Annotated in this window: 50 protein-coding genes, 2 tRNA genes, 2 pseudogenes and 1 riboswitch (2 of these 55 running past the window's edge); of the genes and pseudogenes, 21 read left to right on the forward strand and 33 right to left on the reverse strand. The window is 70.4% G+C overall.

Annotation, left to right across the window (positions count from 1 at the left end):
• The 3 genes from MFF64_RS02935 to MFF64_RS02945 all read right to left on the reverse strand — a co-directional run.
• Positions 1-362, reverse strand: the 5' portion of a protein-coding gene (locus tag MFF64_RS02935) for a glycosyltransferase (RefSeq protein WP_238189506.1). Its footprint begins 2,884 nt before the window's first position; only the first 362 of its 3,246 coding nucleotides appear in the window; the start codon lies at positions 360-362; the stop codon falls past the left edge of the window.
• A gap of 39 nt (positions 363-401) precedes the next feature.
• Entirely contained in the window at positions 402-1,835 is a 1,434-nt protein-coding gene (locus tag MFF64_RS02940) for a mannose-1-phosphate guanylyltransferase/mannose-6-phosphate isomerase (protein WP_238189508.1), read from the reverse strand.
• Positions 1,836-2,646: 811 nt separating this feature from the next.
• Positions 2,647-3,189, reverse strand: coding sequence for a cytochrome b (locus MFF64_RS02945; protein ID WP_238189510.1), 543 nt, complete (start codon positions 3,187-3,189; stop codon positions 2,647-2,649).
• 236 nt (positions 3,190-3,425) lie between these two features.
• On the opposite strand from MFF64_RS02945, the gene ribA reads away from it, so the two are divergent.
• Complete coding sequence (gene ribA / locus MFF64_RS02950; protein WP_238189512.1) at positions 3,426-4,565, forward strand: GTP cyclohydrolase II RibA; 1,140 nt, start codon at positions 3,426-3,428, stop codon at positions 4,563-4,565.
• Positions 4,566-4,694: 129 nt separating this feature from the next.
• Positions 4,695-5,192 carry a bacterioferritin gene (bfr, locus tag MFF64_RS02955; RefSeq protein WP_099899675.1) on the forward strand — a complete coding sequence of 166 codons (498 nt, stop codon included), beginning with the start codon at positions 4,695-4,697 and terminating at the stop codon, positions 5,190-5,192.
• A gap of 137 nt (positions 5,193-5,329) precedes the next feature.
• Here the strand turns inward: bfr and MFF64_RS02960 are convergent, their stop codons facing one another.
• Positions 5,330-5,575, reverse strand: a complete 246-nt coding sequence (locus tag MFF64_RS02960; protein ID WP_099899677.1) for a (2Fe-2S)-binding protein — start codon at positions 5,573-5,575, stop codon at positions 5,330-5,332.
• A gap of 629 nt (positions 5,576-6,204) precedes the next feature.
• On the opposite strand from MFF64_RS02960, the gene MFF64_RS02965 reads away from it, so the two are divergent.
• Positions 6,205-7,941 carry a sensor histidine kinase gene (locus tag MFF64_RS02965; RefSeq protein ID WP_099899679.1) on the forward strand — a complete coding sequence of 579 codons (1,737 nt, stop codon included), beginning with the start codon at positions 6,205-6,207 and terminating at the stop codon, positions 7,939-7,941.
• Between the two features lie 7 nt (positions 7,942-7,948).
• On the opposite strand, the gene MFF64_RS02970 is transcribed toward MFF64_RS02965, so the two are convergent.
• The 5 genes from MFF64_RS02970 to MFF64_RS02990 form a co-directional block, all read right to left on the reverse strand.
• Entirely contained in the window at positions 7,949-8,356 is a 408-nt protein-coding gene (locus MFF64_RS02970; RefSeq protein ID WP_099899681.1) for a hypothetical protein, read from the reverse strand.
• Positions 8,357-8,552: 196 nt separating this feature from the next.
• Complete coding sequence (locus MFF64_RS02975) at positions 8,553-8,786, reverse strand: hypothetical protein (RefSeq protein ID WP_099899683.1); 234 nt, start codon at positions 8,784-8,786, stop codon at positions 8,553-8,555.
• Positions 8,787-9,340: 554 nt separating this feature from the next.
• Positions 9,341-9,499, reverse strand: a complete 159-nt coding sequence (locus tag MFF64_RS02980) for a hypothetical protein (RefSeq protein ID WP_165795519.1) — start codon at positions 9,497-9,499, stop codon at positions 9,341-9,343.
• 342 nt (positions 9,500-9,841) lie between these two features.
• Positions 9,842-9,916: transfer RNA gene (locus MFF64_RS02985), tRNA-Thr, on the reverse strand.
• A gap of 86 nt (positions 9,917-10,002) precedes the next feature.
• A tRNA-Thr gene (locus MFF64_RS02990) sits at positions 10,003-10,077 on the reverse strand.
• Positions 10,078-10,343: 266 nt separating this feature from the next.
• Here MFF64_RS02990 and MFF64_RS02995 point away from each other — a divergent pair.
• From MFF64_RS02995 to MFF64_RS03010, 4 genes are read left to right on the forward strand one after another with little or no spacing between them, the layout of a single operon-like run.
• A complete protein-coding gene (locus tag MFF64_RS02995) occupies positions 10,344-11,333 on the forward strand; it encodes an ABC transporter ATP-binding protein (RefSeq protein WP_099905239.1) in 990 nt (329 codons plus the stop codon).
• Positions 11,334-11,363: 30 nt separating this feature from the next.
• The gene (locus MFF64_RS03000) at positions 11,364-12,677 is read left to right on the forward strand and encodes an ABC transporter substrate-binding protein (RefSeq protein WP_099905237.1); all 1,314 of its coding nucleotides are present in this window, start codon (positions 11,364-11,366) and stop codon (positions 12,675-12,677) included.
• Positions 12,674-13,621 carry an ABC transporter permease gene (locus MFF64_RS03005; RefSeq protein WP_099905235.1) on the forward strand — a complete coding sequence of 316 codons (948 nt, stop codon included), beginning with the start codon at positions 12,674-12,676 and terminating at the stop codon, positions 13,619-13,621. Before MFF64_RS03000 ends, MFF64_RS03005 begins: the two co-directional genes overlap by 4 nt.
• Positions 13,622-13,625: 4 nt before the next feature.
• On the forward strand, positions 13,626-14,522 hold the full coding sequence (locus tag MFF64_RS03010) for an ABC transporter permease (RefSeq protein ID WP_099905233.1): 897 nt from the start codon (positions 13,626-13,628) through the stop codon (positions 14,520-14,522).
• Positions 14,523-14,528: 6 nt separating this feature from the next.
• Here MFF64_RS03010 and MFF64_RS03015 read toward each other — a convergent pair whose 3' ends face one another.
• From MFF64_RS03015 to MFF64_RS03030, 4 genes and pseudogenes are all read right to left on the reverse strand, one after another.
• On the reverse strand, positions 14,529-15,245 hold the full coding sequence (locus tag MFF64_RS03015; RefSeq protein WP_099905231.1) for an MgtC/SapB family protein: 717 nt from the start codon (positions 15,243-15,245) through the stop codon (positions 14,529-14,531).
• Between the two features lie 207 nt (positions 15,246-15,452).
• A pseudogene (locus MFF64_RS03020) lies at positions 15,453-15,932 on the reverse strand (NUDIX hydrolase); the annotation flags it as partial.
• Positions 15,933-16,233: 301 nt separating this feature from the next.
• Positions 16,234-16,695 carry a MarR family winged helix-turn-helix transcriptional regulator gene (locus MFF64_RS03025; protein ID WP_099903139.1) on the reverse strand — a complete coding sequence of 154 codons (462 nt, stop codon included), beginning with the start codon at positions 16,693-16,695 and terminating at the stop codon, positions 16,234-16,236.
• Between the two features lie 186 nt (positions 16,696-16,881).
• Entirely contained in the window at positions 16,882-17,247 is a 366-nt protein-coding gene (locus MFF64_RS03030) for a hypothetical protein (protein ID WP_099903143.1), read from the reverse strand.
• A 222-nt stretch (positions 17,248-17,469) separates the two neighbouring features.
• Here MFF64_RS03030 and MFF64_RS03035 point away from each other — a divergent pair, with 222 nt between their 5' ends.
• Together MFF64_RS03035 and MFF64_RS03040 are read left to right on the forward strand one after the other, a co-directional pair.
• Positions 17,470-18,360: a C40 family peptidase gene (locus tag MFF64_RS03035; protein WP_099903141.1), complete on the forward strand. Its 891-nt coding sequence runs from the start codon at positions 17,470-17,472 to the stop codon at positions 18,358-18,360.
• A gap of 206 nt (positions 18,361-18,566) precedes the next feature.
• Entirely contained in the window at positions 18,567-19,151 is a 585-nt protein-coding gene (locus tag MFF64_RS03040) for a ComEA family DNA-binding protein (RefSeq protein WP_238189514.1), read from the forward strand.
• Here the strand turns inward: MFF64_RS03040 and MFF64_RS03045 are convergent.
• The 5 genes and pseudogenes from MFF64_RS03045 to MFF64_RS03065 all read right to left on the reverse strand — a co-directional run bounded on the left by MFF64_RS03045 (position 19,133) and on the right by MFF64_RS03065 (position 24,311).
• Positions 19,133-20,032: a sigma-70 family RNA polymerase sigma factor gene (locus MFF64_RS03045; protein WP_238189611.1), complete on the reverse strand. Its 900-nt coding sequence runs from the start codon at positions 20,030-20,032 to the stop codon at positions 19,133-19,135. The two genes, MFF64_RS03040 and MFF64_RS03045, sit on opposite strands and share 19 nt — an antisense overlap.
• A 291-nt stretch (positions 20,033-20,323) precedes the next feature.
• A pseudogene (locus MFF64_RS03050) lies at positions 20,324-20,680 on the reverse strand (flavodoxin family protein); the annotation flags it as partial.
• A gap of 198 nt (positions 20,681-20,878) precedes the next feature.
• Positions 20,879-22,156, reverse strand: a complete 1,278-nt coding sequence (locus tag MFF64_RS03055; RefSeq protein ID WP_238189517.1) for a D-amino acid dehydrogenase — start codon at positions 22,154-22,156, stop codon at positions 20,879-20,881.
• Between the two features lie 131 nt (positions 22,157-22,287).
• Positions 22,288-22,392: riboswitch (glycine riboswitch) on the reverse strand.
• Between the two features lie 88 nt (positions 22,393-22,480).
• The gene (locus MFF64_RS03060; RefSeq protein WP_099907086.1) at positions 22,481-23,443 is read right to left on the reverse strand and encodes a CobW family GTP-binding protein; all 963 of its coding nucleotides are present in this window, start codon (positions 23,441-23,443) and stop codon (positions 22,481-22,483) included.
• 64 nt (positions 23,444-23,507) lie between these two features.
• Positions 23,508-24,311, reverse strand: coding sequence for a creatininase family protein (locus MFF64_RS03065; RefSeq protein ID WP_099907083.1), 804 nt, complete (start codon positions 24,309-24,311; stop codon positions 23,508-23,510).
• A 194-nt stretch (positions 24,312-24,505) separates the two neighbouring features.
• On the opposite strand from MFF64_RS03065, the gene MFF64_RS03070 reads away from it, so the two are divergent.
• The 3 genes from MFF64_RS03070 to MFF64_RS03080 all read left to right on the forward strand — a co-directional run bounded on the left by MFF64_RS03070 (position 24,506) and on the right by MFF64_RS03080 (position 27,042).
• Positions 24,506-25,072, forward strand: coding sequence for a MarR family winged helix-turn-helix transcriptional regulator (locus tag MFF64_RS03070; protein ID WP_099907080.1), 567 nt, complete (start codon positions 24,506-24,508; stop codon positions 25,070-25,072).
• Positions 25,073-25,498: 426 nt separating this feature from the next.
• The gene (locus tag MFF64_RS03075) at positions 25,499-26,185 is read left to right on the forward strand and encodes an SDR family oxidoreductase (protein ID WP_099907077.1); all 687 of its coding nucleotides are present in this window, start codon (positions 25,499-25,501) and stop codon (positions 26,183-26,185) included.
• A 377-nt stretch (positions 26,186-26,562) separates the two neighbouring features.
• Positions 26,563-27,042, forward strand: coding sequence for a type II toxin-antitoxin system MqsA family antitoxin (locus tag MFF64_RS03080; protein WP_238189519.1), 480 nt, complete (start codon positions 26,563-26,565; stop codon positions 27,040-27,042).
• A gap of 64 nt (positions 27,043-27,106) precedes the next feature.
• Here MFF64_RS03080 and MFF64_RS03085 read toward each other — a convergent pair whose 3' ends face one another.
• Entirely contained in the window at positions 27,107-27,730 is a 624-nt protein-coding gene (locus MFF64_RS03085) for a TetR/AcrR family transcriptional regulator (protein WP_099907075.1), read from the reverse strand.
• A 104-nt stretch (positions 27,731-27,834) separates the two neighbouring features.
• Between MFF64_RS03085 and MFF64_RS03090 the strand changes: the two genes are divergently transcribed.
• From MFF64_RS03090 to MFF64_RS03105, 4 genes are all read left to right on the forward strand, one after another.
• Positions 27,835-28,533, forward strand: a complete 699-nt coding sequence (locus MFF64_RS03090) for a PspA/IM30 family protein (protein WP_099907073.1) — start codon at positions 27,835-27,837, stop codon at positions 28,531-28,533.
• A gap of 41 nt (positions 28,534-28,574) precedes the next feature.
• Positions 28,575-28,847, forward strand: a complete 273-nt coding sequence (locus MFF64_RS03095) for a YiaA/YiaB family inner membrane protein (RefSeq protein ID WP_048446971.1) — start codon at positions 28,575-28,577, stop codon at positions 28,845-28,847.
• A gap of 159 nt (positions 28,848-29,006) precedes the next feature.
• Positions 29,007-32,423, forward strand: coding sequence for an acyl-[ACP]--phospholipid O-acyltransferase (locus tag MFF64_RS03100; protein WP_238189521.1), 3,417 nt, complete (start codon positions 29,007-29,009; stop codon positions 32,421-32,423).
• Positions 32,424-32,542: 119 nt separating this feature from the next.
• Positions 32,543-33,586 (forward strand): PAS domain-containing protein, encoded by a 1,044-nt coding sequence (locus MFF64_RS03105; protein ID WP_099904729.1) that lies wholly within the window; start codon positions 32,543-32,545, stop codon positions 33,584-33,586.
• A 373-nt stretch (positions 33,587-33,959) separates the two neighbouring features.
• Here MFF64_RS03105 and murA read toward each other — a convergent pair whose 3' ends face one another.
• Positions 33,960-35,249 (reverse strand): UDP-N-acetylglucosamine 1-carboxyvinyltransferase, encoded by a 1,290-nt coding sequence (gene murA / locus MFF64_RS03110; RefSeq protein ID WP_099904732.1) that lies wholly within the window; start codon positions 35,247-35,249, stop codon positions 33,960-33,962.
• 519 nt (positions 35,250-35,768) lie between these two features.
• Between murA and hemA the strand changes: the two genes are divergently transcribed.
• Positions 35,769-37,040: a 5-aminolevulinate synthase gene (gene hemA / locus MFF64_RS03115; protein WP_238189532.1), complete on the forward strand. Its 1,272-nt coding sequence runs from the start codon at positions 35,769-35,771 to the stop codon at positions 37,038-37,040.
• 29 nt (positions 37,041-37,069) lie between these two features.
• On the opposite strand, the gene MFF64_RS03120 is transcribed toward hemA, so the two are convergent.
• The 8 genes from MFF64_RS03120 to MFF64_RS03155 all read right to left on the reverse strand — a co-directional run bounded on the left by MFF64_RS03120 (position 37,070) and on the right by MFF64_RS03155 (position 46,852).
• Positions 37,070-37,228, reverse strand: coding sequence for a type II toxin-antitoxin system RelE/ParE family toxin (locus tag MFF64_RS03120; protein WP_309296439.1), 159 nt, complete (start codon positions 37,226-37,228; stop codon positions 37,070-37,072).
• Positions 37,229-37,346: 118 nt separating this feature from the next.
• Positions 37,347-37,580 (reverse strand): hypothetical protein, encoded by a 234-nt coding sequence (locus MFF64_RS03125; protein WP_099901257.1) that lies wholly within the window; start codon positions 37,578-37,580, stop codon positions 37,347-37,349.
• A gap of 113 nt (positions 37,581-37,693) precedes the next feature.
• On the reverse strand, positions 37,694-38,692 hold the full coding sequence (gene hisG / locus MFF64_RS03130; RefSeq protein ID WP_238189535.1) for an ATP phosphoribosyltransferase: 999 nt from the start codon (positions 38,690-38,692) through the stop codon (positions 37,694-37,696).
• A complete protein-coding gene (locus MFF64_RS03135) occupies positions 38,692-39,822 on the reverse strand; it encodes an ATP phosphoribosyltransferase regulatory subunit (RefSeq protein ID WP_099903785.1) in 1,131 nt (376 codons plus the stop codon). Before MFF64_RS03135 ends, hisG begins: the two co-directional genes overlap by 1 nt.
• A 198-nt stretch (positions 39,823-40,020) precedes the next feature.
• The gene (hisS, locus tag MFF64_RS03140) at positions 40,021-41,556 is read right to left on the reverse strand and encodes a histidine--tRNA ligase (RefSeq protein ID WP_099903787.1); all 1,536 of its coding nucleotides are present in this window, start codon (positions 41,554-41,556) and stop codon (positions 40,021-40,023) included.
• Between the two features lie 230 nt (positions 41,557-41,786).
• A complete protein-coding gene (locus MFF64_RS03145) occupies positions 41,787-43,934 on the reverse strand; it encodes a PQQ-dependent dehydrogenase, methanol/ethanol family (protein ID WP_238189537.1) in 2,148 nt (715 codons plus the stop codon).
• 342 nt (positions 43,935-44,276) lie between these two features.
• The gene (locus MFF64_RS03150) at positions 44,277-45,533 is read right to left on the reverse strand and encodes an O-antigen ligase family protein (protein ID WP_238189540.1); all 1,257 of its coding nucleotides are present in this window, start codon (positions 45,531-45,533) and stop codon (positions 44,277-44,279) included.
• 281 nt (positions 45,534-45,814) lie between these two features.
• Positions 45,815-46,852 carry a bile acid:sodium symporter family protein gene (locus MFF64_RS03155; protein ID WP_099898731.1) on the reverse strand — a complete coding sequence of 346 codons (1,038 nt, stop codon included), beginning with the start codon at positions 46,850-46,852 and terminating at the stop codon, positions 45,815-45,817.
• A gap of 137 nt (positions 46,853-46,989) precedes the next feature.
• Here MFF64_RS03155 and MFF64_RS03160 point away from each other — a divergent pair, with 137 nt between their 5' ends.
• Both MFF64_RS03160 and MFF64_RS03165 read left to right on the forward strand, forming a co-directional pair.
• Positions 46,990-47,841 carry a LysR substrate-binding domain-containing protein gene (locus MFF64_RS03160; RefSeq protein WP_099898733.1) on the forward strand — a complete coding sequence of 284 codons (852 nt, stop codon included), beginning with the start codon at positions 46,990-46,992 and terminating at the stop codon, positions 47,839-47,841.
• 240 nt (positions 47,842-48,081) lie between these two features.
• Positions 48,082-48,600 carry a hypothetical protein gene (locus tag MFF64_RS03165; protein WP_099898735.1) on the forward strand — a complete coding sequence of 173 codons (519 nt, stop codon included), beginning with the start codon at positions 48,082-48,084 and terminating at the stop codon, positions 48,598-48,600.
• Positions 48,601-48,836: 236 nt separating this feature from the next.
• Here the strand turns inward: MFF64_RS03165 and mqo are convergent, their stop codons facing one another.
• The 5 genes from mqo to MFF64_RS03190 all read right to left on the reverse strand — a co-directional run bounded on the left by mqo (position 48,837) and on the right by MFF64_RS03190 (position 54,578).
• Complete coding sequence (gene mqo / locus MFF64_RS03170; RefSeq protein ID WP_238189542.1) at positions 48,837-50,549, reverse strand: malate dehydrogenase (quinone); 1,713 nt, start codon at positions 50,547-50,549, stop codon at positions 48,837-48,839.
• Between the two features lie 493 nt (positions 50,550-51,042).
• Positions 51,043-51,561 carry a lipocalin-like domain-containing protein gene (locus tag MFF64_RS03175; protein WP_099898737.1) on the reverse strand — a complete coding sequence of 173 codons (519 nt, stop codon included), beginning with the start codon at positions 51,559-51,561 and terminating at the stop codon, positions 51,043-51,045.
• Positions 51,562-51,595: 34 nt separating this feature from the next.
• Complete coding sequence (locus MFF64_RS03180; protein ID WP_099898751.1) at positions 51,596-52,102, reverse strand: CYTH domain-containing protein; 507 nt, start codon at positions 52,100-52,102, stop codon at positions 51,596-51,598.
• Positions 52,103-52,240: 138 nt separating this feature from the next.
• Complete coding sequence (hutC, locus tag MFF64_RS03185) at positions 52,241-52,984, reverse strand: histidine utilization transcriptional repressor HutC (RefSeq protein WP_099898739.1); 744 nt, start codon at positions 52,982-52,984, stop codon at positions 52,241-52,243.
• 235 nt (positions 52,985-53,219) lie between these two features.
• Positions 53,220-54,578, reverse strand: a complete 1,359-nt coding sequence (locus tag MFF64_RS03190) for a formimidoylglutamate deiminase (RefSeq protein ID WP_238189544.1) — start codon at positions 54,576-54,578, stop codon at positions 53,220-53,222.
• Between the two features lie 109 nt (positions 54,579-54,687).
• Between MFF64_RS03190 and hutI the strand changes: the two genes are divergently transcribed.
• Both hutI and hutH read left to right on the forward strand, forming a co-directional pair.
• A complete protein-coding gene (hutI, locus tag MFF64_RS03195; protein ID WP_099898743.1) occupies positions 54,688-55,911 on the forward strand; it encodes an imidazolonepropionase in 1,224 nt (407 codons plus the stop codon).
• On the forward strand, positions 55,908-55,959 hold the beginning of the coding sequence (gene hutH, locus MFF64_RS03200) for a histidine ammonia-lyase (RefSeq protein ID WP_099898745.1). The gene runs 1,484 nt beyond the window's last position; only the first 52 of its 1,536 coding nucleotides appear in the window; the start codon lies at positions 55,908-55,910; its stop codon lies off the right edge, out of view. The genes hutI and hutH overlap by 4 nt, the downstream gene beginning before the upstream one ends.

Genomic DNA, 55,959 nt, shown 5'->3' on the forward strand with positions numbered 1-55,959 from the left:
CCGAAGTCTCTGTCGAAGTAAGTCAGGCAGGCGGACGCGGATGCCCCCGAACCGGTCATGTACGCGGTATGGCCGCTGGAATAATTCGTGCTTTCCGAAAAATCCGATCCGACATGCACGGAGGCAGGGAGCGGCGACTTCGGAACCCAGCTCGACTGGACGTTGGGCGAATTTTGCCCCACCAGGATATCGTCGGATCCGATGAACGACTCCAGGCCTCTGTCGGCCTTGATCAGATCCTTCGTATCGTTGCCGATTTTCAGAATGTATTCTTCCGAAAATTTTGACTCCTTCGATATGAAATTTATTTTCCCGCCGCTAATATTGACCGCATCAAACGGCGAATTCGCAACTGTCGACATAAGATTTTTTTCCCCTCACGACCGTATCTATATTAGAAATTAGCGGCCGTAGATGTCCTCGATGCGGATGATGTCGTCCTCGCCGGTGTAGCTGCCGACCTGGACCTCGATCAGTTCGAGCGGAATCTTGCCCGGGTTGGCCAGCCGGTGCACGCAGCCGATCGGCAGGTACGCCGCCTCGTTCTCGTGCACGAGGCGCACCGCACCGTCCACCGTGACCTCGGCGGTGCCGCGCACCACCACCCAGTGCTCGGCCCGGTGATGGTGCTTCTGCAGCGACAGCCGCCCGCCCGGCTTCACGGTGATCCGCTTCACCTGGAAGCGCCCCCCGATGTCGATGCGCTGGTAGGAGCCCCAGGGCCGGTACATCAACCGGTGGGCATCCGCCTCCGGCTCGCCCTGCCGCCGCAGGGTCTCGACCAGGTCCTTCACCCCCGCTCCCGCGCTCCGGCTGGTCACCAGTACCGCATCATCGGTGGCTACCACCACCACGTCGTCGAGGCCGACCACCGTGGTCAGGATCTCGCCGGAGGAATGCACCAGGCTGTTGCGGGTGTCGCGCACCGCCACCCGGCCGCGCAGCGCATTGCCGTCGCCGTCGCGGGCCGAGACCTCCCACAGGGCCCCCCAGGTGCCGATATCCGACCATGGGAAATCCACCGGCAGCACGCCGGCCCGGCGGGTCCGCTCCATGACGGCGTAGTCGATCGAGATCTGCGGCGCCCGTCCGAAGGCCTCCTCGCCCAGGCGCACGAAATCGAGGTCGCGGGTGGCCGTCTCGACGGCCTCGCGGGCGGCCTCCAGCACCGCCGGCGCGTAGGCCTCGAGCTCGTCCAGCATCACGTCGGCGCGGAACAGGAAGTAGCCGCCGTTCCACAGGGCGCCGTCGGCGATCAGGCTGGCGGCGCGGGCGGCGTCCGGCTTCTCGAGGAAGCGCGCGACGGCGTGCGCGCCGGTCTCGCCCGGCAGCGGGCTGCCGGGTTGGATGTAGCCGTAGGCGGTGGACGGGTTCGTCGGCGCGATGCCCAGCGTCATGATGTGCCCGGCCATTGCCCCGGCCCGGGCGGCGCGCGCGGCCCGCACGAAGGCCGCATCGTCCCCGACCGCGTGGTCGGCGGGCATGATCAGCACCAGGGCCTGCGGGTCGCGGGCGGCGGCGTGGAGCGCCGCGACGGCGACCGCCGGCGCGGAGTCGCGCCGGCAGGGCTCGAGCAGGATGTCGGCCTGGATCCCTCCCTGCGCGAGCTGCTCGGCGACGAGGAAGCGGGCGTCGTTGGCGGTGACGACCGCCGGCCGGGCGAAGGTGGCACCGTCGGTCAGGCGCGCGGCGGTGGCCTGGAACGACGAGCGACCGGGCTCCGCCAGCGGCAGGAATTGCTTGGGGAAACTCTCGCGGGATGCCGGCCACAACCGCGTCCCTGACCCGCCGCATAGGATCACCGGGTGGATCAGGCAGTCTTTCTCGAACGTCATAACAGCATTTCTCTTCCAAAACCGCGCGAGATGACCGCGCTGATGTTGCATCGTCTCGTTTCGGCCGCGAACAATTCAGAGATAATCAATTTATGACTTTATCGCACTGAAACCCGGTTTTCAGCTTCAGCACACTGACGAAGCGTGTACACCGGCAGAAGCCTGGACGCCAGAGATCGGCGCGCTTGCGGGCCTAGCAAAGCGATGCGCGGCGAATGATTGAAATCGTGAGTCGCGTTGCTCTTCAGAGCACCATCTAGACATGCCAGTCGTCGCATGGTCGCTCGTCGCATGGCCGGGACACGGAGCAAGCCACTGGCCGCGCGGACCTTGCCCGAGCGGGTTTCGCAAGAGAGGTGCCGGTTTTGTGATGGAAATCTGCGACAAAACAATAACCTGAGCGGACGGTACGTCAGCCTGCAGGTGCGAGTCTGCTGAGCGACGATTCGCCCGCAGACCCGAAGGTCGACGCGAGAGCCTCCAGCAAGAGCCGTGGACGCATTCGGGCAGGCAGGACATCGGCGTCGTGGCGCAGCGCCTGCGAACGGCCTCGTCCCGAGGTGCCGGCCAAGCCCGAACGGGTCTGCGCCGAAGCGGCCAAGCGCCGATGCCCCGGACGCCCCGGGATCGAGGCGGCACTGGCAAAACGCGCTGGTAACACCGGAAAGTCACGACGATCCGGAGCCGTGCCCGATCGCGCTGCCGCCCGGGGCCTCGATCGGGCCGCGTCATCCGGGATCGACGCCACCGGAACACGCTCCGGCCGGACGAAGGCGATCGTCCCGATCGGCGCGCGGATGCCCGGCTCCGCTCACTCGCTCCCCCGCCCCGGCAGCATCCGCCGCAGGGTCCCGTCCCGCCGCACGACATGATGGTGCAGGGCAGCAGCCACATGCAGCAGCACCAGCACGACCAGGGTGAAGGCCGCGAGCTGATGAATCTTGAGGATCGCCTCGCCCACCGGCATGCCGCCGGAGACCGGCAGGGTGAGGGGCAGGGTGAAGTACAGCATCACCGGCGCGCAGCAGGCCGAGGTGCCGGCCCAGCCGAGGATCGGCACCACCACGATCAGGAGGTAGAGCGCGAGGTGCGAGGCGTGGGCCGCCCGGCGCTGCCAGGCGGGCAGGCCGGCCACCAGCGGCGGGGCGCCGCGGGCGGCGCGCACCAGGAGGCGCGCCAGGGCCAAGGCCAGCACGGTGAGCCCGAAGGACTTGTGCCACTCGTAGAGCGCGTTCTTCAGAGGTCCGTCGGGCAGGTTGGCCATGGCGAGCGCGATCGGCACCAGGGCGAAGATCAGGGCGGCGACGACCCAGTGCAGCACCTTCTGGGACGGAGCGTAAGTGCGCGGCGTCATGCGGCCTCACTCCCGGGGTGTATAGGCACCCTGGACAATCGCGAAAGGTTGATGGAGGGATCTGCGGCAAAGCCGGGCCGGACATGCCACATGTCGCCCGGCACCGAACCGTGGCGTTCGCCCCCTCCGCGGTTCTCCGCAAGGGTTCCCGTCTTGGATTTCCGCCATGTCGAGGCGCCCGGCCCGTCGCGACCGCGCCGGGGCCATCTCTCTCAGGGTCGATGATGTCGGTCACGATGCAGAGTAGCAGCAGTCTAGACCCGGCCGCGGGCCGCGAACAGATCCAGGAACAGGTCCGAGAGCAGATCGACGTCGAGCGGGCGCTGGCGGAGATCCGTGCCGGTCGGCCGGTGGCCCTGCGCGGCGCGGACCCGGTGCTCGCACTCTCCGCCGAAGCGCTCGACGGAGACAGGGCCGCCGCCCTGACGGCGCTCGCGGGAACAGGCGCACGCCTCGTCCTGACGGCGCCGCGCCTGCGCCGCCTCGGCCTGCCCGAGCGGAGCGAGGCCGGCGCGGTCGCCCTGCCGGCGATCGACCCCGCCCGGATCGAGGCCCTGGCCCTGCGCCTCGACGGGCGGATCGACGCCCCCGTGGCGCCGGCCTCCGCGGGCGACGCCGCGGCCCTGGCGCTGATGGCGCTGGCCCAGGTGCTGCCGGCCGTCCTGGTGGTGCCGGGCGAGGCCGCATCTCCCGGCCCCCTTGCCGGCACCCTCTCGGTCGGGGCGGAGGCGATCGCCCGCTATCCGGGCCGGCAGGCGGCCTCGTTGCGGCCGGTCAGCCGGGCGCCGGTGCCGCTCGCCGGAGCGCCGGACAGCGAGTTCGTGGTCTTCCGCGGCGGCGAAGGCCTGCGCGACCAGGTGGCGGTGGTGATCGGACGGCCGGACCTGTCGGAGCCGGTGGCGGTGCGGCTGCACTCCGCCTGCCTCACCGGCGACCTGTTCGGCTCGCTCAAATGCGATTGCGGCGACCAGTTGCGCGGCACCGCCGGCTGGATGGCGCAGCATGGCGGCGGCATCGTGCTCTACCTCGACCAGGAAGGCCGCGGGAACGGGCTCGCCAACAAGATCCGCGCCTACGGCCTGCAGGCGCGCGGGCTCGATACCTACGAGGCCGACGAGGCCCTCGGCTTCGGCCTCGACCAGCGCCGGTTCGACTTTGCGGCCGCGATGCTCAAGGCCCTCGGCGTGAGCCGGGTTCGGCTCCTCAGCAACAATCCCGAGAAGGCCGCGAGCCTGGAGGCGGCCGGGCTCAGCGTGGTCGAGACCCAGCGGGCGCTCGGCCGGATCACGCCGGAGAACATCCGCTACCTGACGGCCAAGCGCGACCGGGCCGGCCACGCCCTCGACCTCGACGCCTTCGCCTGCCTCGACGTGTGACCGCCGCGCCGTCGCGCACCGTTAGCGCCTGCCTCCTGTGGCCCTGGGGCACGTTCGCTGCTAGCTAGGGCCCCGGTTGGGCCGGCACCCGCCCGGTCCCGATGGACGATCGACACGGGAGATCGAGCGATGAAGGGTGACGCCAAGGTCGTCGAGTACCTCAACCGCGGCCTGCGCAGCGAGCTGACCGCGGTGAGCCAGTACTGGCTCCACTTCCGCATGCTGAACGACTGGGGCTACATCGATCTCGCCAAGTTCTGGCGCAAGGAATCGATCGAGGAGATGAACCACGCCGATCGCTTCGTCGATCGGATCCTGTTCCTCGAAGGCTTCCCGAACCTGCAGGAGCTGGATCCGCTGCGGATCGGGCAGAACGTGCAGGAGATCATCGAGTGCGACCTCGCCGCCGAGGTCGAGGCGCGCAGCCTCTATCTCGAGGCCGCGAAGTATTGCGACTCGATCAACGACCGGGTGTCGAAGCAGCTCTTCGAGGATCTGGCCGCCGACGAGGAGGGCCATATCGACTTCCTGGAGACGCAGCTCGAGCTGATTCGCCAGGTCGGCCTGCCGCTCTACGCTCAGCGCCACATCGGCGGCCTGGAGAAGATCGAGCCCGAGGTCGAGTGAGCCGCCCTTGAGCGGAGCCGCATCGCGCCGTTCTGCCTAGGCTCTCGTTCCCGCATCACGCTCGCTGCCGAACCGGCGACCACGTCGGTACCGGCCGGCGGAACGATGCTCGGGGCCTTGACCGGAGCGAGGCCGCCTCACGCGGCCTCCTCCTTCATTTCCTTCAGCGTGCAGGCCGCTCCGCAGGTGGTGGTGCAGGCGGCGTGCGCCTCGGCCAGCGCCCGATCGAGGATGCCCCGGATCGTGCGGGCGCAGCGGCCGCATTTCGGGCTGCAGCCGAGGCAGGCATAGACCTGGGCGGGCGTGCGCGGGCAGCCCGGGCCGGGATTGAGGCACGCGCGCACCTGGCCGTCGGAGAGCACGTTGCAGGAACAGACGATCATGTTGTGACTGGAGCACCCGATCCGCGGAGCGCCGAGGGAGTCGCTCCCGCTGACCGCTCTCAGATTAGAACTTTTGAAAACTACAACATAATCAACAGGTTACTGATTCGACGCGGCCTCCGCAACCCGACCCGGCGCTGTCATCGCGCCGCAGGCGGCCGGCTGGGACGCCGTCATGCTGCCGGTCGGCACCCCGCAGCCGGACCTCGCCGACACCGCTCGCCTCGCCCGGGCGGGCCGCGGCGGCGCCTTCGCGCTGATCGACCGGCCGTCACCGATGTCGGCCTGCCGGCCTCGGCGGCTGCCAGGTGACCGATATGGCCCGAGCGGCGGGTGCCGTCATGACCGGCTCCGCCGCGAACGCCGCCTTCGGCAACGGCCACCCCGCGCCCGGCATGGGGATGATCACCAGACCCTTCGCCCTCAGGCCTTCGCGGCCGAAACCCGGGTGATGATCGTGCCGGCAGGAACCTGACGGGACGAGATTGACGTTACGGAACCGGCAGTTTCGCGATGGATCGGGAACCGCGAGGCTTTCTCGCGGCGATTGCTTTACGGTAAGGTCGCCCTGCAATCGGAGGAAAGCCCCCGCCTTCCCCTGCCCTCGCCTTCAGGACCCGGATCGCCCCGTGCCCCAGCCGCCGCTCCGCGTCTTCCTGGCCCTCGGTCTCGGGGCCGCGGGCCTGGTGGCGACCCTGGTCCTCGCCCTGGTGGCGTCGCGGGTGGCGAGCGAACGGCTCGAAGCGCGCATCGAGGCCGAGCTCGGCGACCTCGCCGCCACCATGGCCGGCCGGCTCGACCGGGGCCTGTTCGAGCGCTGGCGCGACATGGTGATCCTGGCGGAGAACGACACCATCCGGGATCCGGCCGCCCCGGTGGAGCGCAAGCGGCGGGCGCTGCGGCGGGCGCAGGAGACCTATCCCGACTACGCCATCATCGGGATGATCGACGCCGACGGCTGGGTCGCGGCGACGAGCACCGGTGCCCTCGAGGGGATCGACGTCGCGCACCGGGACTACTTCACCAAGGGCCGCCACGGCCCCTTCGTGGGCGACGTGCACGACGCCCTGCTCCTCGCCTCCTTGAAGCCGGACCGCGACACGACCGAGCCGCCGCGTGTGCTCGACATCGCCGCCCCGGTGCGGGACGATGCCGGCCGGTTCGTCGGCGTGGTCTCGGGCCATCTCGACTGGGCCTGGGCCCGGGCGGCCGAGGCGTCCCTGCGCGAATCCGCGGCCGGCCAGCGCGACCTCACCCCCCTGGTGCTCGCCCGGGACGGCACGGTGCTGCTCGGCCCCGATTCCTTGCGCCGCACCGGCCTGCCGGCGGAGCTGCCGAGCGTCGCCGCTGCCCGGGCCGGCCACTCCGGTACGGCGACGGAGACCTGGCCCGACGGCAAGCGCTACCTCACCGGCTACCGGCCGACCCGGGGCTACCGCGACTTCCCGGGCCTCGGCTGGACCGTGCTGGTGCGCCAGGATGCCGGCACCGCCTTCGCGTCGGTGGCGGATCTGCGCCGGCAGATCCTGCTCTGGGGCCTCGTCGTCGCCACGGTGGCGGCGGGCATCGGCTGGTTCGCCGCCGGCCTGCTCGCCCGGCCCCTGCGCCGCCTCGCCGTCGCCGCCGCCGCCCTCGGCCGGGGCGAGCCGGCAGCCGTTCCGGCCTCCGCCGTGCGGGAGGCACAGGCGATCAGCCACGCCCTGACGGCGGCCGCCGACACGCTGAAGCGGCAGGAGGAGGAGCGCCGGGCGGCGGATGACCGCCAGGAGCTGCTGATCCACGAGTTGAACCACCGGGTGAAGAACACGCTCGCCACCGTGCAATCGATGGCGCGCCAGACCGCCCGCAGCGCCGCCTCCCTCGATGACTTCACCGGCAGCTTCGAGGCCCGCCTGCTGGCGATGTCCCAGACCCACAACGTGCTCACCGCCAACCACTGGGAGAGCGCGGGCCTGCGGGGCATCCTGTCGGCGGAGCTCGATCCCTATGCCGGGGGCCGGGCCGACCGCATCCGCCTCGACGGACCGCCGATCTCCCTCGCCCCCGCGGTGGCCCTGCCCCTCGGGATGGCAATCCACGAGCTCGCCACCAACGCGGCGAAGTACGGCGCGCTCTCGGTCGAGACCGGGCAGGTGGCGGTGGAATGGGGGGTGGAATGGCAGGCCGGCACCGGGATGCTCTCCCTGCGCTGGCGCGAGACCGGCGGTCCCACGGTCGCGCCACCGGCGCGGACCGGCTTCGGCACACGGCTGATCCGTACCAGCCTGGAGCGGGAACTCGACGGCGAGGTCCGTCTCGACTACGCGGCCGCGGGCCTCGCCTGCGAGATCGCGGTGCCGCTTGCGGCCCGGACCGAGGCCGCGTGAGGGACTTTCATCGTCCGTACGGGTAACAGCGGCCGCGGTCGAGCGGGATGCCGAGACGCTCAGCCAGCACCCGGATCGCCTCGGCATGCTCGACGTAAGGGTCGCGGTTGCCGAGTCCGACGATGATCGGGCAGCCCGCCCCCCACGGCACCATGGCGGTGGCGAGCCCGTTGCCCTCCGGGTCGCGCAGGGTGAAGAAGCGCGGCATGGTCCGGCGCAAATGCGCCTTGAGGCCGATCTGCTGCTCGATGAAGGGGCCGGAGGGCGGGACATACGAGGCTTCGGCGCGGCTCTGCGCCTGACGGAAGTGCTTCTCGACGGCGTGACCCATCAGCGCCGATTCCTGGATCGCCTCCGCCTCGGTCTCGATCTGGAACCAGGTCTTTCCGCCCGTGACGTCGCAGACATAGTCCATCGCTCACCTCGGCGGCCTGTCCGGGCCGTGGCCCTATTCCTCCAATGTAAGCTCGAACAGGCTGGTTTTGAAGCGCCGGCGCGGCCCTAAGCCCTTGCGACACCGCCCGTGTGACACCGCCCATGTAACACTTGGCGACGCGACGACACAGCTTCCTGCAGCAGCATCGGCGCGACGGGAGTGTCGCGAGGGGCGATCAGCCCTGTTGCAGTGCCGCCCGGCCCTGCGCGGTGATGCGCCAGGCGGCTGAGGCGCTGCCGGGACGCGAGCCGGGCTCCTCGCCCAGGAACAGCAGATGGCCGTCATTCTCCAGGGCGCAGAGCCGGCTGTGGTCGCCGGGCCATCCCCGGTCGGGCTCGCGCTGGAGCGTGATGCAGCCCTCCTCGGTGAGGGCGGCGCGGCTCAGGAGGCGGCGGCGGTGATCGATCATCGCGTCGGATCCTTCCGGTTGTTGCAGCCATGGTGTTGCGGACATGCGCACGCGGCCCGGCGCCGGAGCGGCGGACGGCAGGACGCGGGAGCAGCGTCCGGATGCACACGAGTCGCCCACGCCGGCGATCATGATCGGGGGCACGAGCAATGCCGGCGCCGCCCTCCGGCGGCACGGGAGACGTATGACGCCGCCCTTCGTCGGGCGGCGACGCGGCCCGGGATACGCGCTGCGTGTGGGCCGGCAAGGCCAAGCTTAGCAGCTGAGCCCCGGGATGCAACCCGGATGGTTTCGAGATCGTATCCAGCTGCCGGAGTCGCGACTCCTACGGGGGGACGGGAAGCATGCGGCCTGCAACGGGGCGGCCGGGAAGAGCGACGGCAAGATCATGAGAGCTTCGGATTCGACCGCACGAAGGCGGCGGCATGCCATTCTCTCAGGACCTTGGAGCCGTTCACATCCCGGGCGCTCCGAGAATGGATGACGGCGTCACCTGACCCTCGGCGTCATCGTCGATCGGGCGACGACCGCCGCCCCGGCCCCTCTCCGGAGGATCAGCCCAGGCCCATGAGGAGCCGGCCGGCCTGCTCCCACCCGCCGAGAAGCTCGGCTCCCGCACAGGCGAGGCCCACCGTCAGCAAGGCGATCCAGGATGCGATATGGCCGACCGCCTCGAGCGGGCGCCAGCCGTAATGACGGAGCTGTGAGTACATGGCTGGGTCACTGCACCGCAATGGTTAACGATTGGTTAGCACGGCCTCGGGGTCGAGGAGCGCGGCGCGCAAGGCGCCCGGTCCGGTCGGTGCGGGAATCGCCCATGGAGGCCCGCGCTTCCTCTTCCTCCGGGCAGACCGACGCGACCCGTAAGATGGCCGAGAGGGTCCGCGTCGCGGGACTCGCGCATGATCGATGTCGACGGGACTTCCTCTGACGTCGTGGCCGTCCTCGACCACGACCGGAGGTGCCCATGATGTCACGACGTGAAGACAGGCGCACTCACTCCACGCCTCGGAGCCGTTCCGTTCGGATGGACGATCATTCGTCTGTCAGACGGATGGTGCCGCTGGGGAGGATTGAACTCCCGACCTCATCATTACCAATGATGCGCTCTACCACTGAGCTACAACGGCGCGCCGGTGCCGCGCTGCCCTCCCGGACCGGGACCGGACAGCCTTCAGACACACCGAGCGAAATCTCTGACTCTTACGGTGAAGGATGGTGCCGCTGGGGAGGATTGAACTCCCGACCTCATCATTACCAATGATGCGCTCTACCACTGAGCTACAACGGCCCGTCGGCGCCGCTCGTCCCATCCGCGGCCTCGTGGCCGGGCGGTTCGTGGTGCGCCGAAGACGAGCGGGGGATAGCGGATCGCCCGGCGCATTGCAACAGCCTCGCGGCCAGGAATCGCGGCCAGGAATAGCGGCCAGGAATCGTTGCCAAAAATCGCCTCCGAGAGTCGCCCCCGGTCGGACCGTGCCGCGCGGCCCGGCTCCCGATCCCTGGCCCGCACCTTGCTTGAGCCTCGCGCAAGGGGAGCCGCCGAGGGAAGCGCGCGTGGACATCGAACTCGTCAGCCTGACCAAGCGCTACGGCGACACCGTCGCGGTCGATGGGATCAACCTGAAGATCCGCTCGGGCTCGTATTGCTGCCTGCTCGGGCCGTCCGGCTGCGGCAAGACCACGACGCTCCGGATGATCGCCGGGCACGAAACCGTGTCGTCGGGCGACGTGGTGATCGGTCCGAAGGCGGTCGGCGACCTGCCGCCGGCCGCCCGCGGCACCGCCATGATGTTCCAGAGCTACGCGCTGTTCCCCCACCTCACCTGCCGCGACAACGTCGCCTTCGGGCTCAAGATGCGGGGCATACCGAAGGCGGAGCGCGTGAAGCGCGCCGAGGCGATGCTGGCGCTCGTCCAGATGGACAAGCTCGCCGGGCGCCTGCCGGCGCAGCTCTCGGGCGGGCAGCAGCAGCGCGTCGCGCTCGCCCGCGCCCTCGTCACCGGTCCGAAGGTGCTGCTCCTCGACGAGCCGCTCTCCGCCCTCGATCCGTTCCTGCGGGTGCGCATGCGCACCGAGCTGAAGCGCCTGCAGGGCGAGCTCGGCATCACCTTCGTGCACGTCACCCACAGCCAGGAGGAGGCGATGGCCCTCTCCGACCTCGTGGTGGTGATGAATGGCGGCCGCATCGAGCAGGCGGCCGATCCCCGCACGGTGTTCGAGCGGCCGGCCACCGCCTTCGTCGCCCGCTTCATCGGCGGCCACAACGTCATCGCGCTGCCGGACCGGCGCATCGCCGTGCGGGCCGACCGGATGCGGCTCGGCTCCGAGGCCGGTCCGGAGGCCCCGAGCGCCCGGGTGGTCGCGGTCGAGTACCAGGGCAGCACCGTCCATGTGAGCCTCGAGGCGCCGGACCTCGCCACCGAGCCCGGCGCGCCGCTCACCGCGATCCTGAGCGACCACGCCTATGCCGGCCACCCCCTCGCCCTCGGAGACACGGTGCGGGTGGGCTGGCCGGCGAACGAGGCCCACCGCCTCGACGCCTGACCACGACCTGAAGAAGAGGGAGACTTCGACGTGACCGATTCCAAGACGCCCCACTCCAAGACGCCCCACTCCAAGACCCCCCGCCTGTCACGCCGCACGCTGCTGCAGGGCGCCGGCGCCGCGGCCGGCCTCGCCGCCGGCTCCGGCGCCATCACGGGCTTCCCGGCGATCATCGCCGCCGAACCGGTGACGCTGCGCTACCTCGGCACCGCCGTGAACCAGAGCGGCGACATCGCCCGCAAGGTGAAGGAGGATCTCGGCATCACGATCGAGTACATCCCGGTCGTGACCGACGAGGTGTCGAAGCGCGTCGTCACCCAGCCGAACTCGTTCGACATCGTCGATTCGGAGTATTTCAGCCTCAAGAAGCTGATGCCGTCCGGCAACCTGATGGGCATGGACTCGCGCCGGATCAAGAACGCCGACAAGATCACGCCGGTCTTCACCAAGGGTGAAGTGGCGGGCAAGAAGATCGGCGACCAGGGCACGGCGCCCAAGAAGGTGTTCTACCTCGAGGGCCAGAACTCGACCAAGTTCGCCACCTCGCCGACCGAGTGGATCACCCTGATCCCCACCACCTACAACGCCGACACGCTCGGCATCCGGCCCGACCTGATCAAGCGCCCGATCACGAGCTGGAAGGAGCTGCTGAACCCCGAATTCAAGGGCAAGGCCTCGATCCTCAACATCCCGTCGATCGGCATCATGGACGCCGCGATGGTGGTGGAGGCCACCGGCGACTACACCTATCCCGACAAGGGCAACATGACGAAGGCCGAGATCGACCGCACCATGAAGGTGCTGATCGAGGCCAAGCGCGCCGGCCAGTTCCGCGCGTTCTGGCAGGACTTCAACGAATCCGTGAACCTGATGGCGTCGGGCGAGACGGTGATCCAGTCGATGTGGTCGCCGGCCGTCACCAAGGTGCGCTCGCAGGGCGTCGCCTGCACCTACCAGCCGCTGAAGGAGGGCTACCGCGCCTGGGCCACCGGCTTCGGCCTGCCCAAGACTCTGACCGGGAAGAAGCTCGACGCTGCCTACGATTTCATCAATTGGTTCCTGTCTGGCTGGGCCGGTGCCTATTTGAATCGCCAGGGCTACTACTCGGCGGTGCTCGAGACGGCAAAAGCCAACATGGAGCCCTACGAATGGGCATTCTGGATGGAGGGCAAGCCGGCCGAGAAGGACATCAAGGCTCCGGATGGCACCATCATGGAGAAGGCCGGCGCGGTGCGTGACGGCGGCTCGTTCGAGCAGCGCATGGGCGCCGTCGCCTGCTGGAACTCGGTGATGGACGAGAACACCTACATGGTGCGCAAGTGGAACGAGTTCATCGCCGCATGAGCACGGTCGCGGCCCCTGCTCTCCCGGAGGCGGCGCAAGCCGCCTCCACCCTCCCGGGCCTCGCCGTGGAGACGCGCCGCCAGCGCCGCCTCGCCTACTGGCAGGCGATGCCGCTGGGGCTGGTCTTCCTCGCGTTCTTCCTGGTGCCGCTGACGCTCACGCTGGTCGTCAGCTTCTGGGAGTACAACGAGTACGAGATCATCCCGGCCTTCACCCTGCAGAACTATGCCGACGTGTTCGAGGGCTGCCTGTCGGGCGGCGATCTCTGCACCACCTTCCGGACGTACCTGTCGACGCTGAAGTTCTGCCTGCTCGGCTGGGCCGCGACGCTGACGATCGGCTTCACGGTGGCCTATTTCGTCGCCTTCCACGTCCGCTCGACGGCGATGCAGACGGTGCTGTTCCTGATCTGCACCATCCCGTTCTGGACCTCGAACGTGATCCGGATGATCGCCTGGATCCCGCTGCTCGGCCGCAACGGCCTCGTCAACGACACGCTGATGAGCCTCGGCCTGATCCGCACCCCGATCGAGGGGCTGCTCTACTCCGATTTCTCTGTCGTGCTGGCCTTCATCCACCTCGATACGGTGTTCATGATCGTGCCGATCTTCAACTCGATGATGCGGATCGATCGTTCGCTGATCGAGGCGGCGACGGATGCCGGCGCCACGCCCTGGCAGACCCTGTGGAACGTCATCGTGCCCCTGTGCAAGCCCGGCATCGCCATCGGGTCGATCTTCGTCCTGACCCTGATCATGGGCGACTTCGTCACCGTGGGCGTGATGGGCGGGCAGCAGATCGCCTCGGTCGGCAAGGTGATCCAGGTGCAGATGGCCTACCTGCAATTCCCCGCCGCCGCCGCCAACGCGGTGGTGCTGCTCGGCGCCGTGATGGTGCTGATCGCCGCGCTCACCCGCCTGATCGACCTGCGCCGGGAGCTCTAGAGAGATGCGCCGCGACGGGCCTCGTCCCTTCTCGTTCTACGTGCTGGCAGCCTTCTTCGGGCTGTTCGTGCTCTTCCTCTACGGGCCGACCCTGACGATCCTGGTGCTCAGCTTCCAGGGCCCGCAGGGCGGCCTCACCTTCCCGATGAACGGGGTCTCGACCTTCTGGTTCTCGCGCCTCTGGGCCGGGCTCGGCGTGGTCGACATCTGGGCGGCGTTCCGGCGCTCGCTGGCGCTGGGCCTCGTGGTGATGGGTCTCACCGTCACCATCGCGTTCTTCGCCGGGCTCGCCTTCCGCAAGGGCTTTCGGGGGCAGACGCCGCTGTTCTACGCCGCGGTGGCGAGCCTGATCGTGCCCTCGATCGTGGTGTCGCTCGGCATCGGCCTCGAGTTCCGGCTGATCGACGAGGGCATCAAGGCCCTGGCCGCCCGGACCGGCTGGGGATTCCTCCAGGACCACGGCACCGTGATGGGACTGTTCACGTCGGCGCTCGGCGCCCACCTGACCTGGACCCTGCCCTTCGGCCTCCTCATCATGTTCGCGGTGTTCAACCGCTTCAACCCGGCCTACGAGGAGGCCGCCCGCGATCTCGGCGCCACGGGGCCGCAATCCCTGCGCCACGTCGTGGTGCCGATCATCCTGCCGTCCCTCGTCGGCGTGGCCCTGTTCGGCTTCACCCTGTCCTGGGACGAGCTCGCCCGCACCAGCCAGGCGATCGGCGGGCGCAACACCCTGCCGCTGGAACTGCAAGGCCTCACTACCACCGTGACGACGCCGGAGATCTACGCGCTCGGCACCGTCACCACCGGCGTCTCGCTCCTCGTCATCGGGCTCGCCTTCGGCAGCTTCCTCGCGATCCAGCGCCGCCGCGCCCGGCGGGTGACGCTGCCGGGGACCTGAGCACGCTCAATCGGTCGTGCGCACCGTCCAGGTCGCCCGGCGGATGCCCTCGGCCGCGCCCAGGCGCGCGATCACCGCGTCGATCTCCTCCGGCTCGATCGCGGTGCTGACCAGGGTGGCGACCACCTCGACATCGTCCTCGCCGCGCTCCTCGACATCGACCTCGCTCACCGGGTAATGGGCCGCCTCCAGGCGCTCGACCAGGAGGTCGCGGACCTCCGAGAGGCGGTCGGTGTCGGTGGTGGCACGGACCTCGTAGGTGGCCTCCGCGTCGCGCTCGTCGATCGGGATGCGGTTGATGGCGTTGACGAGAGGCCGCAGCAGGGTGTTGCCGGCGAGCACCGCGACGGTGACGAGCGCGGCCTCCGCCGCGAGATCGACCCCCGACAGGGCACCGACGGCGGCCGAGCACCACAAGGTCGCGGCGGTGTTGAGGCCGCGGACGTTCATGCCCTCCTTCATGATCACGCCGGCACCCAGGAAGCCGACGCCCGAGACCACGTAGGCGACGATGCGGATCGCGCCATCGGCGTGGCCAATGCGCATGCCGAGATCGGTGAAGGCCGCCGCTCCCACGGCCACCAGCACGTTGGTGCGCAGGCCCGCCGTGCGCTGCCGGTACTGGCGCTCCGCCCCGATCAGCGTGCCGAGCACGAAGGCGCAGACGAGGCTCAGGACCGAGTTGAGGAATTCGCCGGCCTGGAAAGCCTGGATGATCGCCATCGCGACGCGCCGCCCGTGAGGGGGGCGCGGGCCCGACGCCCGCGCCGAAACCCCGAGCCTATAGCGGGGTCGTGTGACGGCCGGATAGCGGAGGGGTCAGGACGCCGCCTTCGGGTCCGGAGCCTTGGCCTGAGTCCTGGAGTGCGGAGCTTTGGACGTCGCGGCTTTGGGCTCCGGGTTCTTGCTCGCCGCCTTCACCTTGGCCTTGCGGGCTTTCGCGCCCTCGGCCCCGGCGGCGCGGATCAGGGCGGCGAGCCCGGCCTCGGTCACCGCCTCGGCCGCCTCCGGCACGCTGAACCAGCGGCACTCGCGCTCGTTCTGCTCGGGCCAGGTCTTGAGCTGCTTGCGCACCTCCAGGCGGAAGACCTGGACCTGGCACAGCACCGCGTCGCGGCTCTTCAGGCGCTTGTGGTAGAAATAGCTGCCGAGTGCCCGCCGGCCGACGCGGCCGATCAGGCCGGCTTCCTCGTAGGCCTCGCGGGCGGCGGCCTCGTAGTTCTTCAGGCCCTTCATCGGCCAGCCCTTGGGCACCACCCAGCGCCGGGTCTCGCGGGAGGTGATGAGCATGACCTGGAGGGCGCCGCCGGGCCCGGAGCGGACCGGCAGCACGGCGACCTGCCGGCGCGGCTCGCCGCTGCGCTCCGACCAGCCGGTCAGGAGACCCGCCAGGGACCTCAGGCTCTTCATGATCCGGCGCGGTCCGCGGCGGAACGGCGTCCCGGGCGACAGGGGGGACGGGACGGGCGAAAGCTGGAGCAGGTCACGGATGTCACGTCGCGGCGCACTCGCTGGTCCGGTCTCGAGCGACGAGCCCGAGAGTCCCCCCTGGGAAAGATCCTTTGAAGGATAGATCCTTCGGGCGCGCTCCGCGGTCCGGACTCCCTCGCGGCGGACGACGCACCTCTTCCGTCCCTTTAAGCGGGGTGAGCCGCGGCACTCAAGCAGGATTTGTTAACCGGCAAAACAATCGCCGCGCCGGCTGCCGGCGTCAGGCCTCGCTACCGAGGGTGGCGATGAGGGTGTCGAGGCGGGCGCGCAGCTCGGCGATCTCGCTCTCGGACATTTTCAGGGTGTCGACCACGGAGCGGCGCACCGCGACCGCCTCGTCCTGCAGGGCCTGGCCCTCCTCGGTCAGGCTGATCTCGACCTCGCGCTCGTCGGCCTGCCGCCGGGTGCGGCGCACGAAGCCAGCCGCCTCGAGGCGCTTGAGCACCGGGGTCAGCGTGCCGGAATCGAGACGCAGGCGCCGGCCGATATCGGAGACTGTCAGCCCGTCATTCTCCCACAGCACGATCAGCACGAGGTACTGCGGATAGGTGAGGCCCAGCCGCTCGAGCAGCGGTCGGTAGCACTTCGTCATGCGGTGGGAGGCCGCGTAGAGCGCGTAGCAGAGCTGATTGTCGAGCCGCAACGCTTCCACGCCTGACAGGACAGGCTCGAGAGAGTTCATATGCACACCATACCGACAGCACCCGGGCGCCGCCCTCGCCGCAGGATCCTCATGCCGTCAGCCTAACACGCCGGACGGACCACCGAAATCCACGCGAATGCGTTCGATGGTGAACGATCATCTCTCGAATGGGCCTCCGCCCGCAACAGCATAAGATGGGCGACTGGATCGCGGCCGCCCAAAACGTCAGCGTCGGCCGTCCAGCGGCGGGCGGGTGCGGCGCTCGACCAGGGGCCGGCCGGCCCGGCGCTCGACGATCACCGTGCGCGGGCCGCGCAGGCCGCTGCCGGTACTGATGATCCGCTCCGGCGCGCGCTCGGTCTTCGGCTTGGCAGCCTGCGCCTTGGCGGCCTGGAGCACGTGCGGGCGCACCTCGTCGGGAGGCAGGCCGATCAGGCCCGCGGCGATCTCGACCTGCTGCTCGATGTCGTCGGCGAGATCCTGCGCCGCGGCCACCGCCTCGGAGACGGTGGGGGGCTCCTTGCGCACCCGGATCGGCGGCAGGTTGCGGGGCTTGTCGGTCGGCTTCTTCACGGGGCGGCTCATCATCATGCGGCTGAGCATAGCGCGGGCTTCGCGATTGTTGCAGTGCAACACGCGCATGTCCAACCCGGCGCCGCTGGAATGGTTGCGCGAGCCTCACGGTTAGCCCACGCTGGCGCCAGGGGAATTCGGCCCGCTCCCGCGCTCCGGCGGGATATCGGGCATAAGGTCGCACCGTGACGCGGCGGCCGGCTTGCCCGGGCCCGACGCGCCTGAGACACTGAGGCCGTCATGACCGATCTCCCCCGCCTCGACCCGCGCCTGACCCCCGCCCGGTCCGACCTCGCCGACGAGCGCCTGCGCGGGCAGGTCGAGGCGGCGCGCTACGTCGCCGGCCGGTCGCACCGGATCGCCGTACCCGTCGCGCCCCTGCGGCGCGCGCCCGATCCGGCCGCCGGCCTCGACAGCGAGGCGCTGTTCGGCGAGGCCGCCACGGTCTACGAGCTGCGCGATGGCTGGGCCTTCGCGCAGCTCGCGGCCGACGGCTATGTCGGTTACCTCCCGGCCGAGGCGCTCGGGCCCGTCGATCCGATCCCCACCCACCGGGTCGCGGCCTTGCGCACCTTCCTCTACCCCGCCGCCGACCTGAAGCGCCCGGCCCTCGGCGCGCTCAGCCTCGGCGCCCGGGTGGCGGTAGCGGCGCGGGAGGGCGCCTATGCGCGCCTCGCCGACGGGCGCTTCGTCTGGGCCGGGCATCTCGCCTTCCTCGACGCGGTCGAGCCGGACGTCGCCGCGACGGCCTGGCGCTTCCTCGGCACGCCCTATCTCTGGGGCGGGCGCAGCAGCCTCGGGCTCGATTGCTCCGGCCTGGTGCAGACGGCGCTCGCCGAGGCCGGGATCCCGGCTCCCCGCGACAGCGACCAGCAGGAGGCGGCCCTCGGCGAGGCGGTGGCGCTCTCCCCCGATCTCGCCGGCCTGCGGCGCGGCGACCTGGTGTTCTGGCGCGGCCATGTCGGGATGATGCTGGACGAGAGCCGGCTGATCCACGCCAACGGGCACCACATGGCGGTGGCGGTCGAGCCCCTGGCCGAGGCCGAGGCGCGCATCCGCGCCGGCCGGACCGGGCCGGGCACCGGAGACGGGGCGATCCGCACGGTCCGGCGCCTGGCGACCGCCGCCTGACGGTGCTACCGGGCGGTTCGGCGCGGCGACAGCCTCGGCAACCCTGGGGCAGGTCCGCCCGGCGGGACGGACATGGCGCGCGTGAATCCGTGGACATCTGACGGGATCTTGGCCGTGTGCGATTGTCTATGCCTCGCGCCGGCCATAACCGGTTGTAGAATGGGGCCGACGCCCCTCGTCTCGAGTCCTGAGGACACCTGCCCCCGATGCTGACCGGTTCGGCCATCACCCGCGCCCTCGTCATCGTCGTGCTGGCGGCCGGCCTCGCCGGGCTGTGGCAGTTCTTCATGCCGCGCACCACCGGTCCGCACGTCTCCGAGCCGCCCAAGCGGGCCGAGACCGGGCGGAGTGCGCCGCCACCCGCGCCGACGAGCGATGCCGGGGATCCGGTGCGCTCGGTCTATCCCGGCCCGCGCCCGGCCGACCCGCCGGTGCAGCGCCCGCCAGCGGTGGCGGAGGCGCCCCCGGTCGCCAGCCCCGCTCCTGCACCGGTCCCCGCGCCGGTCCCGACTCCCGCGCCCTCCCCTCCCCCGGTCTTCACCCCGGCAGCCCCGTCGGCGCCGCTGCCGCCGGTCGACACGACCGAGAGCGCCGAGCCGCCGCCCGCGACCGGCACGGTCGACCTCAACACCGCGAGCCTCGCGGAGCTGAACGGCCTGCGCGGCGGCGGCATGATCGGCCGGGCGATCATCGCCAAGCGGCCCTACACGTCGCCGAGCGACCTCCTGTCGAAGCGGGTGCTGAGCCGGGCGACGTATGAGAAGATCAAGGATCAGGTGACCGTGCGATAGCCGGCACCTTCCTCAGGGAGACATTCGCCCGGCAGCCGCTTCAGCTTGTCGGGATTGCGCGTCACATAGATGGCGGCGATCCGGTCGTCTTGAACGTGCAAGGCCGTCACCTGCACGATGCCACCCGCCTCCACGGTGAGGAAGCCCGGCAAACCGTCGATGACCGCGTAACGCATGAGTCGCGATGGAAAGCGCGCGAAATCGCCCGCCATTGCCGCATGGCGCCCCAGCACCGCATCGATGCCGATCAGTGGCGTCAATGATGCCGGAACCTTGCCGCCCCCGTCGGCACAGGCAACTACATCCTCGGCCAGCATGGCGCGGAGAGCACTCATGTCGCCGTTGCGCGATGCCGCGAAGAACGCAGTGGCCATCTTGAGACCGTGCTCCTTGCTCACGGCGAAGCGCGGGCGCTCCTGCCGAAGATGGGTCCGCGCCCGACTGGCGAGCTGACGGCAAGCGGCAGGTTTCCGATCGATGGCCTGTGCCACCTCCGGAAAATCGAGGCCGAATACATCGTGCAACAGGAAGGCAGCGCGCTCCAACGGCGACAGCCGTTCCAGCGCGATCATCAGCGGCAGGGTGATGTCGTCGGCCGGATCGGCATCCTCGGGATCGAAGATCGGGTCCGGCAGCCACGGGCCGATATAAGTCTCGCGGCGACGGCGGGCCGACTTCAACTGATTGAGGCTGAGGCGCGTGACGACGACACGCAGGAATGCGGCCGGCTCGCGCACCGACACGGGATCTGCCGCCAACCAGCGCGAATAAGCGTCCTGCACCACGTCCTCCGCGTCCGCGACCGACCCCAGCATCCGGTAGGCGAGTTGGATCAAGCGCGGGCGAAGCTCTTGCAGGTAGGGATCGGAACCGGCGGTCATGCTCGGACTATGCGCCCGCCGGGTGCCGGCCGCGAACGAAGTCGCGCGTGACCCGTGCGACACGCGTCCCCAGATATCGAGCGGTGGCGAGATCGGCTTCGGGGGCGTCCTGTCCGGACCTTCATCGGTGTTCGACTGTGCCGCGGCGCCGATCCAGAAGCCCAGCCGGTTCAAGTCCTCGTCCGAGCCGGAGGTCGAATTATTGGCGGGTGGCAGATCAAGGCTGACCCAATGCATGCCATGTTGCGCAGCGAACAGAACCATCTGCAGGAGCGTCGACAGTTTGTCGCCGGCCCGCGCCCCGGAATTGGTGAACCCGGCGGCGATCTTGTCCTTCCAGAGATAGCCTCCAGCCATCATGACTTTTGAGGTCGCCTCCTGGAAGGCTTTGAACGATGCCGAGGCCGAGCCCATGTAGGTCGGCGCGCCGAAAATGATCGCATGCGCGGCGTGGAGATCATCCCAGCGCTGCTGCGCTTCCTCGACAGGAAGGAGCAAAGGGCTGGAGCCGGCGGCCCGCACTCCCTCCGCCACCGCCCGGGCCTGCCGTGCGGTGTGTCCATAGCCGCTATGATAGACGATCGCGACGCGGATACCGTCTTCCGTCCGCGCGCCATGGTGGCCGCGTTCTTCGATGATGTGCATCATACCCTCGTGCTCGGATGCATCCGGAAGGCATGACCACTCAGCTTGGCGGAGTGTGATATCGGCCCCCTTCGACAGCCGAGCCGATTTGGCTTCAGCCCAGGGCCTCGGCCCCCGATGCACCGCACCGGGGGCCTGCCGAACGGGGACTTGCGAATGGAGACTCGCCGATCGAGAACTTGCCGATCGAGAACTTGCCGATCACGCCGCCAGCGGCGCCGGGATCTCGGTCTCGCGCTCGGTCACCAGGTCGGCGGCGATGCGGCCGGACCCCGCCGCCATCGTCCAGCCGAGGGTGCCGTGGCCGGTATTGAGCACCAAGCCCCGGATCTGGGTGCGGCCGAGATAGGGCACGTTCGAGGGCGTGGTCGGGCGCAGGCCGCTCCAGGCGGTAGCGGCGGAGAAGTTGCCGGCATTCGGGAAGGTGCGCCGGGCATTCTCCAGGATCGCCGCGACCCGCGCCGCGTCGAGGTGGCGGGTATACCCTGAGAGCTCGGCGGTGCCGGCGACGCGCAGGTGGGTGCCGAGGTTGGAATAGACCAGCTTGTACTCGTCGTCGGTGAGGCTGACCTGCGGCGCGCCGTTATGGCCCTCGATCGGGATCGAGACCGAGTAGCCCTTGGCCGGGTAGATCGCGAGGTTGACGCCGTAGCGGCGCAGGAACGGCGCCGACCACGAGCCGAGCGACACCACCACGTTCGGGGCGGTGAGCCGCTGGTGCCCACCCGCCACCATCGCCTCGACGCCGGTGATCCGGTCGCCCGACGGGGAGAGCAGCAGCCGGGTCGCCTCCGAGCCGTACAGGAAGGTCGCGCCCATCGCGGCGGTGCGGGCGGCGAGCGCCTGGGTGAAGGCGCGGGCGTCGCCGCTCTCGTCCTCCGCCGTGTAGGTGGCGCCGACGATGTCGTCGATGGAACTGGCGAAGGCCGGCTCGATCGCCAGCACCTCGTCGCGGGAGACCACCCGGCGCTCGCAGCCGTGCTGGCGCATCAGCTCGGCGACGGGCTTGGCCGCCTCGAACTCCTTGGTATCGCGGTAGAAATGCAGGATGCCGAGGGTCTTCTCGGCGTAAGTCAGGTTCTCGGCGGCGCGGATCTCCTGCAGCTTGGCGCGGCTATAGGCGCCGAGCCGCACGATCTCGACCGTGTTGCGGCGCGCCCGCTCCGGGGTGCAGTTGCGCAGGAAGCCAGCGATCCACGACCATTGGTGCCGGTCGAGGCGCGGGGTGAAGAGCAGCGGCGCACGCGCGTCGAACAGCCACTTCATCACCTTGAGCGGCGCGCTCGGATTGGCCCAGGGCTCGGCGTGGCTCACCGAGATCTGGCCGCCATTGGCGTAGCTGGTCTCGAGCCCGGCCCCACCCTGGCGGTCGATCACGCAGACCGACAGGCCCGCCTTGGCGGCCCAGTAGGCGGTGGCGGTGCCGACGACGCCGGCGCCGAGCACGATGAGATCGAAGGAGGTTTTCTGTCCCGACACGCGTTCCATCCTTCCCGCCGGTTCAGGGCGGGTTGCAGGGTTGGAACTCTGTTCGGGTGGCCTGAGAGATTCGCCGGGTTCGCACCCGGCTTGCTCCATCGGCGGGCGTCACGCGCCCTCTCCAGAGTGCCCTCTCGGTCGCGGTCCTTCTACCTGAGAGCTTCGGCGCGCAGCACGGCTGACACGCTTTTCCCCTTCGGTGCCGGCTCGGAGCCGGTCTCTCCCGCGATCGTCAACGGACGGCCGAGCCTGTAGCACGGCCGTCCGCGGCGCAAAAGCGCAAAGATCGGTCGCTCCCGCGCGAGCGGAATCGCCCTCCCCCGCTCAGGCGCGGCAGGCCTCGAAGCCCTTGCGGATCTGCTCCGGATCGAGGTGGCGGCCGATGAACACGACGCGGGATTCCCGCGGATCGCCCGGTTTCCACTCGTCCTGCAGGTCGCCGTCGAGGATCATGTGCACGCCCTGGAAGACGAAGCGGCGCGGCTCGTCGGGGAAGCTGACAATGCCCTTGCAGCGCAGGATGTCCGGTCCCTGGACCTGGGTCAGGTCGGAGATCCACGGCATGAACTTGTTGGGATCGACCGCGCCGGGGAGCCGGGCCGAGACCGACTGGATCTCGTCGGAATGGTGGTGATGATGTCCTTCTTCGAGGAATTCCGGCTCGACCTCGATGATGCGGGCGAGGTCGAAGGCCTTGCGGTCGAGCACGGTCTCGAGCGGCACGGCGCAGTGCTGCGTGCGGTGGATCTCGGCCGACGGATTGATGGCGCGGATCTGGCGCTCGACGGAATCAAGGCCGGCCTCGTCGACGAGGTCGGACTTGTTGAGCAGGATCACGTCCGCGAAGGCGACCTGGTTCTTGGCCTCGGGGGCGTCCTTCAGGCGCTCGGAGAGCCACTTGGCGTCGGCCACGGTCACCACCGCGTCGAGGGTGGCGGCCTCGCCGACATCCTGATCGACGAAGAAGGTCTGGGCGACCGGCGCCGGGTCGGCGAGGCCGGTGGTCTCGACGATGATCGCGTCGAACTTGCCCTTGCGCTTCATCAGCCCGTCCATGATGCGGATCAGGTCGCCGCGCACGGTGCAGCAGATGCAGCCGTTGTTCATCTCGAACACTTCCTCGTCGGCGCCGACGACGAGGTCGTTGTCGATGCCGATCTCGCCGAACTCGTTGACGATCACGGCGTAGCGCTTGCCGTGCGGCTCGGTGAGGATGCGGTTGAGGAGCGTGGTCTTGCCGGCGCCGAGATAGCCGGTGAGCACCGTGACGGGGATCTTGTCGGACATGCGGGGCCGTCTGTTCGCGAATGAGATGGGCGCCGGGGGGCGCCGCGACGAGTGATATAGTGTGTCACTCTGCGCCGCGCGAGGCCGGCCCTGGGAGGCCGAAGCGGGTGACGTCGCGCAGCAAGTCGACGAAGGCGCGGGCACCGTGGTCGAGGAGGGCGCGGCCTGCTTCCGCCGTACCGAGGCCGGCGTCACCGATGGCGCCGGCCGGGTTGAGGTCCTGCGCGTGCCAGGCGAAGGCGGCCGGGCGGCCGGCGCGCAGGTGGGTGTAGGTGCGCTCCATCGCTCGGCTCGCCGGCACGAAGTCGCGGATCGCCTCGCGCCGCACCAGGTCGGGCCGGAGCGCCAGCAACAGGGCGGTCTCGATCCCGCCGCCATGGATGCCGTGGCGAACCTCCTCCTCCGGAAACAGGCCCGGCGGGGTACCGAAGCGGCTCCAGGCGGTGGTGACCGCCACCATCCCGTGCCGGCCCCGCAACCCCAAGGCCACGAGGTCCATGAGCGCGCTGTTGCCGCCATGGGAGGAGACGATGACGAGCCGGCGGCAGCCCGCCCGCACGACCCCGTCGCCGATCTCGGTCCAGGCCCGCAGAGCCGTCTCGGGCGTCAGCGTCAGGGTACCGGGAAAATCCGCGTGCTCGGGGGACAGGCCGATGGGCTGCACCGGCAGCACCCGCACGTCGAGGTCGTCGGGGACGAGGTCGGCGACCCGCGCCAGGTAGCCCTCGGCGATGACGACGTCGGTCGAGAGCGGCAGGTGCGGCCCGTGCTGCTCCACGGCCGCGACCGGCAGCACCGCGACGGTGGCGTGAAGCGCGCCCCCGCGGCACTCCTCGGTGGTCAGGTCGCCCCAGGGCCGGGCCGGCATGCGATCACTCCTCGTCCGATGGTTGCACCAGCATAAGCCGCGGGCGGGCGGGCCGAAACCGGGCCGGCGTCATCCAGCCGTCACAGGCGGGCTGGCATGTGCGCCGTGAGGGCGCCAACCGGCGCCCCGCCCGCTGCCCTTGCGCTCACAAGGCACGCGCGGCAGGATTTGTCTCGAGAACAGGGGCGGGAGCCATGGCAGCGGGCGAGCAGGCTTTGGCCGTGGACGCGCCGCGCCGGACGGCCAAGCGCCTCCGGCCCCCCGGCGCCAAGAGCGTCGGCTGGGCCCTGATGCAGGCCGCCCGCCTCCATCGCGGCCGCATCGGCGACCGCTTGGCGGACCTCGATCTCTTCGCCGGCCAGGAGCAGGTGGTGCAGGCGCTGGCGGCAGCAGGCACCATGACCATGGGCGACCTCGCCGCCACCCTGCGGGTGCGCCCGCCCACCGCCTCGAAGACCATCACGCGGCTTGCTGCCATGGGGGTGGTCGAGCGACGGACGGAAGCCGGGGATGGCCGCATCGTCCGGGTGCGTCTGACCGAGGCGGGCCTCGCCAAGGCCGCGGCGATCGAGGGCATCTGGGACGAGGTCGAGGCCGAGATGCTGGAGGGCTTCGACAACAAGGAGCGCCGGCGCCTGCGCAAGCTCCTGCGCCGCGCCGCCCGCAACCTCGCCGAGGCCGCCGGACTCGAGGCGCACGAGTCCGACGCCGAGGCGGAAGACGATCTCGACGGCGGGGAGTCCGGCCGGGACATGGATTGACGCGCGGGATCGACGCATCGCCTATCTCGGACCACCGGATGGATGAACTCGAACGCCGCACGGCCCATCCTGGAAGACCGGGCGTCGCGTGACGGTTATCGGCTTGCCAGGGACATCGTTTTTCAATCTCACGCCGTACAGACGATTGGCTTGCGACGGGCGCAGGCTTGTTGAGCCGGTGTAGAAAAGTGCCCGATCACGAACATTGCACGGCAAGCGAGGCGGGACCGCCCGGCTTCCGCGCACGCCGCTCCGGAGCCATGTCGCGGCTGTGGCGGTCGCGCTGCCGGCGCCGGCGCGCCTCATCATCGGAGTGATCGCCCAGCACGGGGTTCAGGCCGAGCAGGCGCTCGGGTCCGGCCGCTTGCCGCGGCCGCGCGAGCCCTCCATCTGTTGCGCCAAAGACCGACAGCGGAGGATTCCGTCATGGCCAAGCAGGACCGCAGCGCACTGATCGTCGGGGCCTCGCGGGGGCTGGGGCTCGGGCTCACGCGGGCCTTCCTCGCCCGCGGCTGGGCGGTCACCGCCACCGTCCGGGGCGAGGCACCGGCGCTCGCCGCCCTGAGCCCCGTCGCGCCCGAGATCCGGCGCGTCGACATCGACGACGACGCGGGCGTGGCGCGCCTGCGCGACGACCTCGCGGGGACGAGCTTCGACGTGGTGTTCGTGGTGGCGGGCATCGCCGACGGCGCCCAGGTGCCGCTGCCGCAGGGCGACCGGGCGACGGCGCTCAAGGTCTACGAGACCAACGCGGTGAGCCCGATCCGCTTCGCCGAGGCCTTCGCCGACCGGATCGCCCCCGGCGGCCTGATGGTCCTGATGAGCTCGATCCTCGGCAGCGTCTCGCTCAACGAGGGCGGCAGCATGGAGAGCTACCGGGCAAGCAAGGCCGCCCTCAACACGCTGGCCCGCAGCTTCTCCGCCCGCCACCGCGACGCGCCCTTCGGCACGGTGCTGATGCATCCGGGCTGGGTACGCACCGACATGGGCGGGCCGGAGGGCGACATCGACGTGGCCACCAGCGCCGAGGGGATGGCGGAGGTGGTGGAGGGGCGGCTCGGACAGCGGGGCTGCGTGTACCTGGATTATCGGGGGGAGACGGTGGCGTGGTAGGATTCTCTGCCACGCATGCGCCCATACTGCACCGGCTGCCCGTCATGACCTGGCTGGTGACCTGACTGGAACGGGCCGGCCGACGCACCATCATGGTGTACCATGGCGCATGTCAGAGAAGCGGAAGCCAACTTATGACCTCGGCAGCTTCCGAGCCTGGGCTGAGAGCAGCCGCTTCCGCGTAGCGGGATCGGCCACCCGGACTGCGGCAGAGATCGGCTTCGGCGCAACCGATATGATCGAAACCATCCAGACCATGCAATGACGGCATTTCGACGAATCGGCTACTTCGCATCACAATCCGTGCAAGTGGCAGGACGTTGATCACGTGCCGTCCGAGATAGGCACGTTGTATGTAAAAATTTAGAGCCGATACTATGACGGAATTCTTGCTGATGTCGCCCAGGAGAAGAACGATAGGTGAAGCACCCATCTGCCCTGTTACCGGCGAGCCGATGGTGCGCGATACACGTTCCTTCGTGATCTCCTACAAAGGTCGCAAGCAAGACGTTGCGTTGCCTGGCTGGTACTGCGACATCAGTGGGGAAAGCATTCATTCGCGCGGAGACCTCAAGATCTCAGATCGCGCGCTGATGGCACTCAAGGCCGAGGTTGACGGTCTCGCGACGCCGAGCGAGGTCGCTCGCGTTCGCAAGAAGCTCGGCCTTTCGCAAGTGAAGGCCAGCGAGGTCCTGGGTGGCGGGCCTCGTTCGTTCCAGAAACACGAGAGCGGCGAGGTCACGCCGAGCAGAGCCATGACGAATCTTCTGCGCGTCATGGAGCGTCATCCCGAGGAGATCCACCGGCTGGAAGCCGACATGCTGGCAAGCGGCGGATCGTCCTCACTCGGGGATTAGAGGCATACGTGGATCGGTTGTCCGCTCGTCGCCGAGCGGGCCTTCGCCGCACGGGTGACGCTCGTCATCCCTCCGCCAATCCCCTTCCAAGCGCCCCCACCACGATCTCGATCTGCCCGCGCAGGACCGGCTCGCTCAGCACCATCAGCTTCTCGTCGAGGCCGAGGCTGACGAGGCCGTGGGTGGCGGAGAACAGCGAACGGGCGAGCAGGGCCCGCTCGCGCTCGCCAAGATCCGGCCGCAGCACCCGCAACGGCGCCTCGATGTAGCGGAACAGGCGCACCTGCTCGACGAGGTACCAGTCGGGCAGCGCGTGCGTGACCCGGTGCTGGAACAGGGCACGCCAGCGCGCCGGATTCGCCGCGGCGAAGTGCAGGTAGGCCACGGCCAGCCGCACCAGGGTCTCCACCGCCGCGTCCCTCTCGGCTGGTGTCGCCGCCCCCTCCGGCTCCGGCGCGATGCGCACCGCGGTGATCGCCCGGTCGAACAGGGCGAGCGTGCGCAGGTTCACCGCCAGGATCAGCGCGTCGAGGTCGGGAAACACCGTGTAGATCGCCCCGAGCGCGCAGCCGACATCCTTGGCGAGGTCGCGGGCCTTCAGGGCCGGGAGGCCGCTCTCGGCGATGGTGCGCTCGGCGGCATCGAGCAGGGCCGCCTTCAGCCGCTCCCGTCGCTCCTCGTTCCGCATGCGTCCGGCCTCTCGCTGAACAGCGTTCATATTTGTGCTTGAACAACGTTCAAAGCTGTGGAAGGATGCGATCGTGAACAACGTTCACGCAATCGGAGCCGACGATGCTCAACCTCCTCTCCACCCTCGTCCGGGGCGCCGCCGCCAGGGCCGCCGAGGATCTTCACGACCAGCATGCCTTCCTGATCCTGGAGCAGCAGCTGCGCGACGCGGCCGCCGCCCTCGACGACAGCCGCCGGACGCTCGCGCAAGCCATCGCGCAGGAGGCGGCCGACGCGAAGAAGCAGGCCGCGCTCGCCGCCCGGATCGCCGATCTGGAGACCAGCGCCGTCGCGGCGCTCGCCGGCGGGCGCGAGGACCTCGCGGAAGAGGCCGCCGAGGCGCTGGCCGAGATGGAGGAGGAGGCGCAGGCCCTCGAGGCGACCCGCGCGGCCTACCGGGCGGAAGTCGCGGCCCTGCGCCGGGCCGTGCGCAGGGGCACCCGGCAATTCGCCGAGCTGGAGCGCGGCCAGCGCATCGCCCGGGCGGCGGAGGCGGTGCGCCGCCTGCGGGCCCGGCGCGGGCAGGGCTTGGGGAGCCCGGCGGCGCTCGCCGAGGCGCAGGCCACCCTGCGGCGCCTGCGCGAGGCGCAGGCCGCGGAGGCCGCCTCCGACGAGGCCCTGGCGATCATCGAGGCGGCGGCGCCCGAATCCCTGTGCGAGCGCCTGGAGGAGGCCGGATTCGGCCCGCGCACCCGGCCGAGTGCCGGCAGCGTGATGGAGCGCCTGCGCGCCAAGGCCCGAGTTCAGGCCAGCGCCGCCTGAGCGCATCGCACCCGCATCACGCTTTCGAGGAAACCCCATCCATGACCCCGCAGAACCCGCAGCACACCTCCGCCTGGGTGGCGTTCACCTACGCCTCCTTCATCGGCGCCGCCACCATGGTGGCGGGCGGCATCCTGTTCCTGCCCCTCGATCTCTGGACCAAGGGCTACCTCGCGATGGGCGTGACGATGCTGGTCCAGTCCTGCATCACCCTGGTCAAGACCGTGCGCGACGTCCACGAGGGCAAGCGCCTCGTCAACCGCATCGAGGATGCCCGGGCCGAGCGCCTGCTGATGGAAATGGGCAAGGAGTAGCCCGCTTCCCTCCACCGGGGCGATCCATCCTCGACATCGGATCGCCACGAGACCGCGGCAACAAAGCCGGTTAGGGTTTACCGGCTAAGCACCCCCGTCTCCTGCCGCGGCGGCGCCCGGCCACTCCGCCCACCCGTCACCGAGCGAGGAACGCCCTCCATGTCCGGAAAGCTGATGGCCAGCCGGCGCTTCGCGCCCCTGTTCTGGTGCCAGTTCTTCTCCGCCTTCAACGACAACTTCCTCAAGAACGCCCTGGTGTTCCTGATCATGTTCGGGGCGGGCGGGGCCGGCGGCGGGGCGGATGGCGGCTCGGCGGCCCTGGTGACGCTGGCCGGCGCGGCCTTCATCGCGCCGTTCTTCTTCCTCTCGGGCCTCGGCGGCGAGCTCGCCGACCGCTACGACAAGGCCTTCATCGCGAAGCGCCTCAAGGCGGCGGAGATCCTGGCGGCGGGCGTCGCGGTGCTCGGCTTCTGGCTCGCCTCGGTGCCGATCCTGTTCGTGGCCCTCATCCTGTTCGGGATCGTCGCGGCCCTGTTCGGGCCGATCAAGTACGGCATCCTGCCCGACCATCTCGCCCGCGCCGAGCTGCCGGCCGGCAACGCGCTGATCGAGGCCGCGACCTTCCTCGCCATCCTCACCGGCACCATCGCGGGCGGGCTCGCCGTCACCCATGGCGGCGCCCACGCCTTCGGGCTCCTGGTGATGGGCTTCGCGGTCCTGTGCTGGCTCGCCAGCCTCGCGATCCCGAAGACCGGCGAGGCGGCGCCCTACCTCACCGTCGACCGCAACGTGCTGCGCTCCACGGGCAGCCTGATGCGCGACCTCTACGACGACACCCGGCTGTGGCGCACCGGCGTGATCACGAGCTGGTTCTGGCTCGTCGGCGCCGTCGTGCTCGCCCTGTTGCCGGCTCTGGTGAAGGGCACCTTCGGCGGCGACGAGACCGTGGTCACGGCGCTTCTCGCCCTGTTCTCGATCGGCGTGGCGCTCGGCTCCGGCCTCGCCTCCTGGCTCTGCGCCGGGCGGATCGTGATGCTGCCGACGCCGATCGCGGCCCTCGCCATGGGCCTCGTCTCCCTCGATCTGGCGCACGTCGCCGCCACCAGCGTGCCGCCGCCCTCCGCGATCGGCGCCCTCGACTTCCTGGGCTCCTGGCGCGGCGCCCGGATCGCGATCGACTTCGTGCTGCTCGCCGCCGCCGCCGGCCTGTTCATCGTGCCGTCCTTCGCCGCGCTCCAGGCCTGGACGCCGAAGGAGCGCCGCGCCCGCGTCATCGCGGCCTCGAACGTGCTCGCCGCCGCCCTCATCGTGCTCGGCGCCGTCGGCCTCGCGGTGCTGCAGAAGGCGGGCCTGTCCTCGGCCGGGCAGTTCCTGATCGTCGGCATCGCCAACTTGCTCGCCGGCATCGCGATTCTCGCCGTCCTGCCGACCAGCGGTTTCCGCGATTTCCTGTCGATCCTGTTCCGGGCCTTCTACCGGCTCGAGGTGCGCGGGCTCGAGAACATCGAGAAGGCGGGGCCGAACGCCATCATCGCGCTCAACCACGTCAGCTTCCTCGATGCCGGCCTTGCCCTGTCCCTGACCGAGCGCGACCCGACTTTCGCCATCGACCACACCATCGCGCAGAAATGGTGGGTGAAGCCGTTCCTGTGGCTGACCCGGGCGCTGCCCCTCGACCCCACGAAACCGATGGCGACGCGCACGCTCATCAACGCCGTCAAGGCGGGCGAGACCCTGATCATCTTCCCCGAGGGACGCCTCACCGTGACCGGCAGCCTGATGAAGGTCTATGACGGCGCCGGCCTCATCGCCGACAAGTCCGGCGTGCCCGTGGTGCCGGTGAAGATCGAGGGTCCGGAGCAGACCGTGTTCTCGCGTCTGTCGCGGGCCCAGGTGCGCCGGCGCTGGTGGCCGAAATTCACCGTGACGGTGCTGGAGCCGGTGCGGCTCGACGTCGACCCCGGCCTCAAGGGCAAGGCCCGCCGCCAGGCCGCCGGGGCCGCGCTCTACGGGGTGATGTCGGACCTCATCTTCCGCACCGCGCCGATCGACCGCACGGTGTTCGAGGCGGTGGTCGATGCCGCCGAGCGCGAGGGCGGGGCCCGCGTCGCGGTCGAGGATCCGGTCTCCGGCAAGCTCTCCTACCGCCGCCTGCTGATGGGCGCCCGGGTGCTGGGCGGCAAGCTCGGGGGCCTGGCGCCGGAAGGACGGGCCGTCGGCGTGATGCTGCCGAACGCCAACGCCGCCGCCGTCACGGTCCTGGGCGTGATGTCGGCGGGCCGGGTGCCGGCGATGATCAACTTCACGGCCGGGGCGACCAACATCCTCAACGCCTGCAAGGCGGCGGAGGTCGAGACGATCGTCACCTCCCGGGCCTTCGTGCAGAAGGGCCGCCTCGACACTCTTCTGGAAGCGTTGGGCCAGAGCCTGACCATCGTCTACCTGGAGGATGTCCGCGAGGGCGTCGGGCGGCTCGACAAGCTGCGCGGCCTGATCGGCTGGCGGCAGGCGCTGCATCCCCGCCGCCCGGATGAGCCTGCGGCGATCCTGTTCACCTCGGGCAGCGAGGGCACGCCGAAGGGCGTGGTGCTCTCCCACCGCAACATGCTGGCCAACGCCGCCCAGGCCCAGGCGCGGATCGATTTCGGCCGCACCGACAAGGTGTTCAACGTCCTGCCGGTGTTCCACTCCTTCGGGCTCACCGTCGGGCTGGTGCTGCCCCTGGTCTCCGGCGTGCCGGTCTACCTCTACCCGTCGCCGCTGCATTACCGGATCGTGCCGGAGCTGGTCTACGGCTCGAACTCTACCATCCTGTTCGGCACCGACACGTTCCTGGCCGGCTATGCCCGCGCCGCCCATGCCTACGATTTCCGGTCGCTGCGCTACATCCTGGCCGGGGCCGAGCCGGTGAAGCCGGCGACCCGCAAGACCTACGCGGAAAAATTCGGCCTGCGGATCCTGGAGGGCTACGGCGTCACCGAGACGGCGCCGGTGCTCGCCCTCAACACGCCGATGTTCAACCGCTTCGGCACGGTCGGGCGGATCATGCCCGGCATGGAGGCGCGGCTGGAGCCGGTGCCCGGGGTGAGCGAGGGCGGGCGCCTGTTCGTGCGCGGCCCCAACGTGATGCTGGGATACCTGCGCGCCGAGCGCCCCGGCGTGCTCGAGGCGCCGGGTGAGGGCTGGCACGACACCGGCGACATCGTGACGATCGACAGTGATGGCTTCGTCACGATCCGCGGCCGGGCCAAGCGCTTCGCCAAGGTCGGCGGCGAGATGATCTCGCTCGCCGCGGTGGAGGCGGTCGCCGCGGAGCTCTACCCGGACGCGGCCAGCGCGGTCGCCGCCGTGCCGGATCCCCGCAAGGGCGAGCGCCTGGTGCTGGTGACCGAGAAGAAGGACGCGACCCGCAACGCCTTCCAGGTCCATGCTCGCGCCCGGGGTCTCAGCGAACTCGCAGTGCCGGCCGAGATCGTGACGGTCGACAAGCTGCCCCAGCTCGGCTCCGGCAAGGTCGACTTCGCCGCGGTGACGCGCCTCGCCGCCGAGCGCACGCGGCCGGCGGAGGCGGCCTGACTGCTGGCCGCACCGGCGGACGCCGCCGGGCGCCATTGACGCTGCATCGTGGGTGACCGATCTGTTCCCGGTGCTGATCCGATCGAGATCACGTGTCGAGAGGCTTTCAGGGTCGCCGCATGTCTCTGTCCATCCCCCGGGCCGCGGACCATCCTGTCTTCTCGTCGCGCGATTTCCTGAATCTGCTTGAGGCCCACGAACTGACGGGCAGCTGGGGCTGGACCTTCGCGACCGACGCGCAGGTCTGGTCGCCCGGCCTGTTTCGCCTGCTCGGCCTCGAGCCCGGCATCGACCAGCCGAGCTACACCGCATTCCGGGCCCTAGTGCATCCCGAGGATCGACTCGGCCTCGAGACGGCCGCGCAGGTGAGGCAGGACGGAATCCTGCGCGATCGGACGCTCCGGGTGATCCGGCCGGACGGCTCGCTGCGGATCCTGTCCTGCCGCGGCGAGGTCTACCACGACCCGGACGGGCGGCCGCGGGCCGCCGCCGGTGTCGTGCTCGACGTGACCGATCGGGAACGCCTCGCCGCCGTGCAGGCGCAGGAGCGCCGGCGCAGGCGGGCGCTGTTCCAGCAGACGCAATCCTGGACCCACGCCTCGCTCTACGCCCAGGCTCAGCGGATGGGATCGCAGGAACTGCTCAGCCTCACCGGCGTGACGCAGGAGGAGTTTCGCCACGACTGCACCCTCGTGGTCGCCCCCGACGACCGGGCGCGCACCCGGGACCACGTCCGGGCGATGATGCAGGCGGGCCGGCCCTTCGTGACCGACAAGCTCCTGCTCCTCGCCGACGGCGGGCAGGGCCGGTTCCGCTTCGCCTACGCGCCGGTCCGGGACGGCCGGAACACGATCCTGACCTGGGCCACCATGGCCTCGCGCACCGGAGGCCCGATGGCGGCGCCGATGGATGCGGTCATGCAGCGCGGGCTCCAGAGCGGGATCGGCGGACGGCACCTCTGCGCCGCCCGCGCCCTGCTCGACTGGTCGATGCAGGATCTCGCCGCCGCCAGCGGCCTGTCGCTCTCGTCGATCCGTCGCCTCGAGGATGACGACGAGAGCTTGACCACCCGCACCCGCTGCACGGCCGTGGCGGCCCTGCGGGCGGCCGGGATCGGCTTCACGCTGACGGACGGCAACGCCATCGCCGTGTACCGGAAGTAGCGTCGCCCGGCCGATCAATCGCGGCTTCGATCCCCAGGCCCCTCTCCCCTGCGGGAGAAGGGAGATCCTGCGCCTCGTCTCGCGGACAGCGTCACACCCGCCATACGGAACGTCGTGCGAGATCCGAAGGAGTCCGTCCGGGCCCTCGTCCCAAACGACTTCCGATTGATTGCTTCGCAACGCGGAAACCGGCTTCGCTCAGGCGCCGCGCGGGCTGCCGAGACGAGATCCGGAAGGAATGTCCGGACCTCGTCTCACACCCTCGCTCCTTCGCATCGACGCGTCGATGCGAAGGCGACCGGCGCATCGGCGCCGGCGCCCATTCGGGCTTGCCTTGCACCTTCGAACGCGCCCGTTCGAAGGCGCGGCGGTATCACACCCGCTCGCGCCGGATCTCGGCGCCGCAGCGCACGAGCTTGGCCTCCAGCGCCTCGAAGCCGCGGTCGAGGTGGTAGACCCGGTTGATCTGGGTCTCCCCCTCGGCGGCCAGCCCCGCGATCACCAGGGAGACCGAGGCGCGCAGGTCCGTTGCCATCACGGGGGCCCCTTTCAGGCGCTCGACGCCCTCGACCACCGCGACGTCGCCCTCGAGCCGGATCTTCGCGCCGAGGCGCGCGAGTTCCTGCACGTGCATGAAGCGGTTCTCGAAGATCGTCTCGCGGATGCGCGACTGGCCCCTGGCCTTGGTCATCAGCGCCATGAACTGGGCCTGGAGGTCGGTCGGGAAGCCCGGGAACGGATCGGTGGTGACGTCGACCGCCGCGACGCCCTGGCCGTTGCGGCGCACCCGGATGCCGTGGTCGAGCGGGGTCACCTCGGTGCCGGTGGTGGCCAGGATGTCGAGGGCGCTGTGCAGCAGGTCGGCCCGGGTGTTCTCGAGCGTCACGTCGCCGCCCGTCATCGCCACCGCCATGGCGTAGGTGCCGGTCTCGATCCGGTCGGGCAGCACCTCGTGCCGGGCGCCCGAGAGGCGCGAGACGCCCTCGATCACGATGCGGGGCGTGCCGGCGCCCTCGATCCGCGCCCCCATCCGGGAGAGGCAGGCGGCGAGGTCGACCACCTCCGGCTCGCGGGCGGCGTTCTCGATCACCGTGGTGCCGTGCGCCAGCACCGCCGCCATCAGGGCGACGTGGGTGCCGCCGACCGTGACCTTCGGGAACGTGATCTCGCCGCCGCGCAGGCCGTTCTTCGTGCGCGCCACCGCGTAGCCGCCGTCGATCTCGATCGTGGCGCCGAGCGTCTCGAGCGCCATCAGCAGCAGGTCGACCGGGCGCGTGCCGATGGCGCAGCCGCCCGGCAGCGACACCCGCGCCTCGCCGAAGCGGGCGAGCAGCGGCGCGATCACCCAGAAGCTCGCCCGCATGGTCGAGACCAGGTCGTAGGGCGCCGTGGTGTCGATGACGTTCGACGCGGTGAGCCGGATCGTCTGGCCGGCCTCGGTGGTCTGGCCCGGGCGCTTGCCCACCACCATGTGGTCGACGCCGTGATTGCCGAGGATGCGCAGCAGCGAGGCGACATCGGCGAGCCGCGGCACGTTCGACAGTTCCAGCGTCTCGCCGGTGAGCAGGCTGGCGATCATCAGCGGCAGAGCCGCGTTCTTGGCGCCCGAGATCGGGATGATGCCGTGAAGCGGCTGGCCGCCGACGATGTGGATGCGATCCATGGTGACAACGTCCCTCGCGCCGTGGCGCGTCCCGCGCGCCAGACCGGCGCGCCTTCGATTCAGAAACCTGCTTATTGCACCGCAGCGATGCTACCGCTACGCTTGAGCGTCAACGCTCATCCCCGGCCTTTCGATCCGCGGGCGGTTCCGGCGCCGGCTCGGCCGCCTCGCGACCCCGCACCTGCGCCTTGCGGCGGCGCAGATTCTCGCGGAGCGCAGCCTTCAGCCGCTCGTCCCGCGTTCCCTGCCGCGTCCCTTCGCCCTGCCCGCTCATCGCGCGCGACCCTTCGTCGCCATGACCAATTTCCAGCTTCCGTGCCCGTGCGGGAGGCGGCAGAACGCCTGCCTCGCCCTCGACTTTTTCAAAAGACAAAGCCGTCGCATTTGAGCGAGATCAAGGCGCGACCAGCGGTGGACCGGATCTCTCCGGCGCCCCGCCGCGCGGACGGGCTCCGTTCCGGAGCCCCGCCCGGTCCCGCCCCGGACGAGACCGTCCGGCCAGCCCCGCGAAGGACCACGATGCCCGAGACCCGGCCCGAGACCCGTCAGAGCGCGACCGACTACCAGGCCCTCTTCCGCGGCGCGCTGGAGCGCCTGCACGGCGAGCGCCGCTACCGCGTCTTCGCCGATATCGAGCGCATCAACGGCCGCTTTCCCACCGCCCTGTGGCGCCGGCCGGATGCCGCCACTCGCGAGATCACGGTGTGGTGCTCGAACGACTATCTCGGCATGGGCCAGCACCCGGCCGTGGTGGGCGCGCTCACCGAGACCGCGCAGCGCTGCGGCGTCGGCGCCGGCGGCACCCGCAACATCGCCGGCAACAACTCGCCGCTCGTCGACCTCGAGCGCGAGCTCGCCGACCTGCACGGCAAGGAGGCGGGCCTCGTCTTCACCTCCGGCTACGTCTCGAACCAGGCCGGCATCTCGACGATCGCCAAGCTGATCCCGAACTGCCTGATCCTGTCGGACGCGTTCAACCACAACTCGATGATCGAGGGCGTGCGCCAGTCCGGCTGCGACAAGCAGATTTTTCGCCATAACGACCTTGCCCACCTTGAGGAGCTGCTGATCGCGGCCGGCGACCGGCCGAAGCTGATCGCCTTCGAGAGCGTCTACTCGATGGACGGCGACGTGGCGCCGATCAGCCGGATCTGCGACCTCGCCGAGCGCTACGGCGCCATGACCTACCTCGACGAGGTCCATGCGGTCGGCCTCTACGGCCCCCGCGGCGCCGGCATCGCCGAGCGCGACCGGGTCATGCACCGGGTCGACGTGATCGAGGGCACGCTCGCCAAGGGCTTCGGCTGCGTCGGCGGCTACATCACCGGCTCGGCGGCGCTCTGCGACGCGGTGCGCAGCCACGCCCCCGGCTTCATCTTCACCACGGCGCTCCCCCCGGCGATCGCCGCCGCCGCCATCGCGTCGATCCGCCACCTGAAGCAATCCGGCGCCGAGCGCGAGGCGCATCAGCGCCAGGCCGCCCGCACCAAGGCGGCGCTCCTCGATGCCGGCCTGCCGGTGCTGCCGACAGACACCCACATCGTGCCGGTGATGGTGGGCGACGCCGAGCTGTGCAAGGCGGCGGCCGACCGGCTGCTGGAGCGCCACGGCATCTACATCCAGCCGATCAACTACCCCACCGTCCCCCGCGGCACCGAGCGCCTGCGCATCACCCCTTCCCCGTTCCACGGCGAGGCGCATATCGCGGCGCTGACCGAGGCGCTGGTGGAGGTGTGGGACGCGCTCGACCTGAAGCGGGCCGGGACGGTGTTCGTGGAGGCGGCGGAGTAGGCTTGTGTCTGGAGCACTGGCGGTTCCCGTCAGTGCTCCTCTTGGCGGGCAGCGTGGCGGACGGTAAAGACAATGATCTCGTCGAGCGCCGAATCGATGCCGTAGAAGATGAGGTACGGGCAGCGCGGCACGGAGAAACGCCGTACATCGCCTCTCTTGCGTTCGCCTATTTCCGGGTAAGACGAAATGAGCCGAAGCGCCGCCTGATTCTACCCTTCGACGCGAAAAGCTGCACCTGGATTGTGGGCGTAAAGGTAGTCGGCGATACGCTCAAGATCCGACTCGGCCCGGACGTGAGCCGCAGCGTCATCGCCGTGCACGGCTGAATGCGGCCTTCACGATGTCATGGGCGTCGCCCTCAGCGAATTCGCCTCGCGTCGCCTGCGCCATTCCGTCGAGCACGGCATCTAGATGCTCGGGCTCAATGTCGTCAGGCTCACCGTCATGCGTGTAGGCGAGCAGCGCCCGCGCGAGATCGTCCTGCTCCTCAGGCGGCATTGCCTGCAACGCCGCCAGAGCTTGCCGAAGCAGTTCCGTCATCGCTCAGAGCCCCTTTGCGTGCCATCCGCTCTCATAACACGGACGGCACACAGGTCTCACCGCCCCGCGGCTGGCGCTGCGGTTGCCCGAGGCACGAAGCTCTCGTCCCGCCGTCAGATCCGCCCCAGCAACCGCTCCACCAGCGGGTTCTCCGCCGCGAAGGCGTAGTCGATCCGCCGCACGCTCACGGCCTGGGCGCCGGCCTGCACCAGAGCGTCGGCGAGGCCGAACACCGCGTCGGTCGGGCAGCGCAGCACGATCTCGCCTCGCCCTTCCGGCGCACCGTAGGGCAATTCGGCCTCGTGCAGGGCGGCGAGGCCTGCGAGGTCGATCTCGCCGGAGGCCGGCATCCCGGCCCGGACCTCGCGGGTGGTGCGGGCGCGCTCCTCGGCGCTGATCCGACCGAGCACCGCCTGCACGGCCCGGCGCGGGGTCTCGCTCCAGGAAGCGGCCAGCGAGGCGACGAGGTTCGCCTCCGAGCGCAGGATCACCCCGTCGTCGAGGATCTTCAGGGCGTTGGCGGCGAGCGTCGCGCCGGTGGTGGTGATGTCGACGATGATCTCGGCGCTGCCGGAGGCCGGGGCGCCTTCCGTGGCCCCTAAGCTCTCGACGATGCGGTAATCGGCGACGCCGTGCTCGTAGAAGAAGCGGCGGGTCAGGTTGACGTATTTGGTGGCGATGCGCAGGCGCCGGCCGTGGCGCACCCGCATATCGCTCGCCACCTCGTCGAGGTCGCTCATCGAGCGCACATCGATCCAGGCCTGGGGTACCGCCACCACCACGGTGGCTTGGCCGAAGCCGAGGGGCGTCAGGAGCTCGACCTGGCCGGCGGCGTCCGGCAGGGTCTCGCGGATCAGGTCCTCGCCGGTGATGCCGAGATGGGCCGCGCCGCTGGCGAGCTGGCCGGCGATCTCGGAGGCCGAGAGGAAGCGCACCTCGACCCCGTCCACGCCCTTGAGGCGGCCGCGATAGTCGCGGGCGCCGCTGGTCTGGGCCAGCGTCAGGCCGGCGCGGCCGAAGAAGGCGGCGGCGTTCTCCTGCAGGCGGCCCTTCGAGGGCACCGCCAGAACCAGAGGGCCGTCGAGGGGGCCTGCGGTCATCGTGTCGCTCATCACCGCACCCCCTCCAGGCGTTCGAGCCAGAACGAGCAGCCCACGGCGGGCAGGGCGTCCCGGCTGCCGAGATGCTGGAGCAGGCCGTCGTAGCGCCCGCCGCCGACCAGGGGCTTGGCCCCTGCCTCCTCCGCGACCTCGAAGATGAAGCCGGTGTAATAGTCGAGGTTGCGGGCGAAGCTGCCGGTGAACATGAAGCGCTCGAGCGGCAGGCCGCGGGCGGCGATGAAGCCGTTGCGCTCCTCGAACAGGGCGAGCGCCGCGTCGAGCCGCGGATCGTCGAGCCCGGCCCGGCGGGCGAGGTCGCGGGCGGCGAGCGCCGCGGCGTCGGGGTCGCCGGTGAGGGCGAGATAGGCGTCGAGCACCTCGCGGGCGCGGGCGCCGAGGCCCGCACCGCCCTCGGCATGCGCCGCCGCCTTGGCGAGGAAGCGCTCCGCGATCTCGCCGGCGGTGCGGCCGCCGACCCGGCTGATGCCCGCGATGGCGAGCACGTCCTCGACGAAGGCCCGCACCCCTTGCGGGTCCTGGCCCTGGATGGCGGAGAGCAGGCCCGCATGAGCCGCATCGACCGCGACCGGCGCCGCGATCTCGTCGAGGGAGCGGCCGGCGGCCACTGCCCGCAGCGTCCGGCGCTTGGCCGCCGGCTGGACGTTGAGCGCATCGAGGAGCGCGGTGATCAGCCCCATGTCGCCGAGGCGCACCTGGAGGTCGCGGCGCCCGAGGCGGTCGAGCCCGTCGAGGGCGAGGCCGAGGATCTCGGCGTCGGCCGCCGGCACGTCGGTCCGGCCGATCGACTCGATGCCGGCCTGGTGGAACTCGTCGGGCTCCGCCGCCCGCAGACGGAAGACCGGCCCGAGATAGCTGTAATCGGCGGCCTGCCCGTCGGCGACGGCGCGGTGGTGGCGCCCGACCGGAATCGTGTATTCGGGCCGCAGGCACAGCTCCGCCCCGGCGCCGTCCTGGGTGATGAAGATGCGCCGGCGGATGTCCTCGCCGGACAGTTCGAGGAAGGGCTCCACCGGCTGCAGCACCGGCGGCTCGACCCGCGCGTAGCCACGATCCTCGAACAGCGCCAGAAGCGCCTCGTGCGCCGCCGCCGGCCGGGGGGCTGCGGCTCCGTTACCCGTCATTGGTGCCAGTACCTGTGAAACTCGGACGGCCCTGTAGCAGCCGCGGGCGGGCTTGGCGACCGGGAGGCGCGCGCGGCTCTCTGCGGAGGCCCCCTCATTCGCATCGCCGGATGAGGCGTGGGTCTCCCTCTCCCCACGGGCGGGGAGAGGAGAAACGCGCACGACCCGATCGTCTCCTAGTTGCGGCGTGGAGTGCTCTCACCCGCCGTAATGCCGCCCCAGCACCTCGCGCACCCGCGCGACCATCTCGTCCACCGGCACGGAGAACTGGGCCGGCCGGGCCGCCTTCCACTCGGCGTTGCTGGCGATGGCGTTGGCGGCCTTCGCGCCCTCGATCAGGTCCTTGATCTGGACCTCGCCCTTCGCCCGCTCGTCGCTGCCCTGGATGACGACGCAAGGAGCGCCGCGGCGGTCGGCGTACTTCATCTGCGCCTTCATGCCGGAGGCACCGAGATAAAGCTCCGAGCGGATGCCGGCCTGGCGCAGGGCCGCGACGAGGGCCTGGTAGGCGGCGGTCTCCTCGCGGTCGAGCACCAGCACCACCACCGGGCCGGGCGCGCTCTTGCCCGACACGATCGGGCTGCCGACGACCTGGAGGGCGGAGAACAGGCGCGAGACGCCGACCGAGAACCCGGTCGCCGGGACCGGCTCGGAGCGGAAGCGGCCGACGAGGCCGTCATAGCGCCCGCCGCCCGCCACCGAGCCGAAGCGCACGGTCTGACCGTCCTCGTTGACGACCGGGAAGGTCAGCTCGGCCTCGAAGACCGGGCCCGTGTAGTATTCGAGGCCGCGCACCACGCTGGGATCGGCCCGCACCCGGTCGTGGCCGTAGCCCGCCGCCTCGCACAGCTTCATGATGGCGTGCAATTCGGCGATGCCCTGGCGCCCGGTCTCGGACGAGCCGACCACCTCGGCCCAGCCGCCGAAGAAGCTCTCCCAGAAGGCGAGGCGGTCGCCGCCGTCGGTAGGGCTCGCCTGGAACGCGACGTAGCGCAGGATGCGCTCGATCGCCTCGTCGGCAAGGCCGGCGCCCTTGGTGAAATCGCCGCTCTCGTCCTTGCGGCCGGGGCCGAGGAGCAGGCGCACGCCGTCGGGGCCGAGCCGGTCGAGCTTGTCGATCGCCCGCAGCACGGTGAGGCGCCGCCCGGCCTGGTCGTCGCCGCCGAGGCCGATCGCCTCCATCACGCCGTCGAGGACCTTGCGGTTGTTGACCTTGACCACGTAGTCGCCGCGGCCGATGCCGACCCGCTCCAGGGTGTCGGCGGCCATCATGCAGATCTCGGCATCCGCCGCGACGGTGGGGGCGCCGACGATGTCGGCGTCGAACTGCATGAACTGGCGGAAGCGGCCCGGGCCCGGCTTCTCGTTGCGGAAGACGTAGCCCGCGCGGTAGCTGCGATAGGGCTTCGGCAGCGCGTCGAAATGCTCGGCGACGTAGCGGGCGAGCGGCGCCGTCAGGTCGTAGCGCAGCGACAGCCACGATTCGTCGTCGTCCTGGAACGAGAACACGCCCTCGTTCGGCCGGTCGAGGTCGGGCAGGAATTTTCCCAGCGCCTCGGTGTACTCGATGAACGGGGTCTCCACCGCCTCGAAGCCGTAGAGCTCGAAGCTCTCCCGGATCTTCTCCAGCATCCGGTGGGTGGCGGCGATCTCGGCCGGCCCGCGGTCGACGAGGCCGCGCGGCAGGCGGGGCTTGAGGGTGGCGGCCTTCTCGGCCTTCGCGGGCTTGGACATCGGGTCTCGCAGGAGCAATCGGCTGGCGCCGCCTCCCGCGACGGGCGGGCGAGGCGGGCACGGAAGTTCGGCACGGGGGTTCCGGGGCGTCGTCGGCCCTGGAAAGGCCCCTCTCGGCCTGGGCTCTAGCCCAATCGGAGGCGGCTGCCTACCGCGTGGCCCCCGCCGGGCTCCTGCACGGCCCATCCGCCGGACGTCCGGCCCGCCGGCAGGGGCGGGCCGGCCGCGCCTCACTGCCCGGCGGTCGCGGTCCGGGCCTGCGCCTCCAGGGCCTCGTCGCGGGCGAGCTGCCGGGCGCGGTCCTGGATGTAGGCCCGGATCGCCTCGATGTCCTGGTCGGACAGCCGGTCCTTGAAGCTGATCATGCCCCGATCCTTGAGCACGCCGTCGAGAATGACCGTCCGCCAGCCGTCCTTGCTGGCGTTGATCTGCGAGCGCCGCAGGTCCGGCACCACGCCGTTCGACCAGGCGGCGAAGCCGTGGCAGAAGAGGCAGTTGGCGCCGAAGAGGTCGCCGCCCTTCGCCACCATACCGGGCGCGAAGTCGTCGACCGCCACGCTGGCGGGCTGCGGCTTGACCTCGTTGTCGGGCAGGGTCGCGGTGCCGCCGAGCTTGAACACGAGGAGCCGGCCGGTCTGGCCGATCTTGACGTCGTCGATGTAGGGCACGTGCAGGCCGTTGGCGCCGCCATAGCCGGCCAGGACCGCGATGTGCTGCTCGCCGTTGATCTCGTAGCTCATCGGCGCGGCGATGATGCCCGAATAGCCCGGGGCGCTCCACACCTTGCGGCCGGTGGTGGCCTCGTAGGCGCGCAGGCTGCCGTCGGGCATGCCCTGGAACACGAGGTTGCCGCCGGTCGCGAGGACGCCGCCGCCGCCGACCGACGAGTGCTGGACCCGCCAGACCTCCCTCTGGGCCACCGGGTCCCAGGCGACGAGCTGGCCGCGGGTCTGGGCCTTCAGGGTCTTCTGGTGGGCGGCGCTGGTCGGGCCGCCATTCTGCGTCGAGGCGACGCCGAGATTCCACATGCCGTGACCGGGCGTGTAGCTGAAGCCCTTGTCGTCGGCGTAGCCGAAGGGCAGCTCCTGCGTCGGCAGGTAGACGAGACCCGTTTTCGGGCTGAAGGCCATCGGGTGCCAGTTATGCGAGCCGAAGGCCGCCGGCATCGCCAGGAAATCGAGCTGGCTCTTCGTGAAGCGCGCTTCCGGGAACTCGATCGGCCGGCCGGTCTGCAGGTCGATGCCGGCGGCCCAGTTCACCGGCGTGAAGTTGCGCGCCGAGACGAGCTTCCCGGTCTCGCGGTCGATGACGTAGAAGAAGCCGTTCTTGGGCGCGTGCAGAGCCACCTTGCGGGGCTTGCCGCCGACGGTCAGGTCGGTGAGCAGGATCGGCTGGGTGGCGGTGAAATCCCAGTCCTCGCCCGGCGTCTCCTGGTAGTGCCACTTGTAGGCGCCCGTGTCGGCGTCCACCGCCACCACGGAGGACAGGAACAGGTTGTCGCCTCCCTCGGGGCCGGAGCGCAGGCGGGCGTTCCAGGGCGAGCCGTTGCCGGTGCCGATCAGGATCTGGTTGAACTCCGCGTCGTGCACGATGGCGTCCCAGGCCGTGCCGCCGCCGCCGGTCTTGCGCCAGAGCCCGTTGCCCCAGGTGGGGGCGGCGAGGCGCTTGAGCACGTCGTCGGAGGCGGCGCCGTCGGCTTTGTCCTCCGGGTTGGGGGTGGTGTAGAAGCGCCAGGCCAGCGTGCCGGTGGCGGCGTCGTAGGCCGAGACGTAGCCGCGCACGCCGAGCTCCGCCCCGCCATTGCCGATCAGCACCTTGCCCTTGGCGACCCTCGGCGCCCCGGTGATCGTGTAGGGCCTCGTAGTATCGGTGGTCTGCACCGACCAGAGCGCTTGGCCGGTGCGGGCGTCCAGCGCGATCAGGCGCCCGTCGATCGCGCCGACATAGATCCGCCCATCCGAGGCGGCGACCCCGCGATTGACCACGTCGCAGCAGGCATCGACCGCCTTCTCGCCCGGCACCTTCGGGTCGTAGTGCCAGAGCTGCCGGCCGGTGGCGGCATCGTAGGCGTAGACGTGCGACCACGAGGTCGAGGTGTAGAGCACCCCGTCGACCATGATCGGGGTCGCCTCCTGGCCCCGGTTGGTCTCGAAGTCGCCGTACCAGGCGAGTTTCAGCTGCGGGATCGTATCCGGGTTGATGCGGTCGTGCGGGCTGTAATGCCATTCCCGCGCGTCGCCGCCCTTGGCGGTCCAGCTGCGGTCGCTCCCGGCCGCGCGACCGCTCGCCGCGTCCTTCGGGGCCTGAGCCGCGGCAGGCGGCCCCGCGCCGAGCAGGAGGGCTGCACAAACGAATCCATAGCGCGCGATCGTACCCATCGGTCTCACGCCTTCTCCCTGTCGCGCCGGCTCCTGTGGCGGCCGGCTTGGTGCGCCGATGCGTACAGGAAGAGGCGCGGCGGCACGGCCGACCGAATCGGCAGTCCGCCCCCATCCTTCCTCGCGCCCGACGCAGGGATGGTGTCGATGAGCGGCTGCCCTGTCAACGAGATTGGAAGATCTTCAAAATGGAGACCAGAACATCATCGCAGAGGCACCGATGTCCAAGGGCGCGGCAAGCGGGGGTTTATAGGGAAATTATCTTAATAAGTAAATTTGAAGAAAGCGATGGCGGGGCGGACGCGCCCTGCCAACACGCTGAATCGCGCGAGGCAGCGCCGGTCAGCCCGCCGCGCGGTCGGAATCGTCCTCGCCGGAGGCCATCCAGCGTACCCGCGCCGCCTCCAGACCCCAGACGATGCCGAGCATCATGTAGACGTGGCGCCACTTCTCGATGTCGATCTGCATCGCCTGGAGGAAGAACATCAGGAGGGCCGGCACCACGATCTGGGCGTGGCGCCGGTAGGGCGTGTCCTGGCTCATCAGCCGCAGGCCCACCCGGCTGGTCATCAGCACCAGGAACACGAAGGCGACGCCGCCGACCCAGCCGCCATTGGAGAAGGCGCCGATATAGGAATTGTGCGGCTCGAGGTTGAAGGTGCGGCGCCAGCGCAGCGGGCCCATGCCGAGCGGGTCCTCGATCAGCATGCCGATGCCGCGCAGCTGGTTGCCGAAGCGGCCGGTCTCGCCCTCGTCGTAATCCTGCGTGACGGCGGCGCGCTTGGCGAAGGTCTCGCCGACATTGCCCACCGAGAGCAGGCCGACCAGGGCGACCGCCCCGAACCCCGCCGTGAGGGCGGCGAGGAGCACGATGCGGCGGCGCAAGGCGGGGGCGCTGGTGCGGTAGAGCATCGCGACCATCAGCCCGCTCACCACCAGGGTGCCGCCCCAGGAGCCGCGGGAGAAGGACAGGAACACGCCGGCGAGCAGGATGCCGAGGCCGAGGCCCGACAAGAGCGGGCGCCGGGCGCGCCCGGTGAGCAGGTTGTGCATCAGGTAGAGCGCGCCGAGGGTCAGGAACGAGCCGAACACGTTCGGGTCCTGGAAGGTGCCCGCGGCCCGGCCGTACTTGGCGAACAGGTCCTCGTTGCCGATCAGCTCGAGATAGCCGCCGATGCCCAGAACCGCGCTGAGCAGCGTGCTGGCGGTGTAGACCTTGAGGGCGGCCTCGACCCGGCGGTCGCACGCGTCGGAGAAGAACATCGTGAAGAAGATGCCGGTGATGACGAGGTAGCAGAGCTGCACCGTCCAGACCGCCGGCAGCTCCTCGTCGAGATAGGGCATCAGGGCGACGACCGTGGCCCCCACGAAGACGAGGAGCACCATGACCAAGGGCACCGCGCCGCGGTAGAGCCGCACGCCGAGCAGGACCCAGAGCACGATCGTCGGGATCGCCACGATGTCGTAGGGCGAGGTGTCCGAGAAGGCGAAGCAGGCGAAGAAGATGAACGCCGCCATCAGGACGTGGCCGACGCCGCGCAGCAGCGACAGGACCGGCATCGCGGCGAGATCGCGGCGCGGCAGGACGAACGTGGTCATCGGGCGCCTCCTCGGGTCACGACGCCCGGGAGATTAGACGCGGGATGGTGTGCGCCGGCTGAAGCGACAGGGTGAATGAAAGCTGAAAGAGACCGGCGGACGATTCCCGGCAGTCGTTCCATCGTCGCCGCGTCGAACACCCCCGAAAACGGCGCGGCCCCGCCGCGGAACGCGCGACGGGGCCGGACACTCAACAGAGCCGGTACGCAACTTGGCTCCCCGTGAGAATGGCGCGACGACGTGAATCCTTCGTCAACGCCGCCGGATCAGCGCCACTCAGGTCAGCGCGCCGCGAGCTTCGCGGCGGCGGGCGCGACGCCGGCCCGGGCCGGGCCCTCCTCGGCGGCCAGCATCGCCTGCATGCGCGCGGCGTAACGGCGGGCGAGGGCCGCGCAGGCCATGAGCTGGACCTGGTGGAACAGCATCAGGGGCAGCAGGATGCCGCCGACGTCCTGGCCGGCGAAGATCACGTTCGCCATCGGGACGCCGGAGGCCAGGCTCTTCTTCGAGCCGCAGAACACGATGGTGATCTCGTCCTCCTTCGAGAAGCCGAGGAGGCGGCTCGCGGCGGTGGTGATCGCCAGCACCGCCGCGAGCAGCACCAGGTCGACGACCAGCATGGTGGCGAGCGCCGGCAGGGGCGTGCGGGACCACAGGCCGGTCGCCACCGCGTGGCTGAAGGCGATGTAGACGATGAGCAGGATCGAGCCGCGGTCGACCACCATGGTCAGCGGCTTGTGCCGGGTCAGCCACGGGCCGAGGCGCGGCTGCAGCAGCTGGCCGAGAGCGAAGGGCAGGAGCAGCTGGGCCATGATCTTGCCGACCGCCGCCCAGTCGAAGCCGTGGTGATGCCCCTGCGAATTGAGCAGCACCGCGACGAGGAGCGGGGTGATGAACATGCCGAGGATGTTCGAGGCCGAGGCCGAGCAGATCGCCGCCGGCACGTTGCCGCCCGCCACCGACGTGAAGGCGATGGAGGATTGGACCGTGGAAGGCAGCACGCAGAGGAAGAGCACGCCGGCGGCCAGCGCCGGGGTGAGCAGGGTCGGGCTGAGCAGGCCGGCGGCGAGGCCGAGGATCGGGAACAGCACGAAGGTCGAGGCGAACACCACGAGGTGCAGGCGCCAATGCACCAGCCCGGCGAGCGCCGTCTGGCGGTCGATGCGCCCGCCGTGCAGGAAGAACAGCAGCGCGATCATGCCGTTGGCGAAGACGCCGAGCCATTCGGCCGCCCGGTCCTGCACCGGCAGCACGCTGCCGAGGATGAGGGCGCCGACGATCATCAGCGTGAAATTGTCGGGGCGGAAGCGGGAGAGCATGGCGGGCCGGATGGTCGGGAAGGATCCTCGCCTCCCTAACCGGCCGGAGCCCGGATGGGTACGCGGGGCCTCAGGATTACAGTTATCGCGAGATGCGATAGCCTGCGCGTCGCTCATGCAGGATACGGAGAGCCGACGTGACCCGCCTGATCGATCCCGTGCTGCTGCGCACCCTGGCGGCGGTGGTGCGCAGCCGCAGCTTCAGCCGGGCGGCCGAGCAGCTCGGCCTCGGCCAGTCGACGGTGAGCCAGCACGTCCAGCGCCTGGAGGCGCAGATCGGGCGCCGGCTGGTGGCCCGGGACACCCATTCGGTCGCCCTCACCCCGGAGGGCGAGACGGTGCTCGGCTTCGCCCGCACGGTGCTCGACGCCCACGAGCGACTGGAGCGGGCGTTGGCCGGCGGCCCGGTGCGCGGCAAGGTGCGCTTCGGCGCCTCCGAGGATTTCGTGCAGAGCCGGCTGTCGGAGGTTCTTCGCGATTTCCGCGAGGCCTATCCGTCGGTCGACCTCGAACTGAGCGTGGCGCTGACCGGCTTCCTCAACGACGCGCTGGCGCGGGGCGAGCTCGATCTGGTGCTCGGCAAGCGCCATGTCGGCGAGACGCAAGGCATGCTGGTGCGGCGCGACCGGCTGGTCTGGGTCGGGCTCCCCACCGCCCTGCCGGAGCGGGGCGAGCCGTTGGCGCTCGCGAGCTTTCCGGCCCCCAGCATCACCCGGGCGGTGGCGCTGGCCGCGCTCACGCAGGAGGGCCGGGCCTTCCGCATCACCTGCACCTGCGCCAGCCTCAGCGGTCTGCGCGCCGCGGCGCTCGCCGGCGTCGGCCTGATGGCGCAGCCCCGCAGCCTGATCCCGGACGGATTGCAGGAACTCTCTCACGCCGACCTGCCGCGCCTCGCCGACGTCGAGTTCGTCCTGTCCGGCCCCGGCCTCCACCGCGAGCCGAGCCGGGCGCTGGCGCACGAGATCCTGAACGCCGATATCTGGGACTGATCCGGCCTCCGGACCTCGTACCGCCCCACCCGGGCGACGGCGCGGATTTCAAGGTGCGGATTTCCTTGGCGCGCCTTCGGCCTTCCTTAAGGCTGGATCGCGGCTCCGATTGCCCATGCGAGGAAATCCCGTACGGTGGTCTCGCTCAAGGTTTGCAACGTGGGAAGTGTATCCCGGCGCCCGGGCAGTCCTGGTGACGGTCCATTCCGCGTCGACCACCGCCAATCAGGATTGCTTTGGATGTTCAGGGAATTTTGTGGTCGTCTCGCCGCGATTGCGCTCGCGGCGGGCACCGGCTCGATCGCTCACGCTCAAGTCATCAACCAGGAGATCAACCAGAGCGGCGGAACCACGCACGTCCACATCTACAATTTCGGTGCACAGGGCGCGCCGTCCCCCCGGGCGGCCCTCGGCGCGGGCCCCATGGGCGGATCGTACTGGGACCACAACAGCTCGGTGATGGTGCTGGTGGCGGACGGCGCGCGGCGGCGGTTCTACTATCACCGGCCGCGTCCCGGCATGGCGGAGGCCGGCGCCCGCAGCGGCAGCCTGCTGTTCGACGGCATGCGCCGCGGCAACACCTATTCGGGCACCGCCACCGTCTTCGCCGGCGCCTGCGGCACCTTCACCTATGGCGTGGACGGATACGTGGTGGCCGACCGCCGGGTGGTGATGCGCGGCCTGGCGCCCCGGGTCGACCGGCGCACCTGCGGAATCGTCGATTACCGGCCCGACGAGCTGGCTTTCGACCTGATGTGAATCGGATTGCGGCGGTTATCCGCTGCTCGGAGAGAGGCAGGGCATTTCTTATCCCCACCGCGGCGTGGCCGTCGGGAGAAAGACGTAGCGCTGGTTCCTCCTCTCTCCGCAACGAAGTCGGGCTTGCCCGACTTCGCACCTTGCTTGCAGATCCCGGGCAAGCCCGGGATCAGTCGGGGAGAGGAGAAGGCCCGTGCGTTATCCTTGCCCCAGGCAGCCCTGCCGCCCGGGCCGGCTCACGGTGCCAGGTCGTGGACCGGCGCCTTGACCGGGGTGTCGTTGCTGTTCAGCACCGTGTCGCTCACCGGCGTCGGCTTCAGCGGGCCGCGGTCGATCGCGGGCGGGGTCGGGAGCTGCAGCTGCTTGCTGGTATAGGCCCAGCCTTGCGCCACCTTCTCCGGATCGTCGTTGAGGCGCTGGCCGTAGCTCGGGACGATCTGGCGGATCTTCGCCTGCCACTCGGGCGTGGCGACGTTCTTGGCGAAGACCCTCTCGAGCACCTCGAGCATGATCGGCGCCGCCGTGGAGGCGCCCGGCGAGGCGCCGAGCAAAGCCGCGATGCTGCCGTCCTTCGCGTTGACGATCTCGGTGCCGAGCTTCAGCACGCCGCCCTTGTCCTTGTCGCGCTTGATGATCTGCACGCGCTGGCCGGCCTGCCACAGGCGCCACTCGCCCTTCTTGGCGTTGGGGAAGTATTCCCGCAGCGCCGCCAGGCGGTCGTCGTCGGAGAGCATCAGCTGGCCGGCGAGGTATTCGACCAGCGGGAACTCGTCGAGTCCGACCCGCATCATCGGCCAGACGTTGCTGGTCGTGGTCGAGGTGAGCAGGTCGAGATACGAGCCCTCCTTCAGGAACTTGGTCGAGAAGGTCGCGAAGGGGCCGAACAGGAGGACGCGCTTGCCGCCGAGCACCCGGGTGTCGAGATGGGGCACCGACATCGGCGGCGAGCCGACCGAGGCCTTGCCGTAGGCCTTGGCGAGGTGGAGCGTCGCGACGTCCGGGTTCTCGTTGATCAGGAACGAGCCGCCGACCGGGAAGCCGGCATAATCCTCGCCCTCCGGGATGCCGGAGGCCTGGAGCAGGTGCAGGGCGCCGCCGCCGGCGCCGATGAACACGAACTTTGCGTCGATGCTCTGGCGCGACCCGTCCTTGAGGTTGCGCGCGGTCACGCGCCAGGAGCCGTCGGCGTTCTTGGCGATGCCCTGGACCTCGGTCGAGACGTCGAGGCGGAAGCTCTTCTGGCTCTGCAGGTGGGCGACGTACTGGCGGGTGACCTCGCCCCACTCGACGTCGGTGCCGAGCGGCGACCAGGTGGCGGCGACCTTCTGGTTCGGGTCGCGCCCCTCCATCATCAGGGGGACCCATTTCTTGAGCTGCTCGGGATCGGTCGAGAACTCCATCCCGGCAAAGAGCGGGCTCGCCTTCAGCGCCTCGTAGCGCTTCCTGAGATAGGCGATGTTGTCGTCACCCCAGACGAAGCTCATGTGGGGCGTGTAGTTGATGAAGGTCTTAGGATCCTTCAGCACGCCGTTCTTGACCTGCCAGGCCAGGAACTGGCGGGTGACCTGGAAAGCCTCGTTGATCTCGACCGCCTTGGCGATCTCGATCTTGCCCTTCTTCTCGGGCGTGTAGTTCAGCTCGGCCAGGGCCGAGTGGCCGGTGCCGGCGTTGTTCCAGCCGTTCGAGCTCTCCATCGCCACCTGGTCGAGGCGCTCGAGCATCCGGATCGACCAGCCCGGCTCCAGCTCGTTGAGCCACACGCCGAGCGTCGCGCTCATCACGCCGCCGCCGATCAGCAGCACGTCGACCTTGTCGGCACTCTGCGCGAAGGCGAGCGAATCGGGCAGGGCCGAGGCCGCGAGCCCGGCGGCGGCGCCCCCGAGAATCTGGCGGCGGCTGATCCCGGCCGGGCCGGTGTTCGGGACAGTGGTCTTGTCGTCGGCACGCATGGCCAAACCCCGTTCTCGTACGAGACCGGCAGGTGCGCGCACCCCCCGGCCGTGACAGGCGTCCGATCGCGACGGCGGGGCGTCCCCGCGCGTCCCAAGACCTTTCGGGTGGGTTTCCTCGTATCGGTCGCGGTACCCCGACCGTGATCGGTCGGTCCCTCGCGACGCTCACCCCGCTCCGCCGGTCCACTCACGGCCGACGGGGGAGCGTCCGCTTGCCCGGATCACCTTGCCCTGAGGGCGCGAGGGGCGCGGACGAACCGCGGGCCGACCTCGGGCGGTGGCGACCGCCGGCGACGAGACAACGCTGGCTGGTTCAGCTCGGTGATTTTGCGGCCGCCTCATAGACGATGCGGACGCAAAGGACAATCGCAGGGCGGACGTCGCGCCGGCCGATTCGACCGATCTCGAGGCCGGGCCGTTCTGGACGATGCTCTCGCTTCCTCAACGGCCCGGACCGGAGGACCTGACGGCTCCCCTTGCGGCTCCCGTCTCAGGAGGCGCGGCGGAAGCGGATGATGCTGCGCGAGGGCCGGCCCTCGTCCCAGTTGGGCATCTCCCGCCAGGGGGTCGTCACGTCGGCGGTATCGCCCTCGAGGTGGATGGTCCGACGCTGCTCGGTGCCGACCCATTCGGGCGCCCAGGCGGTCTGCACGCTCGTCACCCATTGGTCGCCCTCGACCCGGTAGCGGCCGATATAGGCGACCAGGGTGTGCCTCAGGGCGGCGCGGTCGGCCTCGGACTTGGCCGGCTTGCGGCCGCTGCCCTCGAGGTTGAACGCCACCCAGCCATCGCTCGTGAAGATCACGCGTCCGCGCGGCGCCTCGCCCATCGCGTCGACGAGCTTGCCGGTCGCCTTGTCCTCGACCTTGTAGGAGACGAGCTCCCAGGTGCCGACGAGGCGGCGCGCCAGCGCCTCCCCGGTGGGGGCGGTCTCACCCGCCGAATGGGCCGGGCCGACCACGACCGCGAGGGCGAGCCCGCACAGGGAGGTCTTCAGGATTCGGATCATCGTTCGTCCTCTCGTCAAGGCGGGGGGTGTCGCGTCACAGCGGCGCCGCGATCACCTCGGTCAGGGTCACCGGGCGTCCGGCCTCGCGGGCGAGGCGCAGCAGGGTCGATTGGCGGAAGCGCGCATCCGCCGTGACCTCGCGGCCGAGCCAGTCCGGCAGGGCGACGACCTGCGCCTCGTGCTCCAGCTCGATCTCGGCCAGGACCATGCCGGCGAGCGAGCCGCCATACTCGTCGACCGTCCAGACCAGCCCGTCATGCGGCACGCAGTGGCGCGTCTTCTCGATCAGGCAGGTCTCGCAGACGAGGCGCAGCATGTCCTCGGCCTCGTCCCGCGGGATCTCGTACTCGAATTCCGGTCGGGACAGGCCCTCGCGCCGGCCCTTGACGGTGAGCCAGGCGCGCTCCTCGTCGAGCCGCACCCGGACCTTGCCGCCGGCGAACTCGCCCACGAGCCCGTCCGTGAGCCGGTGCCGGCTCACCGCCTGCTCGCGCCACCCCGCATGGGCGACCAGGAACTTCCGCTCGACCTCGTACCGCATCACCTTACGACCGTTCATGCCCGCCTCACGGCAATGGGCGCCGGGGCAGTGACCTTGCGGAACGCCCGGCAAGCCCGGCCGTTGCCGGGGCGGCGCGGCTGATAGCCGATCGGGCCTGTCAGGGCTAGGGTCGCTACGTCAGTTCTGTGACGGAGCGAAACGGGCGACGAGCTCGTGCGCCTCGCCCGGATAGGTCAGCCGCACGACGGTGACGGGGCGCCCGGCGCTCCAGGTGCGGCGCTCGACGACGAGGCAGGGTGTCCCCAGGGGACAGGCCATCGTGGCCGCGAGGTCGGCATCGGCGCTCCTCGCGCGGATGCGGTGCTCGGCCGCGCTCCAGGGCACGTGGTGGACGAGCCACGCCCCCGGCGGCTCCGCGGCGAAGTCCTGCCCCTCGGCCTCGGGCACCGCCGCGAGGTGGATCAGCCGCTCCTCCAGGCAGAACGGGCGCGGCCCGGCCTCGTGCCGGACGGCGAGCGCCAGGACTGGGGCCGGCGCGTCGAGACCGAGCGCGTCGCGGTCTCCTTGCGTGCTGCGCCGGCGGCGGCGCTGCAGCAGGGCGAAGCGGTAGGGCAGGCCCAACGCCTCGACCTCGCTGCGGATCTCCGGGATCTCCAGCACCGCCGATTGCGAGTGCGGCTGGCGCACGAAGGAGCCGACCTTGCGCCGGCGCTCGATCAGCCCGGCGGCGGCGAGCTGGGTCAGCACCTTGTTGACGGTCATGCGCGAGCAGCCGAACTGCGCCGTCAGTTCGTGCTCGAACGGAATGCGGTGGCCGGGCGGCCAGCGGCCCGACAGGATGTGGCCCTGGAGTTCCGAGAGGATCTGCTGGTGCAGCGAGATCGGCCGGGCCTCGGGGCGGGCGGGATCGTGCGCCGTCATCGGGGGACCGGCTCGCTCACAGGATCACGCTCGCCCACGCCGCCTCCCCCTCACCGCCGGCCTTCCCAGAAGGCCGGATCGTTTCCTCATATCCGAGCTTGGCACGGTACGCCGAATCGCGATGTCCGCCTGGCTCAACCCGGTAAGGACACGTCGCGGGATCCCCTCTCCCACACGGGAGGGGGACACGTTCTTGTCTCAAGCAAGCGGGTGATTCGGAACCGGTGACAGTGGATCACGCCGCCATCAACCGCCTGAGCACCCCCGCGTACCGCGCCGCCACCGCCTCCCGCGCGACGTGCCGCCCACCCGCGACGACCTGCCGGCCCGCCACCCACACCGCGTCCACCGCCCGCGAGCCGGCGGCGAAGATCCAGCCGTCGAGGAGGGCGTCGCCCTGGCGCTCGATCAGCGCCGGGTCCGCCCCGGCGAGGGCGACGCAATCGGCCGGCGCCCCGACCGCGAGCTTGGCCCCCTCCGCCCCGAGGGCCTGGGTGCCGCCGGCGAGGCCTGCGTCGAACAGGGCCCGCCCGGTCGAGGCGCCGGGGGCGGCCAGCACGTTGCGCTGGCGCTGCCCGAGGCGCTGGGCGTATTCGAGCTGGCGCAGCTCGTCGGCGGCGCCGACCAGCACGTTCGAATCGGTGCCCACCCCGTAGCGCCCGCCGGCAGCCACGAAGCCGGGGGCCGGGAAGATGCCGTCGCCCAGGCTCGCCTCGGTCACCGGGCACAGGCCCGCGACGGCGCCGCTTGCCGCGAACCGGACGGTCTCGTCGGGCGTCATGTGGGTGGCGTGGATCAGGCACCAGCGCGGGTCGAGCCCGGCCTCGTCGAGGAGCCATTGCACGGGCCGGGCGCCGGACCAGGCCTCGCATTCCTCCACCTCCCGCACCTGCTCGGCGGCGTGGATGTGGACCGGCCCGCCCTCCGCGAGCGCCACGGCGGCGGAGAGATCGTCCGGTGTCACCGCCCGCAGGCTGTGGGGGGCGACGCCGAGGGTCGCGCCGGGGAGATCGGTCACGGCGGCGCGGGATTCCTCGACGAGGCGGGCGAACAGGTCGAGGTCGCTGACGAAGCGGCGCTGGCCCTCATTCGGGGCCGCCCCCCCGAAATTCGACCATCGGTAGAGCACCGGCAGCAGGGACAGGCGCAGGCCCGTGAGAGCGGCGGCGGCGGCGATCCGCTCGGCCATCTCGGCGACGTGGCCGTAGGGGCGCCCGTCGGGCGAGTGGTGCAGGTAGTGGAACTCGCCGACCCGGGTGAAGCCGGATTCGAGCATCTCGACATAGGCCTGCGCGGCGACCGCTTCCGCCTCGTCCGGGGTCATCCGCAGGGCGAAGCGGTACATCGTCTCGCGCCAGGTCCAGAACGTGTCGGAGGCGGGCCCGCGCCGCTCGGCCAGCCCCGCCATGCCGCGCTGGAAGGCGTGGCTGTGCAGGTTCGGCAGGCCCGGCACCAGCACCGCCACGCTCGTATCGCCCGGCTCCGGCGGCCGGCCGGCCTCGACGGAGGAGAACCGGCCCGCCTCCAGGGTGAGCCGGAGATCGGCCTGCCAGCCCGCGGGCGTGAGGGCCTGGGCGGCGTGCAGCACGGTCATCGGCGCGTCTCCTGTATGGGGTCCTCGGCGCTCCTGCGCTCCTCATCATGTCTATACAAGGCTGGTCGTTCATGTCTATACATATGAACGAATCACGGAGGAGACGCGCATGAGCGAGACAGAAGGGGTGCCGCAGGTCTGGCGCAACGTCCGGCTCGCCACCTTCGCGCCCGGGCTCCCCGGCATCGGCGCGGTGGAGAACGGCGCGCTCGCGATCCGCGACGGCCGAATCGTCTTCGCCGGTGCGGAGGCCGACTTGCCGGGGGCGGCGCTCGCTGGGGCCGAGATCGTCGATGGCGAGGGCCGCTGGATCACCCCGGGGCTGATCGACTGCCACACCCACCTCGTCTGGGCCGGCGACCGGGCGCACGAATTCGAGCTGCGCTTGGCTGGCGCCTCCTACGAGGAGGTGGCGCGGGCCGGCGGCGGCATCGTCTCCTCGGTGGCTGCCTTACGGGCTGCGAGCGAGGACGACCTCGTGCGCCAGACCCTGCCCCGGCTCGACGCGCTGATCGCCGAGGGCGTCACCACGGTCGAGGTGAAGTCGGGCTACGGCCTCGACCTCGCCAGCGAGCGCAAGGCGCTCCGCGCCGCCCGCCGCCTCGCCGAATCGCGGTCCGTCGGCATCCGCACCACCTTCCTCGGCGCCCACGCCCTGCCGCCGGAGGCCGGCGGCGACAAGGCGGCGTTCATCGCCGAGGTCGCCGACGCGATGCTGCCGGCGCTCGCCGCGGAAGGGCTCGTCGACGCGGTCGATGCCTTCTGCGAGGGGATCGCCTTCTCGCCCGATCAGGTCGCCCGGGTGTTCGACCGGGCGCAGGGACTCGGCCTGCCGGTGAAGCTCCACGCCGACCAGCTCTCGAATCTCGGCGGCGCCGCGCTCGCGGCGCGCTACCACGCCCTCTCGGCCGACCATCTCGAGCACACCGACGAATCCGGGGCCGCCGCGATGGCGAAGAGCGGCACCGTCGCGGTGCTCCTGCCCGGCGCCTACTACTTCATCCGCGAGACCAAGCTGCCGCCGGTGGCGCTGTTCCGGCAGCACGGCGTGCCGATGGCGGTGGCCACCGACGCCAATCCCGGCACCTCGCCGCTCACCTCGCTGCTGCTCGCCATGAACATGGCCGCGACCCTCTTTCGCCTCACCGTCGACGAGTGCCTGGCCGGGGTCACCCGCGAGGCCGCCCGCGCCCTCGGGATCCTCCCCGAGGTCGGCACCCTCGAACCCGGCAAGCGCGCCGACCTCGCGGTGTGGTCGGTCGAGCGGCCGGCCGAGCTCGTCTACCGCATGGGCTTCAACCCGCTCCACGCCCGCATCCGGGGGATACGATGACCGAGACGATCACCCTCGTGCCGGGCGCGGTGCCGCTCGGGGCTTGGC

The organism is Methylobacterium frigidaeris, from assembly GCF_022179185.1.
In the GTDB taxonomy this organism is placed as follows: domain Bacteria; phylum Pseudomonadota; class Alphaproteobacteria; order Rhizobiales; family Beijerinckiaceae; genus Methylobacterium; species Methylobacterium frigidaeris.

Bases quoted from the DNA above. Each gene is read 5' to 3' on its own strand.
- MFF64_RS02940 (WP_238189508.1), bottom strand. From the start codon at position 1,835: ATGACGTTCGAGAAAGACTGCCTGATCCACCCGGTGATCCTATGCGGC.
- MFF64_RS02945 (WP_238189510.1), bottom strand. From the start codon at position 3,189: ATGACGCCGCGCACTTACGCTCCGTCCCAGAAGGTGCTGCACTGGGTC.
- ribA (WP_238189512.1), top strand. From the start codon at position 3,426: ATGCAGAGTAGCAGCAGTCTAGACCCGGCCGCGGGCCGCGAACAGATC.
- bfr (WP_099899675.1), top strand. From the start codon at position 4,695: ATGAAGGGTGACGCCAAGGTCGTCGAGTACCTCAACCGCGGCCTGCGC.
- MFF64_RS02960 (WP_099899677.1), bottom strand. From the start codon at position 5,575: ATGATCGTCTGTTCCTGCAACGTGCTCTCCGACGGCCAGGTGCGCGCG.
- MFF64_RS02970 (WP_099899681.1), bottom strand. From the start codon at position 8,356: ATGGACTATGTCTGCGACGTCACGGGCGGAAAGACCTGGTTCCAGATC.
- MFF64_RS02975 (WP_099899683.1), bottom strand. From the start codon at position 8,786: ATGATCGATCACCGCCGCCGCCTCCTGAGCCGCGCCGCCCTCACCGAG.
- MFF64_RS02980 (WP_165795519.1), bottom strand. From the start codon at position 9,499: ATGTACTCACAGCTCCGTCATTACGGCTGGCGCCCGCTCGAGGCGGTC.
- MFF64_RS03005 (WP_099905235.1), top strand. From the start codon at position 12,674: ATGAGCACGGTCGCGGCCCCTGCTCTCCCGGAGGCGGCGCAAGCCGCC.
- MFF64_RS03010 (WP_099905233.1), top strand. From the start codon at position 13,626: ATGCGCCGCGACGGGCCTCGTCCCTTCTCGTTCTACGTGCTGGCAGCC.
- MFF64_RS03015 (WP_099905231.1), bottom strand. From the start codon at position 15,245: ATGGCGATCATCCAGGCTTTCCAGGCCGGCGAATTCCTCAACTCGGTC.
- MFF64_RS03025 (WP_099903139.1), bottom strand. From the start codon at position 16,695: ATGAACTCTCTCGAGCCTGTCCTGTCAGGCGTGGAAGCGTTGCGGCTC.
- MFF64_RS03030 (WP_099903143.1), bottom strand. From the start codon at position 17,247: ATGATGATGAGCCGCCCCGTGAAGAAGCCGACCGACAAGCCCCGCAAC.
- MFF64_RS03035 (WP_099903141.1), top strand. From the start codon at position 17,470: ATGACCGATCTCCCCCGCCTCGACCCGCGCCTGACCCCCGCCCGGTCC.
- MFF64_RS03040 (WP_238189514.1), top strand. From the start codon at position 18,567: ATGCTGACCGGTTCGGCCATCACCCGCGCCCTCGTCATCGTCGTGCTG.
- MFF64_RS03045 (WP_238189611.1), bottom strand. From the start codon at position 20,032: ATGACCGCCGGTTCCGATCCCTACCTGCAAGAGCTTCGCCCGCGCTTG.
- MFF64_RS03060 (WP_099907086.1), bottom strand. From the start codon at position 23,443: ATGTCCGACAAGATCCCCGTCACGGTGCTCACCGGCTATCTCGGCGCC.
- MFF64_RS03065 (WP_099907083.1), bottom strand. From the start codon at position 24,311: ATGCCGGCCCGGCCCTGGGGCGACCTGACCACCGAGGAGTGCCGCGGG.
- MFF64_RS03070 (WP_099907080.1), top strand. From the start codon at position 24,506: ATGGCAGCGGGCGAGCAGGCTTTGGCCGTGGACGCGCCGCGCCGGACG.
- MFF64_RS03075 (WP_099907077.1), top strand. From the start codon at position 25,499: ATGGCCAAGCAGGACCGCAGCGCACTGATCGTCGGGGCCTCGCGGGGG.
- MFF64_RS03080 (WP_238189519.1), top strand. From the start codon at position 26,563: ATGACGGAATTCTTGCTGATGTCGCCCAGGAGAAGAACGATAGGTGAA.
- MFF64_RS03085 (WP_099907075.1), bottom strand. From the start codon at position 27,730: ATGCGGAACGAGGAGCGACGGGAGCGGCTGAAGGCGGCCCTGCTCGAT.
- MFF64_RS03090 (WP_099907073.1), top strand. From the start codon at position 27,835: ATGCTCAACCTCCTCTCCACCCTCGTCCGGGGCGCCGCCGCCAGGGCC.
- MFF64_RS03095 (WP_048446971.1), top strand. From the start codon at position 28,575: ATGACCCCGCAGAACCCGCAGCACACCTCCGCCTGGGTGGCGTTCACC.
- MFF64_RS03100 (WP_238189521.1), top strand. From the start codon at position 29,007: ATGTCCGGAAAGCTGATGGCCAGCCGGCGCTTCGCGCCCCTGTTCTGG.
- MFF64_RS03105 (WP_099904729.1), top strand. From the start codon at position 32,543: ATGTCTCTGTCCATCCCCCGGGCCGCGGACCATCCTGTCTTCTCGTCG.
- murA (WP_099904732.1), bottom strand. From the start codon at position 35,249: ATGGATCGCATCCACATCGTCGGCGGCCAGCCGCTTCACGGCATCATC.
- hemA (WP_238189532.1), top strand. From the start codon at position 35,769: ATGCCCGAGACCCGGCCCGAGACCCGTCAGAGCGCGACCGACTACCAG.
- MFF64_RS03125 (WP_099901257.1), bottom strand. From the start codon at position 37,580: ATGACGGAACTGCTTCGGCAAGCTCTGGCGGCGTTGCAGGCAATGCCG.
- hisG (WP_238189535.1), bottom strand. From the start codon at position 38,692: ATGAGCGACACGATGACCGCAGGCCCCCTCGACGGCCCTCTGGTTCTG.
- MFF64_RS03135 (WP_099903785.1), bottom strand. From the start codon at position 39,822: ATGACGGGTAACGGAGCCGCAGCCCCCCGGCCGGCGGCGGCGCACGAG.
- hisS (WP_099903787.1), bottom strand. From the start codon at position 41,556: ATGTCCAAGCCCGCGAAGGCCGAGAAGGCCGCCACCCTCAAGCCCCGC.
- MFF64_RS03145 (WP_238189537.1), bottom strand. From the start codon at position 43,934: ATGGGTACGATCGCGCGCTATGGATTCGTTTGTGCAGCCCTCCTGCTC.
- MFF64_RS03150 (WP_238189540.1), bottom strand. From the start codon at position 45,533: ATGACCACGTTCGTCCTGCCGCGCCGCGATCTCGCCGCGATGCCGGTC.
- MFF64_RS03155 (WP_099898731.1), bottom strand. From the start codon at position 46,852: ATGCTCTCCCGCTTCCGCCCCGACAATTTCACGCTGATGATCGTCGGC.
- MFF64_RS03165 (WP_099898735.1), top strand. From the start codon at position 48,082: ATGTTCAGGGAATTTTGTGGTCGTCTCGCCGCGATTGCGCTCGCGGCG.
- mqo (WP_238189542.1), bottom strand. From the start codon at position 50,549: ATGCGTGCCGACGACAAGACCACTGTCCCGAACACCGGCCCGGCCGGG.
- MFF64_RS03175 (WP_099898737.1), bottom strand. From the start codon at position 51,561: ATGATCCGAATCCTGAAGACCTCCCTGTGCGGGCTCGCCCTCGCGGTC.
- MFF64_RS03180 (WP_099898751.1), bottom strand. From the start codon at position 52,102: ATGCGGTACGAGGTCGAGCGGAAGTTCCTGGTCGCCCATGCGGGGTGG.
- hutC (WP_099898739.1), bottom strand. From the start codon at position 52,984: ATGACGGCGCACGATCCCGCCCGCCCCGAGGCCCGGCCGATCTCGCTG.
- MFF64_RS03190 (WP_238189544.1), bottom strand. From the start codon at position 54,578: ATGACCGTGCTGCACGCCGCCCAGGCCCTCACGCCCGCGGGCTGGCAG.
- hutI (WP_099898743.1), top strand. From the start codon at position 54,688: ATGAGCGAGACAGAAGGGGTGCCGCAGGTCTGGCGCAACGTCCGGCTC.